A 56054-nucleotide genomic window follows, 5' to 3' on the forward strand; every position below is an offset into this window, starting at 1 on the left:
ACGGTCAGGCTCAGCTTGCTGCCAACTTCCGGAGCGATGGCACCCGGCTTTTCACCCTTCAGGATGCGAACCACAATCTTGCCGGTCTGACGGCCCATATCGTAGTAGTTCATGCCCAGGGCTGCGATGGCTCCACGTTTTACCGAGTCGGTATCAGAGGCAATCAGCGGCAGTTTCGCCTGATTGGCGACGGCCACCAGCGATTCGTAAGTGGACACCACATTGTTGTCGGTGCTGGTGTAGATGGCATCAACCTTGCCGATCAGGCTCTTGGCCGCCGGGGCCACATCCACGGTACGCGGTGCCGGGGCTTCCACCAGGCTCATGCCGCGCTTGGCCAGCTCTTCTTTCAGTTCCTTCACCACGATGGTGGAGTTGACCTCACCCGGACTGAACACCATGCCGACGCGTTTGGCACCCGGTTTTACCTTCAGGATCAGGTCTACCTGCGGGCCCAGCGGCAGCATGTCGGAAACGCCGGTTACATTGGTGCCGCTGGGTTTCCAGCTGCTGACCAGCTTGGCAGCCACAGGGTCGGTGACAGCAGTGAATACGATGGGCAGGGTTTTGCTGGCGGCAACCAGTGCCTGGGCCGACGGTGTGGCAATGGCCACGGCGACGTCGGGTTTGTCGCCGACAAACTTGCGGGCGATCTGGCCGGCAGTAGCCGGGTTACCCTGGGCGCTTTGATACTGCACCTTGACCTTGTCCTCACCAAAACCCTCGGCTTTCAGTTGGTCAGTCACCCCTTTGCGGGCGGCATCCAGCGCCGGGTGATCGACAATGGCCGTGATGGCAACCGACTTGAGCTCGGCAGCGGAAGCAGACAGGGAGAGCACGGCTGCAGCGGCAGCCAGCAGTTGGCGATGGCGTAGGGACATGACAATTCCTTGTGAGTCAGGATAGATTTTTTTGGAAAATGAATATTTCGCGCAATTTTATTCCAATGTTAAAGATTTTTCTTGTTGCGTTGCGCAATAAAATGGCTGAGATTGGATATTGGAGACAGGAAGTTGCCCGTTAGTTTGGCAGGCGAAAAAAAAGCGGCCCGGATCACGGGCCGCATGAGTGTAAGCTGGCAAATTGCCAACCATTGGATCGATCGTTTAGTCGATGTAGTCGTAACCCGGCAGGGTGAGGAATTCGACAAAGTCATCCGAGGTGGTCAGATGGTCGAACATGCGGGCTGCGTCTTCATACTGCTTGGTCCAGCGATTGCCGTATTCCGCCTTGAGCTTGGCTACTTCAGCAGCTTGCAGTTCGCGGAACAGTTCCACCGTCACCTTGCGGCCATCTTCCAGCACGCCCTTGGGGCTGCGGATCCATTGCCAGATCTGCGAGCGGGAGATTTCTGCGGTGGCGGCATCTTCCATCAGGTTGTGGATGGGCACGCAGCCGTTGCCGGAAATCCAGGAACCCAGATACTGGATGCCCACATTGATGTTCATGGACAGGCCGGCTTCGGTGATCGGCGCTTCCGGCTGGAAGTTCAGCAGATCGGCAGCGGTGACATTCACATCCGGACGCTGCTTGGCAATCTGGTTGGGGGCATCACCCAGCACGCGGCTGAAGGCTTCGTTGGCAATCGGCACCAGGCCCGGGTGAGCCACCCAGCCGCCGTCATAGCCGTCGGTGGCATCGCGGTCCTTGTCAGCCTTCACGCCACCCAGTGCCTTGTCATTGGCCACCGGATCGTTCTTGATCGGAATCAGTGCGGCCATGCCGCCAATGGCCGGTGCGTTGCGCTGGTGGCAGGTTTTCAGCAGCAGCAGGGCATAGGCACGCATGAAGGGCACGGTCATGGTGATCTGTGCACGGTTGGCCAGGCAGAAGTCACGATTCTGCTTGAACTTCTTGATGCAGCTGAAGATGTAGTCCCAGCGACCGGCGTTCAGGCCGGAGCTGTGCTCGCGCAGTTCGTAGAGGATTTCGTCCATCTCGAAGGCAGCGAGGATGGTTTCAATCAGCACGGTAGCCTTGATGGTGCCCTGCGGAATACCCAGCTCGTTCTGGGCAAACACGAACACATCGTTCCACAGGCGCGCTTCCAGATGGCCTTCCATCTTCGGCAGGTAGTAATAGGTGGCACTGCCCACGGTTTGCAGGTAGGCAATATTGTGGAAGAAGGACAGGGCGAAGTCGAACAGTGCGCCGGAGACAATCTCGCCATCCACGGTGACGTGCTTCTCCATCAGGTGCCAGCCACGCGGACGCAGGATCAGGGTGGCAATGGTGTCGTTCAGCTTGTATTGCTTGCCATCCGGATTGGCAAAGGAAATGGTCTTGCGATACGCATCACGGACATTGATCTGGCCGCTGATCTGGTTTTCCCAGCTCGGACAGTTGGAGTCCTCGAAGTCGGCCATGAAGCTCTTGGCACCGGAATTCAGTGCATTGATCATCATCTTGCGATCCACCGGCCCGGTGATTTCCACGCGGCGGTCCAGCAGGTCTTGCGGCAGCGGTGCAATTTTCCAGTCGCCGGCACGGATGGCGGCGGTTTCCGGCAGGAAGTCAGGCAGCTTGCCGGCATCCAGTTCGGCCTGGCGCACCACGCGGGCGGCAAGCAGCTCACGGCGGCGTGCTTCAAACTGGCGATGCAGTTTGGCGACAAAGGACAGTGCTTCGGTAGTGAGGATTTCTTCAAACGCCGGGGTCAGCGGGGCGAGGATTTCCACGCCTTGCGGAAGGGTGACAGCCATGTGCTTGCTCCTGAAATAAATGCGTTTATACGGCAGAACCGCTGCCTTTGATCAACAAAATGCTGCATTGCGATGTAAGCAGTGTATCTAGCCAAACAGTAAAAAAAAATGCATAAATAGGCATAACATCTTTTACTTTTAAGTACGCAATGAGCGAACTAAAACAGCTGGAAACCTTTGTCGCCGTGGTCAATCATGGCAGCCTGTCCGCTGCTGCCCGCCAGCAAGGGGTGGTGCCGGCCATGATAGGCCGCCGGCTGGATGCGCTGGAGGAGCGGCTGGGGGTGAAGCTGCTGGTGCGCACCACGCGCAGCGTGACCCTGACTCAGGAAGGCGCGGCATTTTTTGAAGACTGCCAGCGCATTCTGACTGAACTGTCCGAAGCCGAGGCCGCAGTGGCGTCCGGTAGCGGCCGGGCGCGCGGCCATCTGCGGGTATCCGCCCCGGCCGGTTTTGGTCGGCGTCACGTGGCACCGCATATTGCGGCATTCCAGCTGGCGCATCCGGATATCCGGGTGACGCTGGATCTGTCGGACCGGCTGATTGATTTGCAGCGCGAGCGCATTGATTGTGCGATTCGCATTTCGGATCTGGCTGATTCATCGCTGGTGGCCATGCGGCTGGCGGAAAACCGTCGTGTGGTGGTGGCGTCGCCCGCCTATCTGGCAAGGCATGGCATTCCACACACGCTGGAAGAGCTGGCACAGCACAACTGTCTGTCGCTGGGTGAAAGCCAAAGCCGTGGCTGGAGCTTTGAGCGGGATGGCGAACTGATCAACCTGCGCGTGTCAGGTCGTCAGGAATGTAATGATGGTGCGGTGCTGCATGACTGGGCCTTGCAGGGCTTGGGGCTGGCCTGGCGCTCCTTGTGGGAGGTCAAGGATGACTTGTCCGAGGGGAGGCTGGTGACGGTGCTGGACCAGTTTGCCTCGCCGGACTACCCGGTGTATGCCGTTGTTCCACAACGCCGTTTTCTACCGGCCCGGGTGCGGCATTTTATCGAACACCTGCGCCAGGTTTACACCGCCACCGGCTATTGGGATTGAAAGCAGCAGTTTGTTCCTGCACGGGCTTCGCTGCATGCCCGGAACGCCGTTGTCGTCTGGCACCCTGGTCTTTGGTCTGGCTGGCGGTTCCGGGCTTGGGATAGCACAAATTCATGTCAAATAGGCATGGCATTGCGTTAATGCAGCAATTTTTGCCGGATTGTTGGCTGAGTTGCGCTACAAACTGCCTTGTCTTGCACGATTATGACAAGTATGGGATAGATCCTGCCGCGATATGAGGCCATTAATGGATAATGGATACACTTTGTCCAATATTTTGGCTTGAACTGTTCTCCCCTTCCTGTAATATCGCGCGTTTTCCGCGGCAGTGTCCTGCGTTGAGTTGTCGGTCACGAACCGGCAGCAGACAGGGCAGCGGCGGACGGGCTGAGTATGATCATCTAAGGCCGGTTGTCCCCTTGCCCAAACATGGCGATGGCACCGGCGCACACAGGATAGTCTGAACATGAGTTTGATGCGCAAAAAGAGCGTTCAGGGCATGCTGGAATTTGCCCAGACTGCAAAAGGGCTCCGCAAGGAGCTGACGGCTTTCGACCTGACCATGCTGGGGATCGGTGCCATCATCGGTACCGGCATTTTCGTGTTGACTGGTACCGGTGCCACGGTGGCCGGCCCGGGCCTGGTGTTGTCCTTCATCATCGGCGCCTTTGCCTGCGGCTTTGCGGCACTGTGCTATGCAGAATTCGCCGCCATGTTGCCGATTTCCGGCTCTACTTATACCTATGCATACGCCACGCTGGGTGAACTGGTGGCCTGGATCATCGGCTGGGACCTGATGCTGGAATACCTGCTGGCATCTTCTGCCGTATCGGTGGGCTGGTCCGGTTATTTCCAGAGCTTGCTGGGCGGTTTCGGCATTCACCTTCCCGATGCGCTGACGGCTGCCGCCGGTGCGGTTCCGGGCAAGGATACCTTGTTCAATCTGCCTGCCTTCACCATCGCGATGCTGATTACTGCCTTGCTGGCCTTTGGCATCAAGGAATCCAAGCGCGTCAACAATATCGTGGTGCTGATCAAGGTGGCCGTGGTGCTGATGTTCATTGCCATCGGCGTGTGGCATGTCAAACCGGCCAACTGGAGCCCGGCCCTGCCTTACGGCATGAATGGCGTATTCCATGGTGCAGCCATCGTGTTCTTCAGCTTCCTGGGTTTTGACGCAGTGACTTGTGCGGCAGAAGAAGTGAAAGACCCCGCGCGTGACATTCCCAAGGGCGTGATCTGGTCGCTGGCCATCTGTTCCATCCTGTACGTGATCGTGTCGGCCATCATGACCGGCATCGTGCCTTACGCGCATTTCGCCGGTATCGACCACCCGGTATCGCTGGCGCTGCAAGTGGCCAAGCTGGACTGGTTTGCCGGTTTTGTCGATCTGGGTGCCATTCTGGGCATGCTGACCGTGATTCTGGTGATGACCTACGGCCAGACCCGCATCCTGTTTGCCATGAGCCGCGACGGTTTGCTGCCGAAAATCTTCTCCGAAGTGAACCCGAAATACGGCACGCCGTACAAGGCCACCTGGCTGATCGGCACCATCATCGCGCTGATTGCTGGCTTCATTCCGCTGCATACACTGGCCGAACTGGTGAACATTGGTACGCTGGCTGCCTTCTCGCTGATTGCCATCGCCATCATCAAGCTGCGCAAGACCGAGCCGAACCTGCCGCGCAAATTCCTGTGCCCGGGGGTGCCTTATGTTCCGGCACTGGCCGTCATCTTCTGCGTATTCCTGATGGCGCAACTGTCCATGCTGACCTGGCTGTGCTTTGTGGTGTGGCTGGTGATTGGTCTGGTGGTGTATTTCGGTTACTCGCGCAAGAACTCCCACTTGCACAAGCAGGCCTGATTCCGTACTTGCTGCGGTACTTGCCAAAGAAAAAGCCACCCTGCGGGGTGGCTTTTTTACATCTCAAACGGGCTGAATCAACCACGCAGCTTGGCGGCGATGGCCGCCACACGTGCACCGTATTGCGTGGCAGTGTCCAGGTCACCCTGCGGGATTTCATCCACGCTGGCATCAGCCGGAGACTGCACCAGCAGGCCAACCGAACCACCCAGATTGTTGATGTCAGTACGCTGGGCGGCCTTGGTGTTGCTCGGCAGCAGGCCCAGGCTGACCCAGATGCCACCGTGTTGCGAAGCCAGGGTTTGCAGGGTGATCAGGGCAACCTGCTTGTCGCCGTTCAGGCTGGCACTGTTGGTGAAGCCGCCGAATACCTTATCTTGCCAGGCGCGGGTGAACCAGGCTTTGGAGCTGGCATCGGCAAATTTCTTGAACTGCCAGCTTGGGCTGCCCATATAGGTGGGGGCGCCAAAGATGATGGCGTCGGCTGCGGCCAACTGGTCCCAGGCGCTGTCCGGCACATTGCCTTCGGCATCGATGGCGATGAGTTCGGCATTGGCACCGGCAGCCACTTGCTGGGCAACGCGCTGGGTATGGCCGTAGCCGGAATGATAGACAACGACAACCTTGGTCATGGTGTATACCTTTGCTGGAAATAAAGCGGGAAGAGCTGGCCTGCCGTGACCGACAGTCCAGCCAATGAAGAATAGCAGCGTTCAGTATAGTGATTGTTCGTGTCAGGACTAGTCGCTTTTGATGAATTGATTGTTTAGCCAGATTTAATAAATGGCTGCAGGAAAACAAAACGCCCGCGAGCGCAAGGCTGGCGGGCGTGTAGGGCAGAGCTGGCATGCAGCTCCTGTCACTGCTTAGTGGAACTGTTCTTCTTCGGTGGAGCCGGTCAGCGCGGTCACGCTGGACTGGCCACCCTGAATCACGGTGGTGATATCGTCGAAGTAGCCGGTGCCCACTTCCTGCTGGTGCGATACGAAGGTGTAGCCGCGGTCGCGTGCTGCGAATTCCGGCTCTTGTACCTTCTCGACGTAAGCCGACATGCCGCGCGCAACGTAGTCTTGTGCCAGGTCGTACATGTTGTACCACATGCTGTGGATACCAGCCAAAGTGATGAACTGGTATTTGTAGCCCATGGCACCCAGTTCGCGCTGGAACTTGGCGATGGTGGCATCGTCCAGGTTCTTCTTCCAGTTGAAGGACGGCGAGCAGTTGTAGGCCAGCAGTTTGCCCGGATGCTTGGCGTGTACCGCTTCAGCAAATTTGCGGGCGAATTCCAGATCCGGGGTGCCGGTTTCGCACCATACCAGGTCGGCGTAGTCAGCGTAGGCCACGGCGCGGCTGATGGCTTGTTCCAGACCCTTCTTGGTCTTGTAGAAGCCTTCGGCAGTGCGCTCGCCAGTCAGGAAAGGCTTGTCGTTGGCGTCGTAGTCGCTGGTGATCAGGTCAGCAGCTTCAGCATCGGTACGGGCAATCACCAGGGTCGGCACGCCGTATACGTCAGCAGCCATACGGGCTGCGATCAGCTTCTGGATGGCTTCCTGGGTCGGAACCAGTACCTTGCCGCCCATGTGGCCGCATTTCTTGACAGAAGCCAGCTGGTCTTCGAAGTGAACGCCACCGGCACCGGCGCGGATCATGGCCTTCATCAGTTCGTAGGCGTTGAGCACGCCGCCGAAACCGGCTTCGGCATCGGCCACGATGGGCGCGTAGTAGTCAACAAAGCCAGGCTGGCCTTTTTCAACGCCCTTGGAGTGCTGGATTTCATCGGCACGGGTGAAGGCGTTGTTGATGCGCTCTACCACCTTCGGCACGGAGTCCACCGGGTACAGGGACTGGTCCGGGTACATGGCGGAGTATTCGTTGTTGTCGGCGGCAACTTGCCAGCCGGACAGGTAGATGGCCTTGATGCCGGCTTTCACCTGCTGCATGGCCTGACCACCGGTCAGTGCGCCCAGACAGTTGATGTAGGGTTCGTTGTTGACCAGGTTCCACAGTTTCTCGGCGCCTTGGCGGGCCAGGGTGTGTTCCACTTGTACCGAACCACGCAGACGCTCTACGTCGGCAGCGGTGTAACCACGCTTGATACCTTTCCAGCGCGGGTTGGTGTCCCAGTCATGTTGAATGGCGGCGATACGTTGTTCGCGAGTAGTCATGTTCAAACCCTTCTCGAATAGTTTTCTCTGCAGAGCCGGTAAATTCCGGCAGTCCTCTGGCCAAATGACATTCCGGTTTTTCCGGACTGATTTTGTTGACAACGGTTTATGTCCATTGCCCCTTATGACCACCGGATGCCCGTGGCTGACGGCTCTTCCGGGTGGGTCACTTAGCATGTGTGAGCCATTATATGCACAAAAAAAATCGCTTGTGTGCAGTGCAACACCGAAAAAAAACTGATGTTCAGAAGATAACAATCATGGCTAAAACCGAAGGTGATAATGCGCGAATTTTGTTGCAGTTGCGAAAACAAAAGTCCGAAAACGCGCAGCCTGGTGAGGCCCGGTAACAGGCGTTGTTACCGGTGGGCAAGACAAAAGACTTGAATTCCTCGCGATAGACCTTATCTGAGGTCGGGACATTGTTAAAAGCCGACTTTTTTTGAGGTCTTGCCATGCAGGAAAACCAGAACAACACGAACAACGAAGCCGTCGTTGAAGACGTGAACAACGCCGCTGCCAGCGAACAGCAAACAGAGCAAACCGTGGAACAGCGCATTGCCGAACTGGAAGCCCAGGTGGCCGATCTGCAGGATCAACTGCTGCGCAGCCGTGCAGACCAGGAAAACCTGCGTCGCCGCAATGCAGAAGAACTGCTGAACACCCAGAAATACGCCATCAACAAGTTTGCCCAGGAACTGGTTCCGGTAAAGGACTACCTGGAAATGGCGCTGCTGGATCAAAGCGGTCAGATAGACACCCTGAAGATGGGTGTGGACATGACGCTCAAGCAGCTGGTGGCTGCCTTTGACAAGGCACAAATCAAGGAAATCAGCCCGGCAGTGGGCGACAAGCTGGACCCGCATCAACACCAGGCGATGAGCGCGGAAGAGTCCGATGCAGAAGCCAATACGGTGTTACGGGTGCTGCAAAAAGGTTATCAACTGGCTGAGCGCACGCTGCGTCCGGCCATGGTGATCGTGGCCAAAGCCAAAGGCTGACACGAAAACCATAAAAAGGTTCTTGGCCGGCTCTTGAAAAAGACCACATAGCCAATACCTATGAACGCAACAGGCCTCGGCTATCAGCTTGCTGGCCGTAGTCGCAACGAATTCAGATATAAAGGAATAAAAGATGGGCAAAATCATTGGTATTGACCTGGGTACGACCAACTCCTGCGTAGCCGTAGTTGAAGGTGGCAACCCGAAAGTGATTGAAAACGCCGAAGGCGCACGTACCACGCCTTCCATCATTGCTTACATGGAAGATGGCGAAATCCTGGTGGGTGCACCGGCCAAGCGTCAGGCAGTTACCAACCCGAAGAACACCCTGTACGCAGCCAAGCGCCTGATCGGTCGCCGCTTCGAAGACAAGGAAGTACAAAAAGACATCGACCTGATGCCTTTCCAGATCATGAAGGCCTCCAATGGCGACGCCTGGGTGAAGGTACGTGACCAGGAACTGGCTCCGCCGCAAATCTCCGCAGAAGTACTGCGCAAGATGAAGAAGGCTGCCGAAGACTACCTGGGTGAAGAAGTGACCGAGGCGGTAATTACCGTACCGGCTTACTTCAACGACAGCCAGCGTCAGGCCACCAAGGATGCCGGCCGTATTGCCGGTCTGGAAGTAAAGCGCATCATCAACGAACCGACCGCTGCTGCGCTGGCCTTTGGCCTGGCCAAGCAGGAAGGTGACCGCAAGATTGCCGTATACGACCTGGGTGGTGGTACGTTCGACGTGTCCATCATCGAAATCGCCGACGTTGACGGCGAGCACCAGTTCGAAGTGCTGTCCACCAACGGTGACACCTTCCTGGGCGGTGAAGACTTTGACCAGCGCATCATCGATTACATCGTGACCGAGTTCCAGCGCGAACAGGGCGTGAACCTGAAGAACGACGTAATGGCTCTGCAACGTCTGAAGGAAGCTGCTGAAAAGGCCAAGATCGAGCTGTCCAGCGCCACCCAGACCGAAGTGAACCTGCCGTACATCACCATGGATGCCACCGGTCCGAAGCACTTGGCGATGAAGATTACCCGCGCCAAGTTCGAAAGCCTGGTTGACGACCTGATCACCCGCTCCATCGAGCCGTGCCGCGTTGCGCTGAAGGACGCTGGTGTATCGCTGTCCGACATTACCGACGTGATTCTGGTGGGTGGCCAGACCCGTATGCCGAAGGTACAGGATGCGGTGAAGGAATTCTTTGGCAAGGAACCGCGCAAGGACGTGAACCCGGACGAAGCCGTGGCCGTTGGTGCTGCCATTCAGGGTTCGGTGCTGTCCGGCGATCGCAAGGACGTGCTGCTGCTGGACGTGACTCCGCTGTCGCTGGGTATCGAAACCCTGGGTGGCGTGATGACCAAGCTGATCCAGAAGAACACCACCATTCCGACCAAGGCTTCGCAAACCTTCTCCACTGCGGATGACAACCAGACTGCGGTGACCATCCACGTGCTGCAAGGTGAGCGTGAAAAGGCTGCGGCCAACAAGAGCCTGGGTCAGTTCAACCTTGGTGACATTCCGCCGGCACCGCGTGGCATTCCGCAGATCGAAGTGGAATTCAACATCGATGCCAACGGTATCCTGCATGTATCGGCCAAGGACAAGGCCAGCGGCAAGCAGGCCAACATCACCATCCAGGCTTCTTCCGGTCTGTCGGAAGAGGAAATCCAGCGCATGGTGAAGGATGCCGAAGCCAATGCCGAGGAAGACAAGAAGCTGCACGAACTGGTGACCGCGCGTAACCAGGCTGAAGGCCTGATCCACAGCGTGAAGAAGTCCCTGTCCGAGCATGGCGACAAGATCGACGCGGCTGAAAAGGCCAAGATCGAAGACGCTGTCAAAGCCGCTGAAGAAGTGGTGAAGGGCGAAGACAAGGCTGTCATCGAAGCCAAGACCGAAGAACTGGCCAAGGCCAGCCAGAAACTGGGTGAAATCATGTATGCCCAGGCACAACAGGCTGAAGCTGGTCAGGGTGCTGCCGATGCCGGCAAGGCCAAGGACGAAGGCGATGTGGTGGATGCCGAGTTCGAAGAAGTAAAAGACAAGAAGTAAGCCCGCGGCTTGCTGATTGAACGAGGCACAGGGAATGGCGGAGACTGCTCCACCGGCCTCTGTGCCTTTGCCATGTTAAGAAGATCATTGCCTGCCGTACCGGTTGGTCACGGCCAGATGAGTGAAACACCATGTCCAAAAGAGATTTTTATGATGTACTCGGCGTCAATCGCGATGCTTCCGAGGAAGACATCAAAAAGGCTTACCGCAAGCTGGCGATGAAGTATCACCCGGACCGCAATCCGGACAGCAAGGAAGCCGAAGAAAAGTTCAAGGAAGTCAAAGAGGCGTATGAAATCCTCTCTGACAGCCAGAAGCGCAGCGCCTACGACCAGTTTGGCCATGCCGGGGTAGACCCGCAGGCCGGGGCTGGCGGTGGTAGTGCCGGCTTTGGTGGTTTTGGCGATTTTGCCGATATTTTCAGCGACATCTTCGGCGGTGGCCGTGGTGGTGCTGGCGGTGGCCGTTCCAATGTCTATCGTGGTGCCGACCTGCGCTACAACCTGGACATCTCGCTGGAAGAAGCCGCCCGCGGCTGCGAAAAGCAGATCCGCATTCCGTCGCACGAAGACTGCGAAGTGTGCCACGGCACCGGTGCCAAACCGGGCACCCAGCCCAAGACCTGCTCCACCTGCGGTGGTCATGGTCAGGTACGCATGAGCCAGGGCTTCTTCTCCATCCAGCAAACCTGCCCGACCTGCCATGGCACCGGCAAGCAGATTACCGACCCTTGCACCAGCTGCCATGGCGCGGGTCAGAAAAAGACCAACAAGACGCTGAACGTGAAGATTCCGGCTGGCGTGGACGAGGGCGACCGCATTCGTCTGTCCGGCGAAGGCGAACCGGGGCAGAATGGCGGGCCGTCGGGTGATTTGTATGTAGTGACCCACATCAAGCAGCACGCCGTGTTCCAGCGTGACGGCATGGATCTGCACTGCGAAATGCCGATTTCCTTTGCCACGGCGGCACTGGGCGGCGAAATCGAGATTCCTACGCTCGATGGTATGGCCAAGGTGAAGATTGCCGCCGAAACGCAAAGCGGCCGGGTATACCGTTTGCGTGGCAAGGGTGTGAAAGCGGTACGTGGCACCGATTATGGCGATCTGCACTGCCATGTGGTGGTGGAAACCCCGGTCAAGCTGACCGAACGCCAGAAAGAGCTGCTGCGTGAATTCGACGCCATCAGCCAGGGCGATGTGGCGACTCATAATCCGCGTTCCAAATCCTTCATGGACAAGCTGCGCGATTTCTTCGAATAAGCGCTGCCAATGATGGAAAAACAGACGGAGCCTGCGGGCTCCGTTTTTTTTTGGGGCTGCGCACTCTTCGGCCAGAATGAAAAAAGCCACCGCGGCAGGGCGGTGGCAAATGACTTTCTTCAAAGGAACCAGCCAGTGGGCAGTGCTTAGAAGTTGTGCTTCAGCATCACCCAGGTAATGGTGGCCTTGTCCTGAGCCCAGCCCATTGCGGTTTGCGCGCCCTTGTCTTCCTTCACCTGACCGTAACCGGCTTCAACCATGGTGCGCTTGCTCAGGCTGTAATCCAGAGCGGCAGCCCATTGTGTAGCACCCCAGTCCTGCGACTGGCCGTCAACTTTCACGCTGCTGCGCTTGGAGTAGACGAAGGACGGCTTGAAGGCACCGATGGTGTAGGCAACATTCACGGCCCAGACATTGCTGGTCAGCTTGTTGGCACCGGTGTTGGCAACGGTGGTATTGGCGATGCCGGCAACGGCCTGGCTGCCATCGCTATTGGTTGCCCAGGCATTGCCCCACAGGGTGCTGCGCTGCAGGGTAGCTGCCAGGTACAGATTGTTGGCGTCGTAGCCGAATTCAACGCGGTGAATGCCGCTGTTGTGGTCTGCCACGGTGTTGTACTTGGCCATGTAGGCGTAAGCACCGAAGAAACCGGAATTGGCGTAGGCCAGACGGGTGCCCAGGGTGTTGCCGGTTTTCTTGCCACCAGAAACCTGTGCTTCGCCGGAGCCAAGCTGAACCATGGCATTGAAGCCGTTCAGGTCCGGGCTGTCGTAGCGCACGCCGTTTTTCACGCGGCCATCACCGTAGGCACCGAATACATCCGTACCTTCGTACAGCGGGAAGGCAATACCGGTGCTGGCATCGCGACGCGGGCCATACAGGTTGTCGGTGGACTCGGTTTCAGCCAGTACGTCGTCGATGTAGCCCAGACGCAGCTTACCGAAGTTGCCCTCAACACCAACAAAGCTGGTGCGGTTGGCGAAGGTGCCGGCACCGGTACCGCTGGTGGCAACGCCATCCACGTTCATGCCGGTTTCAACCTGCCAGATGGCTTTCAGGCCATTGCCCAGGTCTTCGTTACCCTTGAAGCCGATACGGCTGGCGAAGTCGTCCACACCAGTGCTCGACTTGAAGCTGGTGTCGGTGCTCTTCATGCTGTCCAGGCCAGCACGGATGGAACCATAGATGGTGACATCGGCATGAGCCAATACGGGCATGGCTGCAGCAATGGCGGCAGCGAGTACGAGTTTTTTCATTCCTCTAAATCCTTTAATAGTAATTTCTGTGTCCGCCTGATCTGTTGGCAGGCTGGCTGCGGTTCTGGTCAAGCCATGTAAAAACTTGATTTCACCGACGGGGCTGAGTTTGCGAAACGGCTGAGAGGGCGTCAACGAACATTTATTAACAAAGCAGCGGGGTGTTCGTGCTTGCTGGCGGGCTGCAGTGTCTTTTCAGTAATGTTTTTTCTTGTAAAAATCTTTAAAAATCATATTGTTAAAAATATTTGATGAAGTTTCATCCAGCCGCAAATATTTGTTTCCAATCGTTGATCCAAGATTGAAACATCTGTTTCATCGTGGTTTTTCTCTGTTGCATTTTGGCAAATCGGACAGTTTTTTCATGAAAAATGCAGCTTTTGCACAACAAATATTACGGTTTGCCATGAGTCCACAGAATGATTGATATGATTTTTATGCATGGCTATTCTGCGAGGTTCGATCAGCCAGACCGAAATGGGGCCATAGCCCTTGTTGCGGACGGATACCCGCCAGTGCCGACGGCAAAATGGCGAATGGCGCTGCCAGCCCGCAGCAACAGGCGTACAATTCCGCCCATCGCCATTGTCCCTTGTGATGGAAACACCATGATTTTTGCCAACCGCTATTTCCCGGCCACCCGCATGCGTCGCATGCGCAAGGATGATTTCTCTCGTCGCCTGATGCGTGAAAACGTGCTCACCACCAATGATCTGATATACCCGGTGTTCGTGCTGGAAGGTGAGAACCGTGAACAGGCCGTGGCGTCGATGCCGGGGGTGGTACGGCAAAGTCTGGACAAACTGCTGTATACCGCCGAACAGGCGGTGGAGCTGGGTATTCCGATGCTGTCGCTGTTTCCGGTGATTGAAACCGGCAAGGACAATGCGGCGCAGGAGGCTTACAACCCGGATGGCCTGGTGCCCACCGTGGTGCGCGCGCTCAAGCAGCGTTTTCCCGAGCTGGGCGTCATGACCGACGGTGCGCTGGACCCGTATACCGTACATGGTCAGGATGGCCTGATTGATGACAGCGGCTATGTCCTGAACGATGAAACTACCGAAGTGCTGATTCGTCAGGGCTTGTGCCATGCCGAAGCCGGGGTGGATGTGTTCGGCCCGTCCGACATGATGGATGGCCGTATTGGTGCGCTGCGCGATGCGTTTGAAGAAGCCGGTTTCATTCACACCAAGATCCTGGCTTACTCGGCCAAGTATGCTTCGGCTTTCTACGGCCCCTTCCGCGATGCGGTCGGTTCGGCAGGTAATCTGGGCAAGGCCGACAAGTACAACTACCAGATGGATCCGGCCAATCTGGACGAAGCCATCCAGGAAGTGGCGATGGATCTGGAAGAGGGTGCCGACATGGTGATGATCAAGCCGGGCATGCCTTATCTGGACGTGATTCGCCGCGTGAAAGACACCTTCCGCGTGCCAACCTACGCTTATCAGGTATCCGGTGAGTACGCGATGCTGAAAGCAGCATTCCAGAACGGCTGGCTGAACGAAGAGAAATGCATGATGGAAAGCCTGATGGCCTTCAAGCGTGCCGGGGCCGATGGCATTCTGACTTACTTTGCGCTGGATGCAGCGCGTGTGCTGCGTCGCGGCTGACCTTTGCTTGCCACTGGCCGGATGCCTGCCGGACGGTGGCAAGTGAACCCCTGAAGGAAGAGGCCATGGATATTCTGCACTCCACCTGGTTCTGGCTGTTTGTCATCGTGGCGCTGGTGATGTCCACCATCGGCTCGCTGGCACGTCTGTCCAAGGCCCCGCCACCGGTTGATTTGCCCGGCGTCAAACCGCAGCCTTATGCGGATGATGACGAGGAGCAAGACGCGGACACTCCTGCCGGGCATACGCCGCCCAGCTTGCGCAAGCCCAAGTAGTGCTGCTCCCCATCGGGCATGGCTGGTTGTCGTCAGGCCAGCTTGCCCTGTCCGAAATAGTGCTGGAAGAATTCCACACACACCCGCAGCTTGGCCGAGTTGGCCAGTTTGTCCGGATACACCGCCCAGATGTCTGCCTGCAGGTAGTATTCGGGTAAAACCTGCACCAGTTCACCCCGTTCCAGTTCGCCTGCCACGTCCCATAGCGAACGCAGCATGATGCCGTGCCCCTGCAAGGCCCATTGGTGAACCACCTCGCCATGGTTGGCAGCCAGGGCGCCTTGCACCCGGATGCTGTGCTCACCGTGCGGGCCGGTCAGCCGCCATACCCCGAAGGGATGATCCCTTTCCTTGATCACCAGGCAGTTGTGCTGCATCAGTGCTTCCAGCCCGGTCGGGTGGCCGTGTCGCAACAGGTAGTCCGGTGAAGCGCACAGGATGCGCCGGTTTTCCACCAGCTTGCGGGCCAGCAGTTGCGGGGCAATTTCGTTGCCCACCCGGATGTCCAGATCAATGCCTTCTTGTGCCAGGTCGATCAGGCAATCAGCCAGTTCCAGCCGTATGCTCAGCTCCGGGTAATGTCGTGCCAGCTCGCCCAGTGCCGGCGCCAGGTGAACCCTGCCAAAGCCGAAGCTGCTGCTGATGCGGATAATGCCGCGCGGCTGCTGTTGGGCGGTGCCAATCTCCACGCTCATCTGTTCTACATCCTGCAGTATCTTTCCGGCCCAGCCGTGGATGCGTTCTCCTTGTTCTGTCAGTGCTATGCGCCGGGTGGTGCGGTTGATCAGGCGACAGCCCAGGCTTTGTTCCAGCACGCGGATGCGCTTGCTGACATAGGCCGGTGAGGCGGCCATGGCTTCGGCCGCCGCAGTAAACCCGCCCTTGCGTACCACCAGGCAAAAAACACGCAAATCTTCCAGCTGCAGCAAATCCTTCATGTTTCGTGTCTTCTGTATGCACAGAGCTGCCAATTATCCCGGCTTGCTTTTCCGCCATGCTAGCGCTCGGTGTCACCTTGCATTACGGCGAAAGAACAGAGGAGGGTGGGATGAAGGCTTACAAAATTGCAGTCATAACGGCTGATGGCAGCGGGCAAGTACTGCTGCCGGCAGGATTGCACTGGCAGGAGGCGTCATGAACATGAGCAAACCAAACCGGCGGGACATGCCACTGGCTCTGGTCAGCCTGGTGATTGTTTTTGCGATGGTGATGGTCATGATCCTCATGCCGCAGGCATCCATCGCAGTTGCAGACCGGTTGATGTACTGGTGTACCACGGTGTTTGCCTCGCCCATCCTGTTGTTTGCCTTTTGTTCGGTCCTGTTTGTCATCTGGCTGGGGATGAGCAAGTACGGGCTGATCCGGCTGGGTGAAGGCGGTCCCGACTATTCCACCTTGTCGTGGATTTTCATGTTCATCATGTCCGGCATGGGTTCGTCGGCCTTGTACTGGGGCTTTCTGGACTGGGCCTATTACTACCAGACCCCTGGCCTGAACCTGCCCCCGGCTTCACCGCAGGCGCTGAAATACAGTGTGGCGTATTCCCTGTTTCATTCCGGCCTGAGTGCCTGGGCCATGTATGCCGTGGGCTCGGTAGCCATGTGCTACTACTTTCATGTGCGCAAGAACAAGGGACTGAGCCTGGCTGCCATTGTCGGCAGCATTACCGGTCGCAAGCCTGATGGTGCCTTGGGCCGGCTGGTGGATTTGCTGTTCATGCTGTGCATGTTTGGCGCATTGACCATTTCCCTGGTACTGACTGCCACCACCTTTACCCGTCTGTTGTCCACCCTTACCGGCATTCCGGACAATTTTGTCACGCAGCTGGTGGTGATTCTGTCGGTTGCTGTGCTGTTCACCCTGTCATCCTGGGTGGGCATGGATGGTGGCATGAAGCGTCTTAGCCAGATGGTGTGCTGGGGCGTGCTGGCCCTAGCCGCTTATGTCTATCTGCTGGGGCCTACCCATTTCATTACCAGTAATGTGTTGTCCAGCCTGGGCCTGATGCTCAGCAGCTTTATCGACATGAGCTTGTTTACCGACCCCTTGGGCGACGGCAAGTTTACCCGTGAGTGGACCGTATTTTACTGGCTGTGGTGGATTTCCTATGCGCCGGGCGTAGCCTTGTTTGTCACCCGGGTATCCCGTGGCCGAACCATCCGTGAGGTGCTGCTGGCCATGATGTTGGGTGGCTGTGCCGGTATCTGGTTTGTTTACGGCGTACTGGAAAGCTATAGCGTGCACAGCTTCATCACAGGCCTGGTGGCGGTGCCGCAGGTATTGCAGGATCAGGGAGGAGAATCGGCCATTGCACAGTTGCTGGCGTTGTTGCCGGCTGGCCGTGTGGTGATCGCATTTTTCCTGGCCGTGATGGCGATCTTTCTGGCTGCACACATGGATGCGGTGGGTTACGCCGTTTCCGCTACCTGTACCCGAAATCTGGCTGAAGGCGAAGACCCGTCCCCTGTCGATCGCTTGTTCTGGTGCGTCATGCTCACCCTGGTGCCGTTGGCAATGATTTTTGCCAAGGCACCACTCAACACCATGAAGACCACGGTGATTGTGACGGCCATTCCCTTTGCCATCATCACCCTGGTCAAGGTGTATGGCCTGCTCAAGTGGCTGCGTGAAGATTACGGCGATGTTCCGGCACATCGGATAGGTGAACAGCCTCCGCCTGAGGTGGCCAGCCAGCAGTCCGGTTCATGAGTGTGGCCATGGCGCGTGCTTATCAGCTTTCTGCAGAAATGCAGTCTTTTGTAAACCAGAGTGCCCGGTTCCAGCCTGCTGATGACAGCCTGGTGCAGATGCGTGTGGCTTACGACGCCCTGTGCCGGCATTTCACGCCACCGCTGCCGGATGGCGTGCAGGTGGAGGACCATGTTTTGCCGGTGGATGAACGGCATATCCCGTTGCGCTTGTACCGGCCAGCTACAGCCACACCGCCAGCCGGCTGGCCCTGTGTGCTGTACCTGCATGGCGGTGGCTGGGTACTGGGCGGTCTGGATTCACACGCCTTTATCACAGCATTGCTGGCGCAGGAGTGTGCTGCAAGCGTGCTGGTGGTGGACTACCGCCTGGCTCCCGAGCATGTCTTTCCCGCCGCTTTGGACGACTGTCTGGCCGTGTGGGACTGGTTGAGCATGGATGGCCCGGCACTGGGTATCAACCCCGCTCGTGTTGTCGTGGCCGGGGATAGTGCCGGTGGCAATCTGGCGGCTGCGCTATGCCTGGCGACACGTGGCAGGCAAGGGCTGCCGCTCTGCGGGCAGGCATTGATTTATCCCGCACTGGCGACCGTACCGACTGAGCCAGCAGCAAGCGAACATGCTGATGCCCCGTTGCTTGGCCGTGATGACATGGCCTACTACCTGGCGCAATACGCACCGGATCCGGCCACACATGCCGACCCTCGGCTGGCACCGCTGGCAGCCGCCAACCTGCAAGGCATGCCCCCCGCCTTTGTAACAGTGGCGGAATACGACCCGCTTCGTGACGATGGCGTGCTCTACGTCCGGCGCCTGCAGGCCAGTGGTGTTGCGGCGCAGTGCCACCTGGGCCGTGGCCTGCTGCATGGTTGCCTGCGCTTCTGGCAGCAGGGGCCGGAGACCGCCCGCATGGTCCGCGCACTGTCAGCTGCCATCACTAGCATGCTTGCTGACCAGACTCGACATGGACAGACATGACATGGGTTGCAGCGCGCTGCCATGTGGCGCTGCGCACCATCCCCCGGGCTTGCCATGCTGATTCGCAAGGCATGACCGGACAAGAAAAGGGCAGGAATTCACAGCCCTGTGACCACCCCAGACAGAGGAGAACATCCATGAATGATCACACCAGATTGAGCCCGGATTTCTGTGCCGATCCCGAACGTGCCTGGACCTTGCCTGCCGAGTATTACACCTCGGACAAGGTCTATCAGTTCGAGAAGGAGAAGATTTTTGCCCATAGCTGGATTTGTGTGGCACACGGCAGTGAACTGGCGGAATCCAACGACTACATCACCCGCGATATTGCAGGAGAAAGCATCATCGTGGTGCGTGGTCGGGATGGCGTATTGCGTAGCTTTTACAATGTCTGCCCCCATCGTGGTCACCAGCTGCTGCAAGGTAGTGGCAGGGCCAAGAATGTGATTACCTGTCCTTATCACGCCTGGACCTTCAAGCTGGACGGTCAGCTGGGGCATGCACGCAATTGCGAAAACGTGGTCGATTTCGATGCGAACAAGGCGACTTTGTCGCCGCTGAAAGTGGAGGAGTATGCCGGTTTCGTGTTCGTTAACATGAATCTGGCGGCCGGGCCGGTGGAGCAGCAATTGCCCGGTCTGGCCGACAGCCTGCGCAAGGCATGCCCGGTCATCGACCAGTTGCATCTGGCTGCCCGTTTCGTCACGGCCACGCCAGCCAACTGGAAAATCATCGTCGACAACTATATGGAGTGTTACCACTGTGCACCGGCCCATCCGGGCTTTGCCGACTCGGTGCAGGTGGACAAATACACGCACACCCTGCATGGCAACTGGTCACTGCAATTCGGGCTGGCACGCTCCTCCGAGAAGTCTTTCAAGTTCGACGCCTCGGTCAAGGATCCCAGTTTCAGCGGCTACTGGGCCTGGCCTTGCACCATGTTCAATGTACCGCCGGGAGCCGATTTCATGACGGTGATTTATGAATTCCCGGTGGATGCCGAAACCACCTTGCAACACTACGACATCTATTTCCGCAACAAGGAGCTGACTGCCGAGCAGCAGGCACTGGTGGAGTGGTATCGCACGGTGTTCCGGCCGGAGGACCTGCGACTGGTAGAAAGCGTGCAGCGCGGGCTCAAATCGCGTGGCTATCGTGGCCAGGGGCGCATCATGACCGACCGCCAGCGCAGCGGCATCAGCGAGCATGGCATTGCCCACTTCCATCACTTGGTGGCACGCCAGCATCAGGACTGATTCCACCTGCGGCGGCGCTGCCTGGCGGTTGCCGCCGCTGCCGTGATGAACCCTGTGAAATTGCAAAATCCAATGCTGTGCCGATAGCACGTGCATGCCCGGGGCCAATGCTGTCCGGCCTGCAGGATGGGCATGCTCCTGCGCGGCTCAGTCAACCCCGAGCATGAATCGACATGAGCCTTCAGTCCCCGAATATGAATGTCCGCGTGGTGCGGATCGAACAAGCCAGTCCGCTGATCAAACGCTTTACCTTGCAGGCCGCAGATGGCGGCCCGCTGCCAGCCTTCAGTGGTGGCAGCCATATCATTGTGCAAATGCCCACCGCCAGCGGTCTTATCCACAATGCCTATTCGCTGCTCGGTTCTCCATTCCAGCTGGAGCAATACCAGATTGCCGTGCGACGCGAGGAAGCTTCGCGCGGTGGCTCGGCCTTCATGCACGCACATGTGGCGGAAGGGGACATCTTGCAGATATCGCCGCCTAACAATTTATTCCCGCTACATGCCACGCCGGGGCGGCAGATTCTGATTGCCGGAGGCATCGGCATCACCCCCTTCATGTCGCAGATGGAGGAGCTGCAGGCCAGCGGCGCAGCATTTGAGCTGCACTATGCCTTTCGCAGTCGCGAGCAGGCAGCCTTTGTCGACGAGCTGGCGGCCCGCTACGGTGCGCACTGCCATTTTCATGATGCTTCCCGGGGCGAGCTGTGCAATCTCACAGCCTTGCTGGCGCAAATGGGTGAACAGGACCACGTCTATGTCTGCGGGCCGCAGTCCTTGATTGAGGCTGTGCAGCAGGCCGGAGCAGAGCAGGGCATTCCGCCCGCCTGCCTGCATTGGGAGCAGTTTGCTGCCAGCACTTCGGGTGGTGCGGCATTTACCGTGCTGCTGGCCCGTTCCGGACGCGAAATTACGGTGGCGGCAGAACAAACCATCCTGCAAGCCATCGAGTCGGATGGTTCGGTGGCCGTGGATTGCCTGTGTCGCGAAGGGGTGTGCGGCACCTGTGAGGTGGGTATTGTCGAAGGCGAGGCCGAGCACCGCGACCAATACCTGAGTGAAGAAGAAAAGCAGGCGCAAAAGAGCATGCTGATTTGTGTGTCGCGCGCCAGAGGCAGCCGTATTGTGCTGGATCTGTAAACCATTCAATGACGTACCCGGCCTGCTGACCGGGGGATGGTGGCTGTCCACTTGAAATGGATGGTGACAGTATTCCGGAGCAGGCTATCAGCATGGTGACAGCCGGCCCGTGATTTCCTTGACAACTGTCACTGATAAAGCCGGATACGCTGGGCTAGAATGGATGACAGTTTCCGGCGCGCGGTGATCCCGCTGCGACTGCAGTCCCGGCGCCTCACGATTGGCCTACAAGGACATCCCTGCCATGAACCATACCTATCTTGCCCACCTGGAAGCCACGCTGGCCCAAATTCGCGCCGATGGTTTTGAAAAGCCGGAACGGGTGATCGCCACCCCGCAGCGCTCCGATATCGCGCTGGCTGGTGGTGCGCATGTACTCAACTTCTGCGCCAATAACTATCTGGGGCTGGCTGATGATGCCCGCCTGATCGACGCCGCCAAGCACGGGCTGGATGAGTACGGTTATGGCTGCGCCTCGGTGCGCTTCATCTGTGGTACCCAGCAGGTGCACAAGGATCTGGAGCAGGCCATTTCCGGCTTCCTCGGTACCGACGACACCATCCTGTATTCCAGCTGTTTCGACGCCAACGGCGGTGTATTCGAAACCCTGCTGGGTGAAGAAGACGCGGTGATTTCCGACGAGCTGAACCACGCCTCCATCATTGATGGCGTGCGCCTGTGCAAGGCCAAGCGTTTCCGCTACAAAAACAACGACATGGCCGATCTGGAAGCCCAGCTGATTGCCGCCGAAGCGGCCGGTGCGCGCTTCAAGCTGATTGTCACTGACGGCGTGTTCTCCATGGACGGCATCATTGCCGACCTGAAAACCCTGTGCGAAGTGGCCGGCCGCCATGGTGCGCTGGTGATGGTGGACGACTCGCATGCAGTCGGTTTCATCGGCGAAAACGGTGCCGGTACGCCAGAACTGTGCGGCGTGGCCGACAAGGTGGACATCTACACCGGCACGCTGGGCAAGGCGCTGGGTGGTGCTTCCGGTGGCTATGTATCCGGCCGCAAACCCATCATCGACCTGTTGCGTCAGCGTTCGCGCCCCTATCTGTTCTCCAACAGCCTGGCTCCGGCCATTGCCGCTGCCAGCCTGGAAGTGCTGAAGCTGATCCAGTCCGAAGGCCAGCAGCTGCGCGCCCAGCTCAAGCGCAATGCCGAGCTGTTCCGCAATGAAATGTCTGCCGCTGGCTTCACCCTGGTGCCGGGCCAGCATCCCATCATTCCGGTGATGCTGGGTGATGCCCGCCTGGCTGGCGAAATGGCCGCCCGCCTGCTGCAGGAGGGCGTGTACGTGATCGGCTTCTCCTTCCCGGTGGTGCCCAAGGGCAAGGCGCGCATCCGTACCCAGATGTCTGCCGGTCACACGGTGGAACAGGTGCAGCGTGCCGTGGCCGCCTTCATCAAGGTGGGCCGTGAACTGAAAGTGATCGACTGATCCTCCCTAACTCTGCCCGCTGGCCACAATGCTGGCGGGCGACGCACAGACAGGCAAACGCAATGAAAGCACTCTCCAAACTGAAATCCGCTCCCGGCCTGTGGATGAATGATGTGCCGCAACCGGAAATCGGCCATAACGACCTGCTGATCAAGATCAGCAAAACCGCCATCTGCGGCACCGACATCCATATCTGGAACTGGGACGAATGGGCGCAGAAGACCATTCCGGTGCCCATGCATGTGGGTCATGAATACGTGGGCGTGGTGGCCGCCATGGGCTCCGAAGTGCGCGGCTTTGAAATCGGCCAGCGCGTGTCCGGCGAAGGCCACATCACCTGCGGCCACTGCCGCAACTGTCGTGCCGGTCGTCGTCATCTGTGCCGCAACACCGTGGGTGTGGGTGTCAACCGCGAAGGCGCCTTTGCCGAATACCTGGTGATTCCGGCCTTCAATGCCTTCCCGATTCCGGACGACATTTCCGATGATCTGGCCGCCATCTTCGACCCCTTCGGCAATGCGGTGCATACCGCGCTGTCCTTCAATCTGGTGGGCGAAGACGTGCTGATCACCGGTGCCGGCCCCATCGGCATCATGGCGGTGGCCATTGCCAAGCATGTGGGCGCGCGCCATATCGTGATCACCGACGTCAACGACTACCGCCTGGAACTGGCACGCCAGATGGGTGCCAGCCGTGCAGTGAACGTGGCGCGTGAAGACCTGAAGCAGGTGATGAGCGAGCTGCACATGTGTGAAGGTTTCGACGTGGGCCTGGAAATGTCCGGCAACCCGCAGGCCTTCCGCCAGATGCTGGAAACCATGAACCACGGCGGCAAGATTGCTCTGCTGGGCATTCCGCCGGCCAATACCGCCATCGACTGGAACCAGGTCATCTTCAAGGGCCTGGAAATCAAGGGCATCTATGGTCGCGAGATGTTTGAAACCTGGTACAAGATGGTGGCGCTGATCCAGTCCGGGCTGGATATCCGCCCCATCATCACCCACCACTTCAAGGTGGATGACTTCGAGCAAGGCTTCGCCACCATGCTGTCCGGTCAGAGCGGCAAGGTGATCCTGGACTGGAACTGAGCAGGCCGGGCCAGGGCGTGATGTTGATCAAAGCCGGGGATGCCCCGGCTTTTTCATGCCTGCTTTCCGGCTGGCCGGGCTGATCAATACCCTGGCACACAGGCTGCACATGCACCGTAAGATTTCATGCAATGCACAACGCACGGCAGCATTCAGCCACTGCCTTGCTTTGCGGCGGGGACGCTAGGCGGTAGAATCGACCTTTGACTTTTTACTCGCTACCCCACGTCTATGCTTACCTTCCAGGAAATCATCCTTACCCTCCAGAATTATTGGAACGAGCAAGGGTGCGTCATCATGCAACCCTTCGACATGGAGGTGGGCGCCGGTACCTCGCATCCGGCCACCTGTCTGCGTGCCATCGGCCCGGAACCGTGGAACGCCGCCTATGTACAACCGTCGCGTCGTCCCAAGGATGGCCGCTACGGCGAAAACCCGAACCGCCTGCAGCATTACTACCAGTTCCAGGTAGCGCTCAAGCCGTCGCCGGCCAATATCCAGGAACTCTACCTGGGTTCGCTCAAGGTGCTGGGTATCGACCCCACCGTGCATGACATCCGTTTTGTTGAAGACGACTGGGAAAACCCGACGCTGGGTGCCTGGGGTCTGGGCTGGGAAGTATGGCTGAACGGCATGGAAGTGACCCAGTTCACCTACTTCCAGCAAGTGGGCGGCCTGGACTGCAAGCCGGTACTGGGTGAAATCACCTATGGTATCGAGCGTCTGGCCATGTATCTGCAAGGCGTGGAAAACGTGTACGACCTGCTGTGGACGGTCTACCCCAACGGTCAGCGCGTGACCTACGGCGACGTATACCACCAGAACGAAGTGGAGCAGTCCACCTACAACTTTGAGCACGCCAATGTGCCCAAGCTGTTTGAACTGTTCAGCTACTACGAATCCGAAGCCAAGCGCCTGCTGGACATTCCGCTGGCGCTGCCGGCTTACGAAATGGTGCTCAAGGCCGGTCACTGCTTCAACCTGCTGGATGCGCGTGGTGCCATCTCGGTCACCGAACGTGCCACCTATATCGGCCGGGTGCGTACCCTGTCGCGTGGTGTGGCCCAGGCTTACTACGCCGCGCGCGAGGCACTGGGTTTCCCCATGTGCCCCAAGGCCTGACCGGCCATGAAAACACGGATCAGTCTGCTTCTGGCCCTGCTGTCCCTGCCCGCCATGGCGGCAGAACCTGACTGGGGCGTATACCAGCAAGGTTCCGCGCTGGAACTGTCGATGGACCGTAATTCCATCTGGGTGGAAAAGGACGGGCTGGTCCATTTTGTGAATCAGGAGCGCTTTAGCGAACGTCAGTACGACAAGGCTACCGACATCAAGTATTTCATCCGGCGCACCAGCGGCTATGCCAGCTGCAGCAAGCTGCAATACACCTTTGTCGGTTTCGAATATGCCGACAAGCGTGGCCGCCAGCTGTACTCCACCATGTTCCCGGTACAACGTTTTGCCTGGAAATGGCAGTCGGTGGAACAAGGCTCGGTTGCCGACACCATGCTGCAAGTCGTGTGCTATCTCGCCAAATCCGCTCCGCACAAGAAACCTGAATAAATCATGAACGCCACCCTGCTTATCGAGTTGCTCACCGAAGAGCTGCCGCCCAAGGCGCTGGAAAAGCTGTCGCACAGCTTTGGCCAGACCATTACCGAAGAACTGAAAAAACTGCAGTTTGTGGCTGCTGATGCCGCCGCCACCGTGTTTGCCTCGCCGCGCCGCCTGGCCGTGCAAGTCCCGGCCGTGCTGGCCGTGCAGCCAGACCAGAAAATCGTGCGCAAGGGCCCGGCCGTGGCCGCCGGCATGAAGGATGGCCAGCCCACCCCGGCACTGGCCGGCTTTGCCCGCTCCTGCGGCGTAGAGGTTTCTGCGCTCACCACCATGAGCGATGGCAAGCAGGACGTGTTTGCCTATGAAAGCACCAAGACCGGTGAAGCACTGTCCGCCGTACTGACCGACATCGTGGCGCTGGCACTGAAAAAGCTGCCCATTCCCAAGTTGATGCGCTGGGCCGACTACGATTACCAGTTCGTCCGTCCGGTACATGGCCTGATCATGCTGTGGGGCGAAACCGTGATTGACGGCAGCCTGCTGGGCCTCACCAGTCGCAATGCCACCCGCGGTCACCGCTTCTTGTCCAGCGGCGATGTATTTGTCGAAAAAGCCGACGACTACGCCCGAGTGCTGTTTGAACAAGGCAAGGTACTGGCCAGCTTTGATGCCCGTCGCGAACTGATCAAGAAGCGCCTGGCTGACGCCGCTGCCGTGCATGGTGCCACCATTGCCGCCGACGACGCTTTGCTGGACGAAGTAACCGCGCTGGTGGAATGGCCGGTGGTACTGGAAGCAGGCTTCGAAGCCGAATTCCTCAAGGTGCCGCAGGAATGCCTGATCCTGACCATGCAGCAGAACCAGAAGTACTTCCCGCTGCTGGACGCCAAGGGCAAGCTGATGAACCGCTTCCTGCTGGTGTCCAATCTGGAAACCGCCGATCCCAGCCACATCATCCAGGGTAACGAGCGCGTGCTGCGCGCCCGCCTGTCCGATGCCAAGTTCTTCTTCGAGCAGGATCAGAAAGCCCGTCTGGAAACCCGCCTGGCCAAACTGGCCGAAGTGGTTTACCACAACAAGATCGGCAGCCAGCTGGAACGTGTGGAACGCCTGCAAGCGATTGCCGGCCAGATTGCCGCCCAACTGGGCGCGGACCAGTCCGTGGCCGAGCGTGCCGCGCTGCTGGCCAAGGCCGACCTGGTCACCGACATGGTGGGTGAGTTCCCCGAGCTGCAAGGCGTGATGGGCATGTACTACGCCCAGCACGACGGCGAAAGCGAGGTGGTTGCTGCCGCCATCGAAGGCCACTACCACCCGCGCTTTGCCGGTGACAGCCTGCCGCAGGGCGACATTGCCACTGCCGTGGCACTGGCCGACAAGCTGGAAGCCATTGTCGGCATCTGGGGCATCGGCCTGATTCCGACCGGCGACAAGGACCCGTACGCCTTGCGTCGTGCCGCCCTGGGCGTGCTGCGCATGGCACTGGCAGCCAAGCTGGACCTCAAGGCCCTGCTGACGCTGGTAGCCGCCGCCTTCCCGGCTGGCAAGCTGTCCGCCACCACGGCGGACGAAGTGTTTGCCTTCATGATGGACCGCTTGAAGAACTACCTGGCGGCGGACTATCAGGCTGACGAAGTGGAAGCCGTGCTGGCGCTCTCTCCGTCCACCCTCAACGAAGTCCCGGCCGTACTGGCGGCCGTGGCTGCCTTCAAGGCACTGCCGGAAGCCGCTACCCTGGCCGCCGCCAACAAGCGGGTGAAGAACATCCTGAAGAAGGTGGAAGGCGAAGTGGGTTCGGTGAACCCGGCCTTGCTGAGCGAAGCCGCCGAGCAGGCCCTGTACGCTGCCGTGACCGAGCTGGCACCCCAGGTGGATGCCAAGTTTGCCGCCCACGACTTTGCCGGTGCGCTGGCGCAGCTGTCCAGCCTGAAGGCACCGGTGGATGCCTTCTTTGATGGCGTGATGGTGATGGCGGACGAGCTGGCCGTGCGTGCCAACCGTATTGCCTTGCTGGCCCGCCTGGCGGCCCTGTTCAACCGCGTGGCGGATATCTCGCTGCTGGCGGATTAAGCGTCTGGCCGGCCCGTGACGGGCTGGCTGGCGCAGTTATTGCCTGTATCAATCCGGCAGGGTCGCGTGTTTACCGGCCGGATTGATGCTCCCTCCCAAGGAAAACCATGAAACTTGTCATCCTGGATCGCGACGGCGTCATCAATGAAGACCGCGATGATTTCGTCAAGAACACCATGGAATGGGTACCGCTGCCGCACAGTCTGGAAGCGATAGCCAACCTGACCCAGGCGGGCTGGCGCGTGGTGGTGGCCACCAATCAGTCCGGTCTGGCGCGTGGTCTGTTCGATGTGCATGCGCTCAACGCCATGCATGAGAAGATGCACCGCCTGGTGGGTCAGGCAGGTGGCCGTATCGATGCCGTGGCCTATTGCCCGCACGGGCCGGATCACGGCTGTGAATGCCGCAAGCCGTTGCCGGGCATGGTGCTGGAGCTGGCCGAGCGCTTCAATGTCAAATTGCAGGGCCTGCCGCTGATTGGCGACAGCCTGCGTGATCTGGAGTCGGTGGCGGCTGTTGGTGGTCAACCCATTCTGGTGCGTACCGGCAAAGGCATGAAAACCCTGGAGAAGGGTGGTTTGCCCGAAGGCACGCTGGTGTTCGACGACCTGTTTGACGCCGCAGAACACCTGATCAATTCCTGAAGTGGTTTGTTGTGAGGCTGAATTAACCCATGATCTGGATTCGTAACCTGATTTACTGGCTGTTGCTGCTGATTGTCACGCCGCTGTGCTTTCTCGGCCTGTTCATTGCTGCGCCGCTGCCGCGCCGTACCCGTCATGTGTTTGGCGAGAGCTGGGCCAAGATCATGCTGTGGCTGCTGGTGCATGTGGTGGGGCTGAAATACAAGGTGATCGGGGCGGAAAACATGCCGTCGGTGCCCTCCATCATTTGTTCCAAGCACCAGTCCGGCTGGGAAACCCTGGCCTTGCAGAAAATCTTCCCTTCGCAGATTTACGTGGCCAAGCGCGAGCTGCTGTGGCTGCCCTTCTTCGGCTGGGGCCTGGCCTTGATGAACCCGATTGCCATCAACCGTTCCGACCGTGCCCGTGCCAACGACCGCATGCTCAAGCAGGGGCTGGAGCGCAAGAAGCACGGCTTCTGGATTACCGTATTTCCGGAAGGCACCCGTACCAAGCCGGGCGTGGCAGGGAAGTACAAGCATGGTGCGGCACGCATGTCGCGCCAGCTGGACATGCCGCTGGTGCCGGTGGCGCACAATGCCGGCGAATTCTGGCCGCGCAATGCCTTCCTGAAATATCCGGGCGAAATCACCGTGGTGATTGGCCCGGCCATCTATCCGCAAGACGGTGTCGGCCCCGAAGCCATGACCCAGCAGGCGCAGCAGTGGATTGAAGCGCGCCAGCAGGAAATCGGCGGTGTCGGCCCCTTTGCCCATCCCGATGACAAGCGCCGCCGCCTGGACCGTCCTGCCGCTGCCTGATGGCGCGGTGGATGTGCACCTGGTACGCCGGGTGCGCAAAAGCATCGGTATCCGCATTGCCGATGGCCGGGTGGAGCTGATTGCCCACCCGCGTGTTACCCATGCCCGCCTGCACGAGGTGTTACAGGCGCGGCGTGACTGGATTGCCCGCCATGTGTTGATGCAGCGGGAACAAAAACAGCAACTGTCCGATCAGACAGGTTTAACCTTGCTGGGACGGCCCATCAGCCTGCAGCGGGTAGCCGGAGTGCGGCGCAGTGCCAGGCTGGATGGCGATGTACTGCAAGTATCCGGCGTATCGCCGGATGACGAGGCCGGCCTGCAAGCTGTGGTATCCGGCTGGCTCAAGCGCCAGGCACAGTTGCTGTTTGCCCAGCGCATGGCGCAGATGCAGTCACAATGTCCGCGTCCGCCCGGCAAGCTTTCGCTGTCATCAGCCCGTACCCGCTGGGGGAGTTGTACCGCGCGGGGCGATATCCGCCTTAACTGGCGACTGGTGCAGGCGCCGCTCGCCATCATCGATTATGTGCTGGCCCACGAGCTGGCCCATTTGCAGCACATGAACCATTCGGCGGCCTTCTGGCAGGAAACCGCCCGCCTGTTTCCCGATTGGCAGAATGCACGTCATTGGTTGAAACAACAGGGTGCTAGCCTGTTCCGCTTTGGTTGACCCCGCGCCTGATCCTGCGCGGCGGGGCAGCCGGTGGCGGCCGCACTTCAATCTCACAGGAGTCCACATCATGCAATTTCTGCACACCATGCTGCGCGTCGGCAATCTGGAACGTTCGCTGGCGTTTTATCAAGAGGTGCTGGGCATGCGCCTGCTGCGCCGTCAGGATTACCCGGAAGGCCGCTTTACCCTGGCCTTTGTCGGTTATGGTGAGGAAGCCGACCATACCGTACTGGAACTGACCCACAACTGGGATACCGACAGCTATGAACTGGGTAACGCCTTCGGCCACATCGCCATCGGCGTGGAAGATGCCTATCAGGCCTGTGACGCGGTGCGTGCCAAGGGTGGCAAGGTGGTACGCGAGGCCGGCCCGATGAAGCACGGCACCACCGTGATTGCTTTCGTGGAAGACCCGGACGGCTATAAGATCGAGTTCATCCAGAAGGGCAGCCTGTAAGGCTTCCGGCTGCATGGCCCGCGCTGTCGGGCAACAAGGGGCCGGATACGCTGTTCCGGCCTTTTTCATGTATACGCGGTATTCACGGAGCTTCAATGCCTAACGCACTGCGCTATCTGCTTTTCCTGCCGCTGCTGACCCTGCCTGCGCTGGCACAGGCTGCCGACCTGGATGGCAGCACGCTCAGCCTGGCCTGGGTGCTGCCTTTTGCCGGCATCCTGTTGTCCATTGCCTTGTTCCCCATTTTTGCACCGGGTTTCTGGCACCACCATTTCGGCAAGATCACCGCCTGCTGGACGGTTTTGTTCCTGCTGCCGTTTACCGCCAGCTTCGGTGCGGGCAGTGCCATCAGCCTGATCGTGCATGCGCTGGTGAGCGAATACATTCCCTTCATCATGCTGCTGCTGGCCTTGTATACCGTGTCGGGCGGCATTCTGGTGGGGGGCAGCCTGCATGGTTCACCCAAGGTCAACACCGCCATCCTGGCCATCGGCACGGCGCTGGCTTCCATCATGGGCACCACCGGGGCCGCGATGCTGCTGATTCGTCCCTTGCTGAAGGCCAATGACAACCGCAAACACCGGGTGCATGTGGTGGTGTTTTTCATCTTCCTGGTAGCCAATGTCGGTGGTGGCCTGACCCCGCTGGGTGACCCGCCGCTGTTTCTGGGCTTTCTCAAGGGCGTGACGTTCGGCTGGACCTTCCAGCACATGCTGCTGCCGGTGCTGGCTCTGTCTGCTGCTTTGTTGCTGGTGTTCTTTTTGCTGGACAGCCATTTCTACCGCCGTGAGGACGAAGAATTCAAGCCGCATCACGATCAGCCCTTGCGTCTGTATGGCAAGCGTAATTTCTTCCTGCTGGCCGGTGTGGTGGGGGCGGTATTGCTGTCCGGATTCTGGCAGCCGGGTATTCACCTGGAAGTGGCCGGCGTGCATGCCGAGCTGCAAAACCTGGTACGCGACGGCCTGCTGCTGTTGCTGGCGCTGGCTTCGCTGTGGCTGACGCCCAAGCAGGTACGGGCCGGTAATGAGTTCAACTGGGACCCGATTCTGGAAGTGGGCAAGCTGTTTGCCGGCATCTTCATCACCATCGGCCCGGCCATTGCCATCTTGCGTGCTGGTAGCAGTGGTCAGCTGTCGGCCCTGGTACATGCGGTATCGGGGCCGGATGGCCAGCCGGTGAATGGCATGTATTTCTGGATGACCGGCTTGCTATCCAGCTTCCTGGACAATGCACCCACCTATCTGGTGTTCTTCAATCTGGCAGACGGTAATGCCGTCACGCTGATGGGGCCGCTGGCGCAAACCCTGCTGGCCATTTCCATGGGCGCGGTATTCATGGGGGCCAATACCTATATCGGCAATGCCCCCAACTTCATGGTGAAAGCCATTGCAGAGCAGCGCGGCGTGGCCATGCCCAGCTTCTTTGGCTACATGCTGTGGTCGGTCAGTATCCTGCTGCCCTTGTTTGTCCTGATGACCTGGCTGTTCTTTTAAGCTGCAACGGGCGGTTTGTATGGTACATACCGCCCGTCTTGCACTTACTGCGGCTTGATGCTGCCCTGTGGTGGCGTGGCGGACAGCGCCTCATCCCATACATGCTTGGGAATATGCGATTGCAGGTATTCCACCGCTTTTTCCAGCAGGTCTTCATGCAGCTGGTGGCCGACGAAAGGCTCGATTTCAGCGGTCACATCGCCACCCAGTGCAATCAGGTGTTCCGCTGCCCGCACGCTGTGTACATATGGTATCACCGGGTCGGCCTTGCCATGGAACAGGTGGATGGTGGTGTGCGGCAGCGCACGCGCCGGCAGGCTGGCAAAGCGACCGCTGAAGGCCAGCACCCGGCTGGCCAGCGCCGGGTAGGCTGCTGTGGCTTCCAGTGCCATGATGGCGCCCTGGCTGAAGCCCAGTAGCGCGGTGGCCGCATGCCCAAGGCCGCTCTGTTGTTGCCAGTATTCCACTGCGGCGACAAAGCCGGGCAGGGCGGCGGCTACCCGTTGCAAGCGGTTTTCCTCGGTGACGCCCTGTACCGAAAACCACTGGAAACCCTGACCAAGGTCACTCTCATCCGCGCCGGCCACGCTGACAATCAGCGCCTGTGGAAAGCTCTTGCCCAGATAGCGTCCCAATTCCGCCATGCTTTCCGGGCTGGCGCCCACACCATGGAACAGCAACATCAGTTGCACAGGGCTGGCCGGTTGTTGAATCACGATATCGTGGCGCATGCGTTTTCTCCTGAACTGCCGGCCCGCTTGCCCAGCGTCTCCGGCTTGAATGATGGACGGGCCATGGGCCGCGTGTGAACAGAGTGAAATATAAGGCCAATGCAGCGTTATAATAGCCCCCTCGCGGTTAACACAGCATTCACTCACATGCACATCCACATTCTGGGCATTTGCGGCACCTTCATGGGCGGCATCGCTGCCATCGCCAAACAGGCAGGCCATACCGTTACCGGTTGCGATGCCAATGTTTATCCTCCGATGAGTACCCAGCTGGAGGCCATGGGTATCACCCTGACCCAGGGTTTCGGGGCCGAGCAGCTGGAGCTGGGTGCCGACATGTATGTGGTGGGCAATGTAGTGACCCGTGGCAAGCCGCTGATGGAGGAAATCCTCAATCGTGGCCTGCCTTATATTTCCGGCCCGCAGTGGCTGGCGGAAAACGTGCTGCACGACAAATGGGTGCTGGCAGTAGCCGGTACGCACGGCAAGACCACCACCAGCTCCATGCTGGCGTGGATTCTGGAAGACGCCGGCCTGGCTCCGGGCTTCCTGATTGGCGGCATTCCGCAGAACTTTGGCGTTTCGGCCCGCCTGCCCGGCCGTCCGGCACTGGACCCGGCCAGCAACAGCCCTTTCTTTGTGATCGAGGCGGATGAATACGACACCGCTTTCTTTGACAAGCGTTCCAAGTTTGTCCATTACCGGCCGCGTACGGCGATTCTGAATAATCTGGAGTACGATCATGCGGACATCTTCGCTGATCTGGCGGCTATCGAGACGCAATTCCATCACCTGGTACGCACCATCCCGGCACAAGGCCTGATTGTCAGCAATGGCCGCGAGGCCAGCCTGAGCCGCGTGCTGGAACGTGGCTGCTGGACGCCGGTGGAAGCATTCGGCGTGGCTGATGGCTGGCAAGCGGGCGAGCCGGATGCCAATGGCCACTTCGATGTATTGCTGCATGGCCAGCTGCAAGGCCGGGTGGAGTGGACACTGATGGGCGAACACAACCGCCTGAATGCGGTGGCTGCCATTGCCGCCGCTCGCCACGCCGGGGTGGCCGTGCGCGATGCCATCGCCGCGCTGGCACGCTTTGACAATGTAAAACGCCGCATGGAAGTGCGCGGCAAAGTGGCGGGTGTCACCGTGTATGACGACTTTGCCCATCACCCGACCGCCATTGCCACCACGCTGGAAGGCTTGCGTCGCCATGTGGGGGATGCGCGCATTCTGGCGGTGCTGGAGCCGCGCTCCAACACCATGAAGCTGGGCACCATGAAGGATGCGCTACCTGCTTCGCTGGCACTGGCCGACCGGGTGTTCTGCTCGGCCGCCGGTCTTAACTGGAGCCCGGCCGAGGCCTTGCTGCCCATGGGCGATAAGGCGGAGACTTTCGATCAGTTGGATGTGCTGGTTGCCGCCATTCTGGCCGAAGCGCGCAGCGGCGATCATATCCTGGTAATGAGTAATGGTGGTTTTGGCGGCATTCACCAGAAACTGCTGGATGGTCTGAGGGCAAAGCAAACCGTCTGAGCGCCGGCATGCAATGTCTTGCCTGACTCAGGCCTGGCGGCTGATCCGGTTGCGGCCAGCCTGCCTTGCTTGTTCCAGGGCGTCCTCCAGGCGCTGGAACATGGCATTGGGGGCGCTTTCCGCCGTCCGCAATGCACTCAGGCCGATACAGACTTCTACCGGACATTCCTGCCCCTGATTGCGATACACCAGTTGGCCCAGCACCTGCAGCAGGCGCTGGGCCACTTCCTGAGCGCCATCCAGACTGGTATTGGGCATCAATACCAGAAAGGCGTCTTCCCTTTGGTGTGCCACCTGATCGCTGTCGCGCGTTCCCTGTACGCACAGGCTGCCCGCCAGCCTCAGCAACTGGCGCCGTGCGGTGTCGTCATCCCGTGGTGGCAGATTGATGATTTGCACCAGCATGCCGGCAAGCGCACCGCCATAGCGCCGGATGCGGCCGGTTTCGGCATGGGCGTTGCCAAGAAGTTGCTGGATGCTGACCACGCCCATCAGCTGGTCATCCTCCAGCTGGATTGATGTGTCCTGGTTCATGCTTTTCAACATATTGAGTGCGCGCTGCAGCAGTTGGTGTTCCAGCTTCATCAACTGGCGCATCTGATGGCTTTCGCTACGGTCGCCAAAGCTGATGACCAGGCTGGTTTGCTCGGCCAGCTGGATTTCGCGCAAGGACAATTGCACTTCAATCGGCCGACCGGTGGCGCTGATCAAGCGGAATGGCAGGTTGTAGATCATGCCTTGTTGCGCCAGCAGATTGCGCAGGGTGCTGCTGTCTTCTGCCTGCGGCAGGAACTGGCTGAACGGACGACCTTGCAGGCTGGGGTGGGGCATGGCCAGCAAGATGGCCGCCAGCTGGTTGGCGGCGATGATCTGGCCGCTGTCCGGCTGCACCAGCAACAGCCCACCCTGTACGGTGTCGATTAGCGTTTGGAGGGTAAACGGGCTGGCCATGGCGACATCCTTGCATAAGGGCGTGGCATAAGGGCGTGGTGCCGGGCATTCCAGTCTATTCCACTTGGCTGCCGATTGCAGTGGAATGCAGCGGGACGGTTTCAGCGTTCCAGAATGGCCCGCCGATGCCGGCGAAACACCCAGCGTTCCCATAAGGGTTGGGTCTGTTCGTCCTGTGGCAGCTGCAAGCGGGCGATGATGGCGTAGGACTCGTCAGGTGTGGGGTGCTGTTCTTCGATATGCGCCGCCAGAAACAGTATCAGTGCCGAGTCCGGATTGGGCGTCAGGGCAATCTGTACCGCGTCGCCCACCCGCCAGGGGTGGTCGGACAGCCAGGCAATACTGTCCAGTCCTAGTCGGCAAGGTGTGAGGGCAGGGCGGTCCGGATGATGGCCGAGCAGGGCAATTTCCAGTGCGAGGTCGAGCTTGGCTTCCAGACGCATCAGCATCGGGTCCGGTTCTTCCGGGGTCTCGCTCGGTGCGGCCAGCACCCGCAGCGCCAGGCGGGTTTCCCGCTGGCGGGCCGCAGAGCACTGCGTGTCGTTCAGCAATTGCACCTGCAAGGGCAGGTGGGCATCAAAGCTGGCACTGTCCAGTGCGGGCAGCAGGTGCATGGTGATCTCCCGGTGAGAGCGGATCAGGCGAACAGCTTGGCCACGCCGTCCAGTCCCACAACATTGATGGCGACATCGGCCTTGGCCTGTACCACCGGTTTGGCGCGGTAGGCCACGCCCACGCCGGCTTCACCCAGCATCAGCAGGTCGTTGGCACCGTCGCCCATGGCAATCACCTGTTCCGGGCGCAGGCCCAGTTCCGTGCGTTTTTCGATCAGCAGGCGCTGCTTGGCGGCTGCATCCACAATGTCTCCCACCACGCGGCCGGTCAGCTTGCCATCCACCACTTCCAGCTGGTTGGCGTAAGCATAGTCCAGTCCCAGTTGTTGTTTCAGCCGTTCGGTAAAGAAGGTGAAGCCACCGGAAACCAGCATGAAGCGGATGCCGTTTTCCTTGCAGCGTGCCAGCAGTTTTTCCGCGCCGGGGCTCAGTTGCAGGCGTTCCTGATACACCTTTTCCAGTGCGCTTTCCGACAGGCCGGCCAGCAAGGCAACCCGTTCGCGCAGTGAGGCGGAGAAGTCCAGCTCGCCCCGCATCGAGCGTTCGGTAATGGCCGCCACTTGCGGCTTGATGCCTTGCATGTCGGCAATTTCATCGATGCATTCGATGGTGATCAGCGTCGAGTCCATATCGGACACCAACAGGCCGAAGTCAGCCAGTTTCAGGCTGCTGTCGACAAAGGCAAAGTCATAGCCCAGGGTCTGGCAGCAGGCGCTGATGGCATCGCGGCTGGCCGGGTCGGCGTCTGCCAGTCTGGCCACGTCGGGGCTGGGCTGCTGAATGCTGCTGGCACCGGCCAGCGTGGCCAGTTCCTGCAGTTCGCGGCTGTCGAGACGGGGGGATTGAATGACGAGGGTGATGGACATGGGCGTACAAGCAGTCTGATGGGCAATACGCCATTATGCCACTTGCAGGCGGACAGCCGGAATGGGGATGTGTCCCCATCCGGCGCTGTAGCTTCAATGTCCTTTGCGATGCTGGTGCCAGCGTTGCCAGGCGGCATCCAGCGACAGGCATCCCGGGCCGAAGGCAAACAGTGCCAGCAGCAGCATGGCCCAGTAGTAATGGAACTGGCGGGTGACATCGGTAAGGTCCGGATAGCTGATGACGGCCATCAGGTTGACCACGAACAGCCCGGCGGCGGCAAAGCGGCCAAACAGCCCGACGACCAGCAGGCTGGAAAACACGGTTTCGCCAAAGGTGCCCATCACCGCAGCCAGCGCAGGCGGCAGCAGTGGTACATGGTAGTCATTGGAAAACAGCAGCAGGGTGGTATCCCAGTCCTCCAGCTTGGTGAGGCCGGACTTGAAAAATACATTTGCCACCCATAGCCGGAACAGCAGCAGCACCAGCGGGCGGGCAGCATGACTGGCCTGGTCGAACAGCTGCTGTAGTGGCAGCAGTTTTTGTCTGAGTACTTGCATGGTCGGTCTCCCGTGGAGTGGTCAAGCCGCACCCCTCCGCCAGGCAGGCGGATGGTGAACAAGCCTTGGTTTACAGTTGGTAGTGGCTCAGCAGGCCGTCGGCAAACAGGCGGGCCAGCCCGGCTTGCAGGTCGAAACCGGCTTCTGCCGACAAGGCCAGTCCGGCTGCCTCTTCCAGCAGCAAGCCCTTTTGCAGGGCCAGCAATAGTGCAGCCATGCCTGCGGTTTGGGCTTGCACGCGGACCTTGCCTGCGTGGCGGCTGACCAGGGCCTGTTCGCCACCGGACTCAAGGTCTACATTCAGTGTCTGGCCAGGCTGGTGTCCTTGCCAGATGGCAACCACAGGCCAGGGCGATGACAGTGCGCGGCTGCTCTCGCTCAGGGTAAAGCGCAACTGGCCGAATTGATCCGGATGGACATCCGCCAGTGCCGTCGCGGCCAGTGGCTGCTGGTCGATGGCGTAATAGCTGCGATGTACCGTCCATTCCAGCCGGGCGACATCGGCCAGATAAGGCAGGGTTTGCACTGGTGGAAAACCTTGCAGGAAATCACCGAATGCTGCGCCATAGCTGTGCAGGTTGCCGCTGTGCGAGGCATGGCGCTTGCTGTACTCCCGTGCCAGCCCGGTGAAGAATTCCTCGCCGACGATTTGCCCGCATACCGGGTAGATCATTTTCAAGGTGTCCATCAGGCCCAGCCGGTAGTTGTTGCGGTAAACCGCCAGCCCGGCCGCATTCAAGCCCAGTGTGTCATCTGGCTGCTGCTCTTGCCGGGCAATCAGTTCCAGCAGCTCGGCCTGCCAGCGTGCTTCAGGCGTCATGACGCGCTCCTTGCAGGATGGTGTCGGCCTTGGCAGCTTCGGCTTGCAGTGTGTCCAGTGGCGGAATGTCCAGATCCCACTCGATCAGCGTCGGGCGTGGGCCCAGCTGCTTGATGACCTGGCCATACAGCTGCCATACGCCGGGGTGTACCGGCTGGCTGTGGGTATCCACCAGCATGCCGTCGCGTTCGCTATAGCCTGCCAGATGGATTTCGCCAATTGCAGCAGCGGGCAGGGCGGCCAGCACGGCCTGCACGTCGGTTCCCAGATTGATGCCATTGACGTAAAGATTGTTGACGTCCAGCAATAGGCCACAACCGGTGCGTGTTACCAGCTCGGCCAGAAACTCGCCTTCGTTCATTTCGTTGCCGGGATATTCCACATAGCTGGACAGGTTTTCCAGCAAAACGGGCCGGCCCAGCGCTTCCTGGGTTTCTGCCACATGGCTGGCAATCACCTCCAGCGCTGCGCTGGTGTAAGGAATGGGCAGCAGGTCGTTTACATAACGCTGCGCACTGTGGTTGAAGGACAGGTGTTCTGATACTGCCGCTGGCTGGATGGCATCCACCAGCCGCTTGAGTGCGGCCAGATGTTCTCCGTCCGGGCGTACCAGCGAGCCCAGTCCCAGGCCCACGCCGTGCAGCGACAGCGGATAGTGTTCCGCCACCCGCTGCAACATGGCCAGCGGCATGCCGCCATCAAAGAAGTTTTCACTATGAACCTCCACCCAGCCCAGTGGCGGCAGGGTGTCCAGCACCTGGCGATAGTGGGGGGCGCGCAGGCCAATGCCGGCAACGGCAGGGAGGGTGGAGTGGGTCATGGTCTGGCTTCAGTGATCAAGGTTAAGAGAAGCGTGGCCGGGCTTACTTGCCCAGTTTGCCGCCCATTTTTTCGCAGCTGCCCTTGGCGACGTATTTCCAGTCACCGGGGTCCTTGTCCTTGGTGGCCTGACCTGCGCAGGAGTGGGCGCCGGAGGCGCAGTCGTTCTTGCCAGCCTGGGCAATGCCGAAACATTTTTCTTTTTCTGCGGCGGCAGCCGGGGTGGCGCTGAGGGCGCCCATGGCGACAACGGCACCCAGGGCGGAAGCGAGCAGGGCTTTGGAAGCATTCATGGTGGTTCTCCTTTGGGGTAGGTTCAAACGGGTTTTATGGTGAGCTGTATGTGCTGGGCAGGGTAGCCTGGCGGGCTACCCGGTATATGCATGGTTAACAATAGACTGTTTATTGTTTCATTGGTGCCATGGTATTGCCACCCATTTGCTGGCAGCTGCCCTTGGCAACCAGCTTCCAGTCGCCCGGGTCCTTGTCCACCATGGCCTGGCCTTTGCAGCCGTGTGCGCCGGTGGCGGAGGCACAGTCGTTCATGCCGGCCATGGCCACGCCATAGCATTTTTCCTGTTCTGCGGCCTGGGCGGGGGCTGCAGCCAGAGCAGCCAGGGTAACAACAGCGCCCATGGCGGAAGCAAGCAGAGTCTTGGAAGCGTTCATGTCAATCTCCTGTCGGGGGTAAGCGGCAAGTGCCGGGTTTCAGGAGTCAGTCGCGTGGGCTGGGGCTTTCTTACACACTGGCAGAAAATATTTTGAAATTATTTGCATTTCGCTGCCATTGGCTGCTGTTGCAATAAGTTCAATGCTGTTTCCGCCGGCCTGCCGCGTGACCGTCTCTGCAGCATCTGTCGGGGTCATGGAGGGTTTCTTACACGATCAGGCAAAAAAAATCGGGCGACTGTGCACCCGATGGTTTGGCGCTGCCGGCCACTCCACGCTGCTGACATAGCAGAGCAGGGGTCGGGCCGGGAGGCGCAAGGCCGCAGCAGGGTTTGGCAGCGCTTAGCGGATATTGACCACTTTGTGGGTTTGTACGGACAAGCGCCAGCGCGGGTGTGCCATGCAGTAGGCAATGGCGGCGCGGGTATTGGCGGCCAGCTCCGGGCCATCCATCGGTTGCAGGTAAAAGGTGTCGAACTGCAAATGGGCGACGGTTTCCGGCAGCTGGGTGGCTTGCGGGTAAACCAGCTTCAATTCATTACCGCTGGTTTGTAGCAGCGGCGCGCCGGCCTTGGGGCTGACGCAGATCCAGTCGATACCTGCCGGGGCGGCGATGGTGCCATTGGTTTCCACCGCGATTTCAAAGCCTTTGGCGTGCAGGGCGTCAATCAGTTCGGCATCCAGCTGCAATAGCGGCTCGCCGCCGGTGCACACCACATAGGGCGTGCCGCCGCTACCTGCCGGCCATTCGCTGGCAATGCGGGCGGCCAGTTCGGCGGCGGTGGCAAACTTGCCGCCGTCCGGGCCGGTGCCGACAAAGTCGGTATCGCAGAACTGGCATACCGCCTTGCTGCGGTCTTCCTCGCGGCCAGACCACAAATTACAGCCGCTAAAGCGGCAAAATACCGCGGCACGGCCAGCTTGTCGGCCTTCACCCTGCAGGGTGTAGAAGATTTCCTTTACCGTGTACATCTTCATTCCCCTTGCAGCAGCGGCCAGCGCATATCGTCATGGAACAGCAGTGATACCCCCTGATGAGCGTTTTCCATCAGGTCGATGCGTGCCAGCTCCGGTACCAGCGGCGACAGATGGGCATGCACCCATTCGGCCACCGACTGGCTGTGGCCGTCACGCACGCCAGCCAGCTTGTCCAGCGGGTTGTGGTCCAGCTGCCGGTAGATGGGCTTGAAGCGGTCTTTGACATCGCCAAAGTCCAGCAGCCAGCCCATGGTGCGGTCCAGGCTGCCGGTGAGCATCAGCCGTACCAGATAGCTGTGGCCGGTGTAGTTGCCATTGCTGTCGAACGGCACTGCGCTTTCAAAGCGCTGTTCCTTCCAGATGCGGAAACGCTTGCCATCGAACTGGCTGCCCGCAGTATGGGTTTCGCGGACTTCCACCCAGGCCAGGCCTGTCAGGCCTGCGTCTTGCAGCGCGTGGTACAGCCAGGCGGCAATCACTTCACTGGTAGGGTTTTCCAGCCCGGCGATGTCATTGAGGTAGCGGTGATTCAGTCGCAGGAACAACGGTGCCCAGGCGGCTTCCAGCTGGGCCTGGCTGTGCTGGCGGGCATCCGCCACGATGCGCACGCCAAAACCGTGGCCGTGCAGGCGGCCGCATTTGTGGCCGGCCGGTACGTGGGGCAGGTGGTGGGCGGCCTCGAAGCTGGCGGCAATCCAGTGCAGTGCCGTGCCGTTTTCCAGCATCACGCCGCGTTCCGGTGCGCTTTGCAGCAGCAGGGCAGCAGGGCAGTTCAGCGCGTCCTTGATGTGCCGGGCCAGGCTCAGGTCGTCGCACTGTGGCAGTTGTTGGTTGAGGTCGGCATAGTCAAGCGGGGCCAGTACCTGGGCCAGCGCGGTGTGCAGTTCGGCCTGTTCGATGTGGGTGACATCGGCACGAGCCAGCACGCGGAAGCTGTGACCGTGCAGGCCGTTCAGGCGGTGTTCGTCACCGGCAACACGGCGGGCGGCTTCAAAGCGGCCACCGGCCAGCAGGCAGGATGCATGCATGTCAGGCCTCCTTGCTGCAGCGTTCGATCAGCGGGTCGGCCACGCCAGCCTCGGCAAAGCCCTTGGCGCGCAGCTCGCAGGAAGCACAATGACCGCAAGGCGGCACCGCGCCGTTGTAGCAGGTGTGGCTCCAGGCCAGTGCTTCCATTGCGCCTACTTGCTGCGCCAGGGTGACGGTTTCGGCCTTGCTCAGGTACATCAGCGGGGTATGCAGCTCGACACGGCTGTCCATGCCCAGGCGCACCGCCAGTTGCAGTGCCTGCAGGGTGTTCTCGCGGCAGTCCGGGTAGCCGGAGTAGTCGGTCTGTGCCACACCAGTGACGATGTGACGGGCACCGCGGGTGTAACCGAAGGCGGCGGCAAAAGTGAGGAAAATCAGGTTGCGGCCCGGTACGAAGGTATTGGGCAGGGCGTCGTCGTCGCGGCTGCCTTCCTCCGGCGTAATGCTGCCATCGGTCAGCGCATTGCCACCGATGGCGGCGAAAGTGTCGATGGGCAGCACGGTCTGGCGCACGCCAGCCATGGCGGCAATCTTGCGCGCGCAGTCCAGCTCCACGCGGTGGCGCTGGCCGTAGTCAAAGGTGACGGCTTCCACATTGGCTGCGCCGAACTTCTGCAGCGCCCAGTACAGGCAGGTGGTGGAGTCCTGGCCGCCGGACAGCACGACCAGTGCTTTTTCCGCGGTCTTGGTGGTATTCGGTGTCATGGCGTGATCCATCGATAAACAGTCGAGGCAGTGGTGCTGGCGCAGCTTGCCCGGCCTTGCGCTGCAAGGTGCGGTTGCGGTGGCAGTACGCACGCGGGATCGGTCTCACCCGGCAGGTACTGGCAGCCAGAATGCGGCGCAGCAAAACTGCGTAATTTATCAGAAAACCGTGTGGCCAGCCAGTTGCCCACCGCGATTAGTGCATTGATTTTACTGATGGCTGTGCGGGTGGCCGTGCTGGCAAAGCAAGTCATTCTGGTGTCAAAAGCCGATGTTCTGTCTGATAATCCAACAGTTAATTTCCAATAGTCTCGTTATGGCTCAGACCCGGCTGGTTTTCATCCTGCATGGCCTGCGTTGTCCGCGCAGTCTGCCTGACCGCCTGTTGCAACGTTTTTCTGCGCATTACCAGGTGGATATCCACATCACCACCTCGGCGGTCAGTGCCGAAGATATGGCGCTGCAAGCCGTCCGGCAGGGCTGTGATTTCCTGATTGCCGTGGGGGGCGATGGCACCATCCACGAGGTGATCAATGGCGTGATGCGGGCTGATGCCACCGCGCGTGAGCGGGTGGCGGTGGGCGCGCTGCCGTTTGGCACCGGTAATGATTTTGTCCGTTCGCTGGGGGTGAGCGATTCGCTGGAGCAACTGGAACAACTGATTGCCAGCCAGCGCGTGCGCCGTATCGACCTGGGGCGGCTGAGCCTACCGGATGATAAGGGCGAGCGGGTAATCTGGTTTGGCAATATCGCCTCGCTGGGCATCAGCTCGGCCATTGTGCAGCAGGTGCGGCGGCTGCCTGGCTGGCTGCCGGCCAGCGTGGCGTTCTATCTGTCCATCCTGCTGACCTTGCTGCGTTACCGGCCACGCCGGATGCAGTTGACCCTGGAAGGCGGCGAAATCATCAGTGGTGATTTTCTCAGCCTGTGCGTGGCCAATGGCCGCTATTTCGGCAGCGGGCTGGGTATTGCGCCACTGGCACGGCTGGATGATGGCCTGCTGGAAGTGGTGATGATCAAGCGCGGTGGCGGGCTGGACTTTTTGCGGCATCTGCCCAGCTTGCGCAAGGCGCAGCCGGTGCTGGACGAGCGGGTGCGTTACCTGAGTGTGCGCAGCCTGCTGGTGGAAGGGCAGAACTGCCCGCTGGAGGTGGATGGCGAACTGGTAGGGCAGGCACCGGCCCGCTTTACGCTGGAACCGGCGGTGCTGCGCTGCCTGTCCGCCCTCTGAGACAGAATCAGCCGTTCAGGCGGGCCAGCAGCTTGTCAGCCACCAGTTCGGACGAAGCCGGGTTCTGACCGGTAATCAGCAGGCCGTCTTCGCGCACGAATACGCCCCAGTCCGGGCCTTTTTCATAAATGCCACCCTTGGCTTGCAGTGCGTCTTCCACCAGCAGCGGCACGATGTCGGTCAGCTGTACGGCATCTTCTTCGGTATTGGAAAAACCGGTGACCTTGCGCCCGGCCACCAGCGGCTGGCCTGCTGCATCACGCGCATTCACCAGCACGGCCGAGGCATGGCACACGGCGGCTACCGGCTTGCTGGCGGCGACAAAGGCTTCGATCAGCGCAATGGAGGCAGCGTTATCGACCAGGTCCCACAGCGGGCCATGGCCGCCGGGATAGAACACGGCGTCAAAATCGCTGGCGTTGACGCTGTCCAGTGCCACGGTATTGGCCAGTACGGCTTGCAGGGCGGCATCCTGATTGAAGCGTTCGGTGGCCGGGGTGCTGAACGCCGGGTCGGCGCTCTTGGGGTCGATCGGCGGTTGGCCACCCTTGGGCGAGGCCAGGGTGATGGCAACGCCCTTGTCGGCCAGCGCGTAGTGAGGTGCGGCGAATTCTTCGATCCAGAAGCCGGTTTTGTGGCCGGTATTGCCCAGCGTGTCATGGCTGGTAAGAACAAACAGGACTTTTTTCATGGTGTGGCTTCTCGTGTGGTGTGCGCCGGGCCGTGTTGCCGGCCCGGCCATTGGCTAGTTGTGATGCAGCTTCAGTTGTTCAGCGTCGGGTAGTCGGTATAGCCCCGTGCATCGCCACCGTAGAAGGTGGCGGCATCCGGCTTGTTCAGCGCGGCACCGGCTTGCAGGCGTTCCACCAGATCCGGGTTGGCGATATAGCTGCGGCCAAAGGCCACGGCGTCGATATAGCCCTCGCCAATCAGTTTTTCTGCTTTTTCCGCGCTATAGCCACCGGCGGCGATGATCACGCCCGGATAGCGTTTGCGGATTTCCTGACGGAAGGCTTCGCTCAGTGCCGGGCCACCGGCCCAGTCCGGCTCGGAAATGTGCAGGAATGCCAGCTTGCGCTTGGCCAGCTGTTCGATCACGTACAGCGCGATGTCTTGCTGCTCGACATTGGACACGCCATTGAACACACCCAGCGGCGAAATGCGGATGCCCACGTGTTCGGCATCCCATTCAGCCACCACGGCATCCACCACTTCCAGCAGGAAACGGGCGCGGTTTTCCACGCTGCCACCGTAGGCGTCGGTACGTACATTGGCTTCCGGCGACAGGAACTGGTCCAGCAGATAACCGTGGGCACCGTGGATTTCCACCAGGTCGAAACCGGCGCGGCGCGCGTTGTCGGTGGCGCGGCGGTAGTCTTCCAGAATGTCTTCCAGTTCCGAGATTTCCAGTGCGCGCGGCTCATCGCAGGGCACGCGAGCCAGGCTGCCATCCGGCTGGCGCACATTGGTATTGCTTTCGGCACGGATGGCGGACGGTGCTACCGGTGCTTCGCCATCCGGCTGCAAGGAGCGGTGCGAGATACGGCCGGTATGCCACAGCTGCAGCGCAGTCTTGCCACCGGCGGCATGGACGGAGGCATTCACCTTGCCCCAGGCGGCAACTTGTTCTTCGCTGTAAATCCCCGGTGCACCGGCATAGCCCTTGGCGGTAGGGGAGATGTGGGTGCCCTCGGCAATGATCAGCCCGGCGCTGGCGCGCTGGGTGTAGTACTGCACCGACAGATCGGTAGGCACATCGCCCGGTTCGGTATTGCGCAGGCGGGTAAGCGGGGCCATGGCCACACGGTTGTTCAGGGTGACGGCACCCACTTGCAGCGGGGTAAACAGTTTATCCAGACTCATTTCAGCTTCTTCCTGTAGGCAAAGACAAGTTGATCAACGGTCAAAACCAAAGCCCTGCTTGCGGGCGACGGGGGCGACTTCGGGGAAATACACGTTCTGGTAGTACTGTGCGGTATTGGCGCTCCATGGCAGTCCATCCGGACGGCCAATCTGCTGCCAGTAGCTGGCCAGTGTCTGGTCGTACTGGCGGATCTGCTCGGGCAGTTGTGCAGCCTGGTAGTGCTCGTGATGGACAAAGCTCTCGCGCGGCAGGCGCGGTTTGATGCTGCTGTCCTGATCAACATAGCCCAATGCCACACCAACAATGGGGAAGGTAAGCTCAGGTAGTTGCAGCAGCTCGATCATGGCTTGCGGGTTGCGGCGGATGCCGCCGATCGGTACTACGCCCAGACCGGCCGCGCGGGCGGCTGTCATCAGGTTGCCCAGCGCAATACCGGCATCCACGGCACCAACGGCAAAGCCTTCCACGCTGTCCTGGATCACCTGTTCGGCACCGGCAGCTTCCACGCCCAGGCGGGTCTTGTAGAAGTCCACCACCAGAGTGACAAATACCGGAGCCTGGGCAATCCACGGCTGGCCACCGGCGAGAGCGGCAATTTGCTGGCGACGGGCTGCGTCCTGCACCACCACCAAAGACACCTGCTGGCCATTGATGGAAGTGGGGCCTTTCCAGGCGGCGTCCAGCACCGCATCCAGTACCTCGGCGGGGACGGGTTTGTCCTGATAACTGCGGATACTGCGATGTTGTTGCATCAGTTCCAGTGTGCTGTTCATGAAGCATTCTCCCGTGTGGGTGAAAATAAATAGACCGGTCGTCTAGTTGATGTGTCAAAAATACCCGCCGCAGGGGCGGGTAAGATAAATCAGTATTGCTGCGTCAGCCTGCCTGACAGTCGCCAGGCTTGAGCATGGCATCGGTCAGCGCCTGTGCCTGCAGCATGGGCTGCTGGGTGTGCTGCACCTTGAACAGCAGGGCGGAGCCCACCCACAGGCTGTACAGGCTGCCTGCGGTGTCTTCGGCCGACAGCCGGGTACACAAGCTGCCTTCCTGCTGGCCGCGGCGGATACAGTCGGCCAGGCGGACAATTACCCGGCCCATGCCTTCGGCCAAGGCTTCACGCATGGGCTCGGACAGGTCGGATACTTCTGCCGCCAGCTTGATGGCCAGGCAGCTCTGATTGCCTTCTTCGCATTGCTGGTGACGGTCCAGCCAGCCGGAGAAATAACGCAGCAAGCAGCTGCGTGCATCCCCCTGGCTTGGGTCCAGTGCTTCCAGCAGGCGTGCATCGTAATGTTCAAAGTAACGCCGCAGCATTTCCACCCCGAAACCTTCCTTGGAACGGAAGTAGTGGTAGAACGAACCTTTGGGCACACCGGCACAGCCGAGGATTTCGGCCAGGCCAACGGCAGAAAAACCCTTGCCCAGGATGATGGACTCACCGGTGGCAAGCAGGTGTTCGCGGGTATCGGAAAACTGGCTGGGACGTGACATGGCGAGATAGTACTAGACCAGTCGTCTAGTTTGCAAGTTTATTGTGAGTCTGTTGTGGCATGCAGGCTGCAGTCCGGCCGGATGGCCGCGCAGACAACGCACAGAGCCAGATGTGGGGTCTGCCATCCGGATGATGATTTGCATTGCCCCTGCCTGGCCTGGCTGAGGATGGGTGTTGAGCCGATTGGCCAGCAAGAGGGGGCGCCGGTTGTCATTGATCCGGTATGAAATCAAGAAAAGCTATACGAAAGAACTGTGTTTCAAGCACGACAGAATGAGGCGCATCCGACTGGTACGCTTTTTTATAACAGGGTGTGAATAATTTGATAAATATTTAAAGCGGTTTCTATTGATTTCTAGTGTTTGGAATTGCCTCATATCAAATAAGAATCAGATGTTGAAATGTAAAATTAAGATGTATCTTTTGTTGCTTTGGGAAAAATCTTGTAAACAGCCTTTATCTATGTAGAATGCGTAACATTGACCAATTGCATTGATAATGGGATTTATGCTGGCCGCCTATGGCCGCGCGACTTGCCCATGCATACCACCATGCCCCAATTTCCAGCAGGAAAAACAGTAGCGTCCCGCCAGCGACGACTGGGTTTTACTCTGGTCGAGATGATGGTCACAGTAGGCGTTGGCGCCATCATGATGGCTGTTGCCGTCCCCCAGCTCCGAACGCTGGTGGCCAGCAACAAGATCACCACCGAAGCCAACCGCATCGTGGCGGGTTTCAACTACGCCCGTACCGAAGCCGTGCGGCGCAATCAGCCGGTTTACATCTGCTCGGCCAATCTTAATACCAATAGCATGAGCATTAGTGGCTGCCTGAGCCAGCAAACCAGTAGCAAGTACAACTGGGGATATGGACAGCTGGTGTACGCCGACAATATCACTACCGGCACCATGGGCAGCTATGACAGTGGTGAAGCCATCAAGAGCTTTTCCTTCTACGGCGAAATGAATAATGCGTCTGCCATCAATCTGGTGATGTCCACCTCGCCGGTGGCTAGCGTCAACCAGTTGGCTTTTGGCAGTGATGGCCGCTTGCTGGATGGCAATAGCCGCAAGCTGTTGTTGCAAGACACCAGCAATAATCTCTGTCGCGTCATTCTGGTGAGTGGTTCCGGTCGCAGCAAGGCTTGTGATACCAGCACGGACAACAGTTGCGGAGCCTGCTCATGAAGAAAATGACCGGCTTCACCATGCTGGAAGTGCTGATGTCCATTCTGATTGTCGGTATCGGCATGCTGGCGCTGGCCGGCATGCAGGGCCGTACCCTCAAGACCGTGCGCGAGGCGGAGCAGCAAGGCGTGGCCGCCATGCTGGCTGCCGAAGTGGCCGATGCCATGCGTGCCAATTCCTATGCCAGCATCAATGCCAGCGGTAGCGTGACAGAAGACTGGACCAACTACGTCGAAACCAGTTACAGCGACCACACCACCGCTCCAGCCACCCTGTGCAATGCGTCAAGCGGTTCGCAATGCACCAATGCACAGATGGCTGCCTACGACCTGTACCAGTTCAAGAACAACCTGGCCACCGCGTTCTCAGATAGCAGCCAGAACAATGTGCGGGCCATTATCTGTCGGGACAGCAATGCTTCGTCCACCATCAATTTCAACGATAGCAAACTGGGTGGTTGCACCGGTGGCAGCAAGCTGATGATACGGGTGGCCTGGAAGGCAGCCATGGAAAAAACCGCCAATACCGCCCTGGGTAACAATAGTGCCAACTCGTCAGCTTCCAGCACCACGAGCAGGGTATATGGCTATGTCTTGCAGTTTGAACCATGAGTAAATCCATGAAACGGATGCGCGGCTTTACCTTGATCGAGCTGATGGTGTCGCTGACCCTCGGCATGATCGTGCTGGGTGCAGTAGTAGCGGTTTATGTCAACAGCAAGCGCACGTTCAATGTGGTCAGCCAGCGTATCAGCATGCAGCAGGATGCACGCATTGCCCTGCAGCAGATTTCGCGCGATTTGCGTATGGCCGGCAGCTATGGCTGCGCCACGCTGGATGCCAACAATACGGCAGCTTCACAGGCGGTGACGGTGGATACCAGTGCGGTGGCTTCGGCCTCGGTTTATCAAACCTTCATTACCAGTGGCGGCAGCTACCTGCCATTCGCGGCCTATGCTTCCGGCACGGCAAGCAGCTGGCTTAACGGACAGACCGCCTCGTCAGGCATTGACGTACTGGCGGTGCAGTATGGCCGTGGCACGGCACAGGCCACGGCGATTGCCTCTGGTGGTACCGCCACTTTTTCCGCAAATAGTAATAACCAGCGAACCTATACCGTCGGGCAGCAGTTCTGGGTAGCCAGTACTTGCCAGAAAATCCTGCTGGAGAAAACCACCGCAGGCCTGGCTTCGGCCGGGGTGTCGGTGAATGTGGGCAGTGTGACTTCGGGTGCCGACATCATGGACCTGGTGTCCCGAGCCTATTTCGTCAACAGCAGCGGGGCGCTGGTGATGACCGAGCTGGGGCAAGGCGGTACCTTGATAGGGCCGAATGAACTGATCAGCAATGTTACCAATCTGCAATACGAATACGGCGAAATTACCGATAGTACCAATTGCCTGGTGACCTACCGCAGCCGAGCGTCGGTGGGCAACTGGCGCAATGTGTCATCGGTACGCATCACCATGACGGTACGCAGCCAGAACCAGGTACCGCTGGCCAGCGGCAACAGCTTTGGCTACCTGACCCAGACTTACCAGACCACTGCCGCCATCCGGGGGAAGCAATGCTATCGCGCCAGCTGAATTCCCGGCTGCCCCATGTCCAGCGCGGGGCCAGCCTGATCGTGTCGCTCATCCTGCTGGCAGTGATTGCCCTGCTGGTGGTGTATGGGGCACACCCCCTGCTGACCGAACAGAAGATCGCCAGCAACCAGAACGACCGCACGCTGGCATTCCAGTTGGCCGAACTGGGGCTGAAAGCTGGTGAGAGCTATGTGGCCACCAACAAGCCGACATCCAGTTCCTTTGTGGCGGCCTGCACCGGCGGGCTTTGCCTGCCCAGCCAGTCGGCAGGTGGCACCAATGCCTGGGAGCGCAGCAATGTGTTCACCGGCACTTATGCCAACTCGCTGCAGTGCAGCACCTGCACCATTACCGGCGAGACCTTGCAAAAGCCGCGCTACACCATTGAATTGCTGGACAGCAATTACACCGATGCGGTGACCGGTACCTCGGGTGCATCGCTGTATCGCATTACTTCCCGTGCCTGGGGCCGCAATGCCAATACCCAGGTTACCTTGCAAAGTTATTACGTCGTTTCCTGAGGCAGTTGCCCATGTCCCGTTCTGTTACTGCTTGCACGGCAGCTGTGCTGGCACTGTTTTCTGCCACGGTTTTTGCTGCAAATCCATACCCTACGGTTCCTTTGTATCTGGATCAGGTAACCGCCAAGCCTAATGTTGCCGTGCTGGTGGATGATTCGGGTAGTATGGTGTGTCAGCCTAGTGATACCAGTGGCTGCTCGCGGGATAAGTCTGTCAGTTTGGTGAATAACTCCACGACTTATGTGGCCAAAATACGTTTGGCCAAGACCGCACTGAATAGCCTGTTCTCCAATAATTTTGATATTGCAAGATGGTCGCTATTCAAATTCAGAACAATTATTCCTTCGAGCTATACTTCCGGAGGTAACGGTATATTTTATACCGCTGGTAGCTCCAAGCTGTTGGCTGACTGGAATACAAGCAATGGTCTCAGTGATTTTACTACGGCCGTGAATTCCCTTGTTCCTGCAGGCAGTACGCCAAGTGCATCTGCTTTTTATAATGTGATGCAATATTTTTATGGCAACTCCAGTTATGGTGCAAATACCTATCAAAGAATAGTTGATAGTAATTATGGGAACCCCTATTTCTGGAATAGTGGTACTTATAATGGAATCTATTCTGATTCCGGGCAGAGTTATACCAGTCCAATTCAGTATGTGTGCCAGAAGAATTTTGTCATTTTTGTTTCGGATGGTCAGCCTAACCAAGAAAATGGCGATATTCTCACTGCGACAGCGACAAACCCGAAAGATGGGCATTCATACACCATTTCCAATTATGTAAATACCAAGAATTTGCTGACGGGTTATACTTCTGATGTGCGAAATACCACCGTGGTGAATTACGCCGCTTTTTATCATGATGCTGGTGTCGTGCCCAATGGTAAAACCAAAGACAACGAAGGCAATAATTTTGACGCAACCACCTCTCCACCCATAACCACTTATACCATTGGCCTTGGTCTTGCCAGCGGTGATACCGGTCGTACCGTATTGCAGGCCATGGCCGAGGCTGGTGGTGGGCAATATTTTGATACCAGCGACCAGACCTCGCTGACCAACGCCCTGCAATCGATTCTCAACAGCATCAAGACCCAGACTGCAACCAACGTACCTGTGGTGGCCAGCAAACCTACCAATCCTACCGATGCCATTCAGGCGACTTTTTACTCGGGGGACTGGTCTGGTCAGTTGCGGGCCTACAGTGTCAGTAGCACGACGGGGCTTGCCAATCTGACTTCACCCATTCCGGTGCTGTTCAATTCTTCCAGTGCAACACGACTGGCCAATATTTTTACCAGCACCGGAGCAAGTGCCAGTGGTGCGCTGTATACCAGTGTTTCCAGTGACAGCAACCTGAACAGCTATCTTTCCGGTGGCTCGCCGTCTGGCTGGCGTAGCCGTGGCAGTGACAAGTCCACCCCGTCTACCCTGGGTGACATCATCGACTCCACGCCCACGCCGTTTGGTACTACCGCAACTGCCGGTTTTGCGGTGGGGGCCAATGACGGCATGCTGCATGTGTTTGGCCGCACCACCAGCAATTACACCGAAGTTTTTTCCTATATTCCGCGTGCCGTGACGGCGGCCAATCTCGCCTTGCTGGGTTCAACGACCTATGGGGCTGCACAACCCCACCTGTATTTTGTCAATGGCAATCTGACCTTCAACAATGTCAGTGGCGGGGATAACCAGTTTTCTACCTCGACCACCTCGGTGCTGACCGGCGGCATGGCACAGGGCGGCCAGGGGTTGTTTGCGCTGGATATCAGCAATACCGTGGCCAACCCATCGCTGTTGACTGGTGGCAGTGTATTCGGTGCCGGCAATGTGTTGTGGGACCATGTACCGACAGATTCCGGCTTTACCAATCTGGGTTATACCTTTGCCAAGCCGGTGATTGCCCAAGTCTATTATGGCGGGAAAAAGAAATGGGCGATGATTACCGGCAATGGCTATGACTCCACCAATAAAGCCACCACCCTGATGGTGATTGACCTGAAAACCGGTGCCATGTTGTACGAGATTGATACCGGAACCGCCAGCAATGGCCTGTCCTCTCCGGCTGTGCTGGATGTGGATGGGGACAAGGTGGCGGATTATGTTTATGCGGGTGATCAGTCCGGTAATGTCTGGCGCTTCAAATTGCAAACCAGCAGTGATCAGACGACGTCGGTCAGCAAGTTCTTTACCGCCCAGGCCAATCAGCCCATCGTGGCGGCCCCGGCCATTTATGCCATCCCAGGTGGTGGTTACATGGTATACGTCGGTACCGGCCGCATGATGTACGAAAACACCAGCTATAACGACCGCACTACGGTGTATCCGCAATCACTGTACGGCATTTACGACGACCAGACCAAAACCAACCTGACTTACAGCAGTTCCACCTTCATTACCGATGCCGAAGTGGCCAATCTGAATGGCACTGCTTCCATTGACGGTTCCACAACCTCTACTGCTTCAGGAAAACTTGGCAGCAGTGTGGTGTTCCGCGAAACCACCACCATTAGCGATGCGGCCACGACCGGTGGTTTGTCAGTGGGGCCAAGCGGTAATCGCGCAGGCTGGGTGTTCAATATGAACAGTACAAATGGCGAGCGCATGCTCTACCAGCCGGTGGTGGCGCTGGGCAAGCTGTACTTCACCACTCAGGTGCTGAAAGGTAGTTCATTGGTATGCAGTAATGTGAACCAGCAAAGCGGCTGGGTGATGGCACTGGACCTGATGACTGGCGGGGCTCCGTCGACACCGGCTTTCGACCTGAATGGCGATGGCAAGATCAATACCAGTACCACTTCGCCCGATGGTGACACAGTAAGTTTTACTGATAAAAAAACCAATATTCCGTCCGGCATCAATTACAACATCGGCATTCCGTCGGCGCTGTCCATTGCCTTTACCGTTACCACGGTGAATCTGGGGGACTACACTTCTACCGATGGCGGCCAGCTGGGTAGTTATCCTTATCCTTCTTCCACCAATACCAATGAAGTACTCACTTTCTACGTGGGCGGGACGGGGGGGAGCAACGGCAATGTGGCGGCGGGCAAGCTGATTCCCAAAGCCACGTCGGTGGGGCGGCGTATTGGCTGGCGTGAAATTTTCTGAGGTGGCTATGAACAAACAGCAGGGTTTTACCTTGATCGAACTTGTTATCGTGGTGGCGATTGTCGGCATTCTGGCTGCCATTGCCTATCCCTCTTACACCCAGCATGTCATCAAGGGTAACCAGGCGGCCGCCAAGGCCAATCTGGTAGAGAATGCCCATTACATGTCGCGCTGGTATGCGGAGAAGGGTACTTACGCCTCGGCCACCCTGCCTTTGACCACCGCACCCAGCAATGGCACCACGCTCTACACGATTGCCGCCAGCGGCACCACGGCGGATACCTTCTCGCTGGTGGCCACACCGGTGAATGGCATGTCGCAGGCCGGCACGGAAACCATTTCGGTCGATCAGGACGGTAACATCCTGTATTGCAGCCAAACCAATACCGGTAGCTGTCATCAGTAAGCAGCCTTGTTGCTGGCGCTATCATCAGACGCCACGTGCTACAAAGCAAAACCGCCAGCCCGTAAAGGTTGGCGGTTTTGCTTTATATGGCCGGGGATGTCTACCCCGGCCAGCCCGGCAGGGGCTTACATCGCCCCTTCGAAAATGCTTTCAATCTCTGCCTGGGTGGCTTGGCGCGGGTTGGTCAGGCCGCAGGCATCTTTCAGTGCATTGCGCGCCAGCAGCGGAATATCTTCCCGCTTGACCCCTAGCTCACTTAGCGAAGCCGGGATGCCAATATCGGCGGCCAGTTTGCGGATGGCCACCAGGCAGGCCTTGGCGCCGGCTTCTGCCGTGAGTCCATTGGTGTTGACACCCATGGCGGCTGCGACGTCAGACAGACGGGCGGCCGATGTCTGCACATTGAACGCCTCCACATGCGGCAGCAGCAGGGCATTGCAGACGCCGTGCGGCAGGTCGTACACCCCGCCCAGCTGGTGGGCCATGGCGTGGACATAGCCCAAGGACGCATTGTTGAACGCCATGCCGGCCAGAAACTCGGCATAGGCCATTTGTTCGCGGGCTTCCAGGTTCTTGCCGTTTTCCACTGCGCTGCGCAGGTATTGGGAAATCAGCGATACCGCCTTGAGCGCGCAGGCATCGGTGATGGGCGTCGCGGCGGTAGAAACATAAGCCTCGATGGCGTGGGTGAGCGCATCCATGCCGGTGGCCGCGGTCAGGCCTTTGGGTTTGGCAATCATCAGGTCTGGGTCGTTGACGGACAGGATGGGGGTGACATTGCGGTCGACAATGGCCATTTTCACGTGGCGTGCTTCGTCGGTGATGATGCAAAAACGGGTCATCTCGCTGGCCGTACCTGCGGTGGTATTGATGGCCACCAGAGGCAGCTGCGGTTTTTTCGAGCGGTCCACCCCTTCGTAATCGGCAATCTTGCCGCCATTGGTGGCCACCAGCGCAATGCCTTTGGCACAGTCATGCGGCGAGCCGCCGCCCAGCGAGATGACAAAGTCACATTTCTTTTCCTGCAGTACGGCAAGGCCCGCTTCGACATTGGCAATGGTCGGGTTGGGCTTGGCCCCGGCAAAAATGGTGGCCTGGATATCTCGCTCGGCCAGCAAATCCCTGATCCGGCCTGCGACGCCAATTTCATCCAGCACCTTGTCGGTAACGATCAGTGCATGGCGAAAGCCATAAGCCTGGATGGATTGAATGGCGTCTTTCAGGCAACCGGCACCCATGACGTTGACAGCAGGAATAAAGAAAGTCGTGGTGGTCACTGTGTTGTCTCCATTATTGACGGGCTGGCTTTGGAAGCTGCCCCAAGCTGCTTGCGGAAAAATGCATCCTGTTCATGACCGGAGTCATGCTTGCAGCCTATAGCGTGGGAGAGCGTGCTCCTATACGACTTTAGTGCAATAAACCAACGGACTCCTGTCCTGAGTTGTGGCGTCCTGTGCATGAATATTGGCAGGGCAGGGCTTTATGACTGAACGCTGTTTATTCATGAAGTACATTTTGTTTATTTTGGTGTTCGCATGATTTGTTGGTGGCTGAATACGATTTTTGGCAAATATTTACATTTATTTATTTTATTGCCATTGCCGGCTTGTGGAGAGTGATTATTGTTTTGGGTTAGTATTTGCTCGTTTGATTAATCAGGATTTAACTGGTTAATGTTCAATAAACGTGATCGCGTTTTCCTTGCCTTGATGTGCCTGATTTTAAAAAGGTGTATTCGCTTTGATAAAGTCTGCTGGATATACCTTGTTTGAGCTGATGATTGTCATTGTGATAGCCAGCATCGTGATGGCAATGGCGGTAGCTGGCTATCGCACCTCACTGGATAGCAGCAATGTCAGCGCTGAAATCAATGCCTTGAGCCTGGACCTGGCTTATGCCAGAAACGAGGCAATCAAGCAGGGGCAAAACGTGCTGTTGTGTGCCACCAGCAATCCCGGCAGCAGCTCTCCCACATGCAATAACGCCAGCAGTCTGGCCACCGGCTGGGTGGTGATGCTGGCCAGTGGCAATACCTGTACGGTAAGCAATGGCTTGGCTGCCAGTTCGGTACTGCGTGTTGCCTCAGGGGTGACAACCGGCGATTCCATCACCTTTGCCTATTCCGGCAGCAATACTTCCAACGGCATCTGTTTTTCCCGTCTGGGTACCGGCACCACCGGCAAGTTCACGGTGGCCGCGGCCACTGCCAGCACCAGCGCCAACCAGTTCAACAAGCAATGTCTGTATGTGAGTAATGCCGGCCTGCTGCATGTGGTGAAGTCCGGCAACAGTGACGCATTCGGGAGCTGCTGAGATGGAGATGGCCAAAACACCGTTATCTGCCGGTTTTACCCTGCTGGAAGTCCTGGTTGCCCTGCTGGTGATTTCGATTGGCTTGCTGGGCATGGCTGGTGTGCAGGCGCTCAGCATCAACAATACCAATACCGCGCGCATGCGAGGTATTGCGGCCATCAAGGCAGAAAGTCTGGCTGCCGCCATGCATGCCAATACGGCGTATTGGCAAAACGTGAGCGGCACGGTGAGCCAGAGCACGGTGCTGGCACTCAATACCGGCAGTTGCGGCAGCAGCACCTGCACGGCATCCCAGGTGGCTGGCTATGATGTGTCGCAATGGAGCAGTGAGCTGTCATCCAGCCAGCTAGCCTTGCCATCTGCATCCGGCACCTTCTCTTGCGCCTCCAGTAGCACGGCACCGGTGTCTTGTACTATCACCGTTTCCTGGCAGGAAAAAACCATGGCTCCCGCCCTGACCTCCACGACGGCCAGCAGCGCCTTTGCCTCGGCCAGTTACCAGATGGTGGTGCAGCCATGACACAA

56 protein-coding genes and 1 pseudogene (1 of these 57 running past the window's edge) are annotated in these 56054 nt (G+C 58.8%); 33 read left to right on the forward strand and 24 right to left on the reverse strand.

Annotated elements, in window-relative coordinates:
• The coding region (locus JHD62_RS06370) for an ABC transporter substrate-binding protein (RefSeq protein ID WP_199102219.1) at positions 1-881 on the reverse strand (881 nt) is incomplete at its 3' end.
• Positions 882-1106: 225 nt separating this feature from the next.
• Positions 1107-2702, reverse strand: coding sequence for a malate synthase A (gene aceB / locus JHD62_RS06375; RefSeq protein WP_199102220.1), 1596 nt, complete (start codon positions 2700-2702; stop codon positions 1107-1109).
• A 149-nt stretch (positions 2703-2851) separates the two neighbouring features.
• Between aceB and JHD62_RS06380 the strand changes: the two genes are divergently transcribed.
• Both JHD62_RS06380 and JHD62_RS06385 read left to right on the forward strand, forming a co-directional pair.
• Entirely contained in the window at positions 2852-3748 is an 897-nt protein-coding gene (locus tag JHD62_RS06380; protein ID WP_045847573.1) for a LysR family transcriptional regulator, read from the forward strand.
• A 466-nt stretch (positions 3749-4214) separates the two neighbouring features.
• Positions 4215-5612, forward strand: a complete 1398-nt coding sequence (locus JHD62_RS06385) for an amino acid permease (RefSeq protein WP_045847572.1) — start codon at positions 4215-4217, stop codon at positions 5610-5612.
• A 77-nt stretch (positions 5613-5689) separates the two neighbouring features.
• Here the strand turns inward: JHD62_RS06385 and JHD62_RS06390 are convergent, their stop codons facing one another.
• A complete protein-coding gene (locus tag JHD62_RS06390) occupies positions 5690-6244 on the reverse strand; it encodes a flavodoxin family protein (protein WP_199102221.1) in 555 nt (184 codons plus the stop codon).
• Between the two features lie 234 nt (positions 6245-6478).
• The gene (aceA, locus tag JHD62_RS06395) at positions 6479-7777 is read right to left on the reverse strand and encodes an isocitrate lyase (protein WP_199102222.1); all 1299 of its coding nucleotides are present in this window, start codon (positions 7775-7777) and stop codon (positions 6479-6481) included.
• Between the two features lie 455 nt (positions 7778-8232).
• Between aceA and grpE the strand changes: the two genes are divergently transcribed.
• The 3 genes from grpE (at position 8233) to dnaJ (ending at position 12090) form a co-directional block, all read left to right on the forward strand.
• Positions 8233-8778, forward strand: a complete 546-nt coding sequence (grpE, locus tag JHD62_RS06400) for a nucleotide exchange factor GrpE (RefSeq protein WP_045847569.1) — start codon at positions 8233-8235, stop codon at positions 8776-8778.
• A gap of 133 nt (positions 8779-8911) precedes the next feature.
• Positions 8912-10831, forward strand: coding sequence for a molecular chaperone DnaK (gene dnaK / locus JHD62_RS06405; protein WP_131358320.1), 1920 nt, complete (start codon positions 8912-8914; stop codon positions 10829-10831).
• A gap of 131 nt (positions 10832-10962) precedes the next feature.
• Entirely contained in the window at positions 10963-12090 is a 1128-nt protein-coding gene (dnaJ, locus tag JHD62_RS06410; RefSeq protein WP_199102223.1) for a molecular chaperone DnaJ, read from the forward strand.
• Positions 12091-12236: 146 nt separating this feature from the next.
• Here the strand turns inward: dnaJ and JHD62_RS06415 are convergent, their stop codons facing one another.
• Complete coding sequence (locus tag JHD62_RS06415; protein WP_199102224.1) at positions 12237-13346, reverse strand: porin; 1110 nt, start codon at positions 13344-13346, stop codon at positions 12237-12239.
• 608 nt (positions 13347-13954) lie between these two features.
• On the opposite strand from JHD62_RS06415, the gene hemB reads away from it, so the two are divergent.
• Positions 13955-14959 carry a porphobilinogen synthase gene (gene hemB / locus JHD62_RS06420; RefSeq protein WP_199102225.1) on the forward strand — a complete coding sequence of 335 codons (1005 nt, stop codon included), beginning with the start codon at positions 13955-13957 and terminating at the stop codon, positions 14957-14959.
• Between the two features lie 65 nt (positions 14960-15024).
• Entirely contained in the window at positions 15025-15234 is a 210-nt protein-coding gene (locus JHD62_RS06425) for a hypothetical protein (protein ID WP_045847565.1), read from the forward strand.
• 32 nt (positions 15235-15266) lie between these two features.
• On the opposite strand, the gene JHD62_RS06430 is transcribed toward JHD62_RS06425, so the two are convergent.
• Positions 15267-16172 (reverse strand): LysR substrate-binding domain-containing protein, encoded by a 906-nt coding sequence (locus JHD62_RS06430; RefSeq protein ID WP_199102226.1) that lies wholly within the window; start codon positions 16170-16172, stop codon positions 15267-15269.
• Positions 16173-16374: 202 nt separating this feature from the next.
• On the opposite strand from JHD62_RS06430, the gene JHD62_RS06435 reads away from it, so the two are divergent.
• The 14 genes from JHD62_RS06435 (at position 16375) to JHD62_RS06500 (ending at position 31544) form a co-directional block, all read left to right on the forward strand.
• Positions 16375-17943, forward strand: coding sequence for a BCCT family transporter (locus tag JHD62_RS06435; protein WP_304506237.1), 1569 nt, complete (start codon positions 16375-16377; stop codon positions 17941-17943).
• Positions 17940-18920, forward strand: a complete 981-nt coding sequence (locus JHD62_RS06440) for an alpha/beta hydrolase (protein ID WP_199102228.1) — start codon at positions 17940-17942, stop codon at positions 18918-18920. The genes JHD62_RS06435 and JHD62_RS06440 overlap by 4 nt, the downstream gene beginning before the upstream one ends.
• 137 nt (positions 18921-19057) lie before the next feature.
• A complete protein-coding gene (locus JHD62_RS06445) occupies positions 19058-20176 on the forward strand; it encodes an aromatic ring-hydroxylating dioxygenase subunit alpha (RefSeq protein ID WP_199102229.1) in 1119 nt (372 codons plus the stop codon).
• A gap of 173 nt (positions 20177-20349) precedes the next feature.
• Positions 20350-21315 carry a PDR/VanB family oxidoreductase gene (locus JHD62_RS06450; RefSeq protein ID WP_233160702.1) on the forward strand — a complete coding sequence of 322 codons (966 nt, stop codon included), beginning with the start codon at positions 20350-20352 and terminating at the stop codon, positions 21313-21315.
• Between the two features lie 244 nt (positions 21316-21559).
• Positions 21560-22759 carry a glycine C-acetyltransferase gene (locus JHD62_RS06455; RefSeq protein ID WP_199102230.1) on the forward strand — a complete coding sequence of 400 codons (1200 nt, stop codon included), beginning with the start codon at positions 21560-21562 and terminating at the stop codon, positions 22757-22759.
• Between the two features lie 62 nt (positions 22760-22821).
• Positions 22822-23847: an L-threonine 3-dehydrogenase gene (gene tdh, locus JHD62_RS06460; protein ID WP_199102231.1), complete on the forward strand. Its 1026-nt coding sequence runs from the start codon at positions 22822-22824 to the stop codon at positions 23845-23847.
• Between the two features lie 231 nt (positions 23848-24078).
• Entirely contained in the window at positions 24079-24969 is an 891-nt protein-coding gene (gene glyQ, locus JHD62_RS06465; protein WP_045847557.1) for a glycine--tRNA ligase subunit alpha, read from the forward strand.
• 6 nt (positions 24970-24975) lie between these two features.
• Positions 24976-25410 carry a surface-adhesin E family protein gene (locus JHD62_RS06470; RefSeq protein ID WP_199102232.1) on the forward strand — a complete coding sequence of 145 codons (435 nt, stop codon included), beginning with the start codon at positions 24976-24978 and terminating at the stop codon, positions 25408-25410.
• 3 nt (positions 25411-25413) lie between these two features.
• Positions 25414-27474: a glycine--tRNA ligase subunit beta gene (gene glyS, locus JHD62_RS06475; protein ID WP_199102233.1), complete on the forward strand. Its 2061-nt coding sequence runs from the start codon at positions 25414-25416 to the stop codon at positions 27472-27474.
• Positions 27475-27581: 107 nt separating this feature from the next.
• The gene (gene gmhB / locus JHD62_RS06480; protein WP_045847554.1) at positions 27582-28118 is read left to right on the forward strand and encodes a D-glycero-beta-D-manno-heptose 1,7-bisphosphate 7-phosphatase; all 537 of its coding nucleotides are present in this window, start codon (positions 27582-27584) and stop codon (positions 28116-28118) included.
• 29 nt (positions 28119-28147) lie between these two features.
• A complete protein-coding gene (locus JHD62_RS06485; RefSeq protein WP_045847553.1) occupies positions 28148-28918 on the forward strand; it encodes a 1-acyl-sn-glycerol-3-phosphate acyltransferase in 771 nt (256 codons plus the stop codon).
• Positions 28854-29588 (forward strand): M48 family metallopeptidase, encoded by a 735-nt coding sequence (locus tag JHD62_RS06490; protein WP_370541039.1) that lies wholly within the window; start codon positions 28854-28856, stop codon positions 29586-29588. The genes JHD62_RS06485 and JHD62_RS06490 overlap by 65 nt, the downstream gene beginning before the upstream one ends.
• Positions 29589-29658: 70 nt before the next feature.
• Positions 29659-30048 (forward strand): lactoylglutathione lyase, encoded by a 390-nt coding sequence (gene gloA, locus JHD62_RS06495; RefSeq protein WP_199102234.1) that lies wholly within the window; start codon positions 29659-29661, stop codon positions 30046-30048.
• Between the two features lie 95 nt (positions 30049-30143).
• Positions 30144-31544, forward strand: coding sequence for a sodium:proton antiporter (locus tag JHD62_RS06500; RefSeq protein WP_199102235.1), 1401 nt, complete (start codon positions 30144-30146; stop codon positions 31542-31544).
• A gap of 44 nt (positions 31545-31588) precedes the next feature.
• Here JHD62_RS06500 and ypfH read toward each other — a convergent pair whose 3' ends face one another.
• Positions 31589-32275: an esterase gene (ypfH, locus tag JHD62_RS06505; protein WP_199102236.1), complete on the reverse strand. Its 687-nt coding sequence runs from the start codon at positions 32273-32275 to the stop codon at positions 31589-31591.
• A gap of 147 nt (positions 32276-32422) precedes the next feature.
• Here ypfH and mpl point away from each other — a divergent pair, with 147 nt between their 5' ends.
• Positions 32423-33808 carry a UDP-N-acetylmuramate:L-alanyl-gamma-D-glutamyl-meso-diaminopimelate ligase gene (gene mpl / locus JHD62_RS06510; RefSeq protein WP_199102237.1) on the forward strand — a complete coding sequence of 462 codons (1386 nt, stop codon included), beginning with the start codon at positions 32423-32425 and terminating at the stop codon, positions 33806-33808.
• 27 nt (positions 33809-33835) lie between these two features.
• Here the strand turns inward: mpl and JHD62_RS06515 are convergent, their stop codons facing one another.
• The 12 genes and pseudogenes from JHD62_RS06515 to queC all read right to left on the reverse strand — a co-directional run bounded on the left by JHD62_RS06515 (position 33836) and on the right by queC (position 41817).
• Positions 33836-34759, reverse strand: coding sequence for a PAS domain-containing protein (locus JHD62_RS06515; protein WP_199102238.1), 924 nt, complete (start codon positions 34757-34759; stop codon positions 33836-33838).
• Between the two features lie 101 nt (positions 34760-34860).
• The gene (locus JHD62_RS06520; RefSeq protein ID WP_199102239.1) at positions 34861-35373 is read right to left on the reverse strand and encodes a hypothetical protein; all 513 of its coding nucleotides are present in this window, start codon (positions 35371-35373) and stop codon (positions 34861-34863) included.
• A gap of 23 nt (positions 35374-35396) precedes the next feature.
• Positions 35397-36239, reverse strand: a complete 843-nt coding sequence (gene serB / locus JHD62_RS06525) for a phosphoserine phosphatase SerB (protein ID WP_199102240.1) — start codon at positions 36237-36239, stop codon at positions 35397-35399.
• A gap of 93 nt (positions 36240-36332) precedes the next feature.
• Positions 36333-36797 carry a DoxX family protein gene (locus JHD62_RS06530; protein ID WP_199102241.1) on the reverse strand — a complete coding sequence of 155 codons (465 nt, stop codon included), beginning with the start codon at positions 36795-36797 and terminating at the stop codon, positions 36333-36335.
• 70 nt (positions 36798-36867) lie between these two features.
• Positions 36868-37617, reverse strand: a complete 750-nt coding sequence (locus JHD62_RS06535) for a DNA-binding domain-containing protein (RefSeq protein WP_199102242.1) — start codon at positions 37615-37617, stop codon at positions 36868-36870.
• Positions 37607-38437, reverse strand: a complete 831-nt coding sequence (locus JHD62_RS06540) for a DUF692 domain-containing protein (protein ID WP_199102243.1) — start codon at positions 38435-38437, stop codon at positions 37607-37609. The genes JHD62_RS06535 and JHD62_RS06540 overlap by 11 nt, the downstream gene beginning before the upstream one ends.
• Before the next feature lie 43 nt (positions 38438-38480).
• Positions 38481-38729, reverse strand: a complete 249-nt coding sequence (locus JHD62_RS06545) for a DUF2282 domain-containing protein (RefSeq protein ID WP_045847494.1) — start codon at positions 38727-38729, stop codon at positions 38481-38483.
• Positions 38730-38838: 109 nt separating this feature from the next.
• A complete protein-coding gene (locus JHD62_RS06550) occupies positions 38839-39105 on the reverse strand; it encodes a DUF2282 domain-containing protein (RefSeq protein ID WP_045847493.1) in 267 nt (88 codons plus the stop codon).
• 342 nt (positions 39106-39447) lie between these two features.
• Positions 39448-40077: a 7-carboxy-7-deazaguanine synthase gene (queE, locus tag JHD62_RS06555; protein WP_199102244.1), complete on the reverse strand. Its 630-nt coding sequence runs from the start codon at positions 40075-40077 to the stop codon at positions 39448-39450.
• A gap of 2 nt (positions 40078-40079) precedes the next feature.
• A complete protein-coding gene (locus JHD62_RS22955) occupies positions 40080-40415 on the reverse strand; it encodes a 6-pyruvoyl tetrahydropterin synthase family protein (RefSeq protein WP_370541040.1) in 336 nt (111 codons plus the stop codon).
• A gap of 42 nt (positions 40416-40457) precedes the next feature.
• Positions 40458-40808 (reverse strand): annotated as a pseudogene (locus JHD62_RS22960) (6-pyruvoyl tetrahydropterin synthase family protein); the annotation flags it as partial.
• 304 nt (positions 40809-41112) lie between these two features.
• Positions 41113-41817, reverse strand: a complete 705-nt coding sequence (gene queC / locus JHD62_RS06565; RefSeq protein ID WP_199102245.1) for a 7-cyano-7-deazaguanine synthase QueC — start codon at positions 41815-41817, stop codon at positions 41113-41115.
• 171 nt (positions 41818-41988) lie between these two features.
• Here queC and JHD62_RS06570 point away from each other — a divergent pair, with 171 nt between their 5' ends.
• The gene (locus JHD62_RS06570; RefSeq protein WP_199102246.1) at positions 41989-42126 is read left to right on the forward strand and encodes a hypothetical protein; all 138 of its coding nucleotides are present in this window, start codon (positions 41989-41991) and stop codon (positions 42124-42126) included.
• A 7-nt stretch (positions 42127-42133) separates the two neighbouring features.
• Positions 42134-43048 (forward strand): diacylglycerol kinase family protein, encoded by a 915-nt coding sequence (locus JHD62_RS06575; RefSeq protein WP_199102247.1) that lies wholly within the window; start codon positions 42134-42136, stop codon positions 43046-43048.
• A 7-nt stretch (positions 43049-43055) separates the two neighbouring features.
• Here JHD62_RS06575 and JHD62_RS06580 read toward each other — a convergent pair whose 3' ends face one another.
• The 4 genes from JHD62_RS06580 to JHD62_RS06595 form a co-directional block, all read right to left on the reverse strand.
• Positions 43056-43739: a type 1 glutamine amidotransferase domain-containing protein gene (locus JHD62_RS06580; protein WP_199102248.1), complete on the reverse strand. Its 684-nt coding sequence runs from the start codon at positions 43737-43739 to the stop codon at positions 43056-43058.
• Between the two features lie 71 nt (positions 43740-43810).
• Positions 43811-44911 carry an N-ethylmaleimide reductase gene (gene nemA / locus JHD62_RS06585; protein WP_199102249.1) on the reverse strand — a complete coding sequence of 367 codons (1101 nt, stop codon included), beginning with the start codon at positions 44909-44911 and terminating at the stop codon, positions 43811-43813.
• 33 nt (positions 44912-44944) lie between these two features.
• On the reverse strand, positions 44945-45685 hold the full coding sequence (locus JHD62_RS06590; protein ID WP_199102250.1) for an NADPH-dependent oxidoreductase: 741 nt from the start codon (positions 45683-45685) through the stop codon (positions 44945-44947).
• 103 nt (positions 45686-45788) lie between these two features.
• Positions 45789-46403, reverse strand: a complete 615-nt coding sequence (locus JHD62_RS06595; RefSeq protein WP_199102251.1) for a TetR/AcrR family transcriptional regulator — start codon at positions 46401-46403, stop codon at positions 45789-45791.
• A 552-nt stretch (positions 46404-46955) separates the two neighbouring features.
• On the opposite strand from JHD62_RS06595, the gene JHD62_RS06600 reads away from it, so the two are divergent.
• From JHD62_RS06600 to JHD62_RS22515, 6 genes are read left to right on the forward strand one after another with little or no spacing between them, the layout of a single operon-like run.
• Complete coding sequence (locus tag JHD62_RS06600) at positions 46956-47591, forward strand: GspH/FimT family pseudopilin (protein WP_199102252.1); 636 nt, start codon at positions 46956-46958, stop codon at positions 47589-47591.
• Positions 47588-48202 (forward strand): type IV pilus modification protein PilV, encoded by a 615-nt coding sequence (gene pilV, locus JHD62_RS06605; protein WP_199102253.1) that lies wholly within the window; start codon positions 47588-47590, stop codon positions 48200-48202. Before JHD62_RS06600 ends, pilV (JHD62_RS06605) begins: the two co-directional genes overlap by 4 nt.
• An 8-nt stretch (positions 48203-48210) precedes the next feature.
• Positions 48211-49176, forward strand: a complete 966-nt coding sequence (locus JHD62_RS06610) for a PilW family protein (protein ID WP_199102254.1) — start codon at positions 48211-48213, stop codon at positions 49174-49176.
• A complete protein-coding gene (locus tag JHD62_RS06615) occupies positions 49158-49697 on the forward strand; it encodes a PilX N-terminal domain-containing pilus assembly protein (RefSeq protein WP_045847483.1) in 540 nt (179 codons plus the stop codon). The genes JHD62_RS06610 and JHD62_RS06615 overlap by 19 nt, the downstream gene beginning before the upstream one ends.
• An 11-nt stretch (positions 49698-49708) precedes the next feature.
• Positions 49709-52810, forward strand: a complete 3102-nt coding sequence (locus tag JHD62_RS06620) for a pilus assembly protein (protein ID WP_199102255.1) — start codon at positions 49709-49711, stop codon at positions 52808-52810.
• 7 nt (positions 52811-52817) lie between these two features.
• Positions 52818-53216: a type IV pilin protein gene (locus tag JHD62_RS22515; protein ID WP_304506238.1), complete on the forward strand. Its 399-nt coding sequence runs from the start codon at positions 52818-52820 to the stop codon at positions 53214-53216.
• A gap of 125 nt (positions 53217-53341) precedes the next feature.
• Here the strand turns inward: JHD62_RS22515 and yiaY are convergent, their stop codons facing one another.
• Positions 53342-54493 carry an L-threonine dehydrogenase gene (gene yiaY, locus JHD62_RS06630; RefSeq protein ID WP_199102256.1) on the reverse strand — a complete coding sequence of 384 codons (1152 nt, stop codon included), beginning with the start codon at positions 54491-54493 and terminating at the stop codon, positions 53342-53344.
• Positions 54494-54956: 463 nt separating this feature from the next.
• Here yiaY and JHD62_RS06635 point away from each other — a divergent pair, with 463 nt between their 5' ends.
• The 3 genes in view from JHD62_RS06635 to JHD62_RS06645 are tightly spaced (at most 7 nt apart) and all read left to right on the forward strand, a layout consistent with a single transcriptional unit that may run on beyond the window.
• Positions 54957-55529: a GspH/FimT family pseudopilin gene (locus JHD62_RS06635; protein WP_255522878.1), complete on the forward strand. Its 573-nt coding sequence runs from the start codon at positions 54957-54959 to the stop codon at positions 55527-55529.
• 7 nt (positions 55530-55536) lie between these two features.
• Positions 55537-56049 carry a type IV pilus modification protein PilV gene (gene pilV, locus JHD62_RS06640; protein WP_199102258.1) on the forward strand — a complete coding sequence of 171 codons (513 nt, stop codon included), beginning with the start codon at positions 55537-55539 and terminating at the stop codon, positions 56047-56049.
• On the forward strand, positions 56046-56054 hold the 5' end (the start) of the coding sequence (locus JHD62_RS06645) for a PilW family protein (protein ID WP_199102259.1). Its footprint extends 765 nt past the window's final position; 9 of the gene's 774 nt are visible here — the first part of the coding sequence; its start codon is at positions 56046-56048; its stop codon lies off the right edge, out of view. Before pilV (JHD62_RS06640) ends, JHD62_RS06645 begins: the two co-directional genes overlap by 4 nt.

Source organism: Aquitalea sp. ASV11, from assembly GCF_016429185.1.
In the GTDB taxonomy this organism is placed as follows: domain Bacteria; phylum Pseudomonadota; class Gammaproteobacteria; order Burkholderiales; family Chromobacteriaceae; genus Aquitalea; species Aquitalea pelogenes.

What these genes read in the sequence shown, in the direction of transcription:
- aceB (WP_199102220.1), bottom strand. Translation starts at nt 2,702, where the DNA reads ATGGCTGTCACCCTTCCGCAAGGCGTGGAAATCCTCGCCCCGCTGACC.
- JHD62_RS06380 (WP_045847573.1), top strand. Translation starts at nt 2,852, where the DNA reads ATGAGCGAACTAAAACAGCTGGAAACCTTTGTCGCCGTGGTCAATCAT.
- JHD62_RS06385 (WP_045847572.1), top strand. Translation starts at nt 4,215, where the DNA reads ATGAGTTTGATGCGCAAAAAGAGCGTTCAGGGCATGCTGGAATTTGCC.
- JHD62_RS06390 (WP_199102221.1), bottom strand. Translation starts at nt 6,244, where the DNA reads ATGACCAAGGTTGTCGTTGTCTATCATTCCGGCTACGGCCATACCCAG.
- aceA (WP_199102222.1), bottom strand. Translation starts at nt 7,777, where the DNA reads ATGACTACTCGCGAACAACGTATCGCCGCCATTCAACATGACTGGGAC.
- grpE (WP_045847569.1), top strand. Translation starts at nt 8,233, where the DNA reads ATGCAGGAAAACCAGAACAACACGAACAACGAAGCCGTCGTTGAAGAC.
- dnaK (WP_131358320.1), top strand. Translation starts at nt 8,912, where the DNA reads ATGGGCAAAATCATTGGTATTGACCTGGGTACGACCAACTCCTGCGTA.
- dnaJ (WP_199102223.1), top strand. Translation starts at nt 10,963, where the DNA reads ATGTCCAAAAGAGATTTTTATGATGTACTCGGCGTCAATCGCGATGCT.
- JHD62_RS06415 (WP_199102224.1), bottom strand. Translation starts at nt 13,346, where the DNA reads ATGAAAAAACTCGTACTCGCTGCCGCCATTGCTGCAGCCATGCCCGTA.
- hemB (WP_199102225.1), top strand. Translation starts at nt 13,955, where the DNA reads ATGATTTTTGCCAACCGCTATTTCCCGGCCACCCGCATGCGTCGCATG.
- JHD62_RS06425 (WP_045847565.1), top strand. Translation starts at nt 15,025, where the DNA reads ATGGATATTCTGCACTCCACCTGGTTCTGGCTGTTTGTCATCGTGGCG.
- JHD62_RS06430 (WP_199102226.1), bottom strand. Translation starts at nt 16,172, where the DNA reads ATGAAGGATTTGCTGCAGCTGGAAGATTTGCGTGTTTTTTGCCTGGTG.
- JHD62_RS06435 (WP_304506237.1), top strand. Translation starts at nt 16,375, where the DNA reads ATGAGCAAACCAAACCGGCGGGACATGCCACTGGCTCTGGTCAGCCTG.
- JHD62_RS06440 (WP_199102228.1), top strand. Translation starts at nt 17,940, where the DNA reads ATGAGTGTGGCCATGGCGCGTGCTTATCAGCTTTCTGCAGAAATGCAG.
- JHD62_RS06445 (WP_199102229.1), top strand. Translation starts at nt 19,058, where the DNA reads ATGAATGATCACACCAGATTGAGCCCGGATTTCTGTGCCGATCCCGAA.
- JHD62_RS06450 (WP_233160702.1), top strand. Translation starts at nt 20,350, where the DNA reads ATGAGCCTTCAGTCCCCGAATATGAATGTCCGCGTGGTGCGGATCGAA.
- JHD62_RS06455 (WP_199102230.1), top strand. Translation starts at nt 21,560, where the DNA reads ATGAACCATACCTATCTTGCCCACCTGGAAGCCACGCTGGCCCAAATT.
- tdh (WP_199102231.1), top strand. Translation starts at nt 22,822, where the DNA reads ATGAAAGCACTCTCCAAACTGAAATCCGCTCCCGGCCTGTGGATGAAT.
- glyQ (WP_045847557.1), top strand. Translation starts at nt 24,079, where the DNA reads ATGCTTACCTTCCAGGAAATCATCCTTACCCTCCAGAATTATTGGAAC.
- JHD62_RS06470 (WP_199102232.1), top strand. Translation starts at nt 24,976, where the DNA reads ATGAAAACACGGATCAGTCTGCTTCTGGCCCTGCTGTCCCTGCCCGCC.
- glyS (WP_199102233.1), top strand. Translation starts at nt 25,414, where the DNA reads ATGAACGCCACCCTGCTTATCGAGTTGCTCACCGAAGAGCTGCCGCCC.
- gmhB (WP_045847554.1), top strand. Translation starts at nt 27,582, where the DNA reads ATGAAACTTGTCATCCTGGATCGCGACGGCGTCATCAATGAAGACCGC.
- JHD62_RS06485 (WP_045847553.1), top strand. Translation starts at nt 28,148, where the DNA reads ATGATCTGGATTCGTAACCTGATTTACTGGCTGTTGCTGCTGATTGTC.
- gloA (WP_199102234.1), top strand. Translation starts at nt 29,659, where the DNA reads ATGCAATTTCTGCACACCATGCTGCGCGTCGGCAATCTGGAACGTTCG.
- JHD62_RS06500 (WP_199102235.1), top strand. Translation starts at nt 30,144, where the DNA reads ATGCCTAACGCACTGCGCTATCTGCTTTTCCTGCCGCTGCTGACCCTG.
- ypfH (WP_199102236.1), bottom strand. Translation starts at nt 32,275, where the DNA reads ATGCGCCACGATATCGTGATTCAACAACCGGCCAGCCCTGTGCAACTG.
- mpl (WP_199102237.1), top strand. Translation starts at nt 32,423, where the DNA reads ATGCACATCCACATTCTGGGCATTTGCGGCACCTTCATGGGCGGCATC.
- JHD62_RS06515 (WP_199102238.1), bottom strand. Translation starts at nt 34,759, where the DNA reads ATGGCCAGCCCGTTTACCCTCCAAACGCTAATCGACACCGTACAGGGT.
- JHD62_RS06520 (WP_199102239.1), bottom strand. Translation starts at nt 35,373, where the DNA reads ATGCACCTGCTGCCCGCACTGGACAGTGCCAGCTTTGATGCCCACCTG.
- serB (WP_199102240.1), bottom strand. Translation starts at nt 36,239, where the DNA reads ATGTCCATCACCCTCGTCATTCAATCCCCCCGTCTCGACAGCCGCGAA.
- JHD62_RS06530 (WP_199102241.1), bottom strand. Translation starts at nt 36,797, where the DNA reads ATGCAAGTACTCAGACAAAAACTGCTGCCACTACAGCAGCTGTTCGAC.
- JHD62_RS06535 (WP_199102242.1), bottom strand. Translation starts at nt 37,617, where the DNA reads ATGACGCCTGAAGCACGCTGGCAGGCCGAGCTGCTGGAACTGATTGCC.
- JHD62_RS06540 (WP_199102243.1), bottom strand. Translation starts at nt 38,437, where the DNA reads ATGACCCACTCCACCCTCCCTGCCGTTGCCGGCATTGGCCTGCGCGCC.
- JHD62_RS06545 (WP_045847494.1), bottom strand. Translation starts at nt 38,729, where the DNA reads ATGAATGCTTCCAAAGCCCTGCTCGCTTCCGCCCTGGGTGCCGTTGTC.
- JHD62_RS06550 (WP_045847493.1), bottom strand. Translation starts at nt 39,105, where the DNA reads ATGAACGCTTCCAAGACTCTGCTTGCTTCCGCCATGGGCGCTGTTGTT.
- queE (WP_199102244.1), bottom strand. Translation starts at nt 40,077, where the DNA reads ATGTACACGGTAAAGGAAATCTTCTACACCCTGCAGGGTGAAGGCCGA.
- queC (WP_199102245.1), bottom strand. Translation starts at nt 41,817, where the DNA reads ATGACACCGAATACCACCAAGACCGCGGAAAAAGCACTGGTCGTGCTG.
- JHD62_RS06575 (WP_199102247.1), top strand. Translation starts at nt 42,134, where the DNA reads ATGGCTCAGACCCGGCTGGTTTTCATCCTGCATGGCCTGCGTTGTCCG.
- JHD62_RS06580 (WP_199102248.1), bottom strand. Translation starts at nt 43,739, where the DNA reads ATGAAAAAAGTCCTGTTTGTTCTTACCAGCCATGACACGCTGGGCAAT.
- nemA (WP_199102249.1), bottom strand. Translation starts at nt 44,911, where the DNA reads ATGAGTCTGGATAAACTGTTTACCCCGCTGCAAGTGGGTGCCGTCACC.
- JHD62_RS06590 (WP_199102250.1), bottom strand. Translation starts at nt 45,685, where the DNA reads ATGAACAGCACACTGGAACTGATGCAACAACATCGCAGTATCCGCAGT.
- JHD62_RS06595 (WP_199102251.1), bottom strand. Translation starts at nt 46,403, where the DNA reads ATGTCACGTCCCAGCCAGTTTTCCGATACCCGCGAACACCTGCTTGCC.
- JHD62_RS06600 (WP_199102252.1), top strand. Translation starts at nt 46,956, where the DNA reads ATGCCCCAATTTCCAGCAGGAAAAACAGTAGCGTCCCGCCAGCGACGA.
- pilV (WP_199102253.1), top strand. Translation starts at nt 47,588, where the DNA reads ATGAAGAAAATGACCGGCTTCACCATGCTGGAAGTGCTGATGTCCATT.
- JHD62_RS06610 (WP_199102254.1), top strand. Translation starts at nt 48,211, where the DNA reads ATGAAACGGATGCGCGGCTTTACCTTGATCGAGCTGATGGTGTCGCTG.
- JHD62_RS06615 (WP_045847483.1), top strand. Translation starts at nt 49,158, where the DNA reads ATGCTATCGCGCCAGCTGAATTCCCGGCTGCCCCATGTCCAGCGCGGG.
- JHD62_RS06620 (WP_199102255.1), top strand. Translation starts at nt 49,709, where the DNA reads ATGTCCCGTTCTGTTACTGCTTGCACGGCAGCTGTGCTGGCACTGTTT.
- JHD62_RS22515 (WP_304506238.1), top strand. Translation starts at nt 52,818, where the DNA reads ATGAACAAACAGCAGGGTTTTACCTTGATCGAACTTGTTATCGTGGTG.
- pilV (WP_199102258.1), top strand. Translation starts at nt 55,537, where the DNA reads ATGGCCAAAACACCGTTATCTGCCGGTTTTACCCTGCTGGAAGTCCTG.